General features: G+C 59.5%; 47 protein-coding genes, 1 tRNA gene and 1 pseudogene (1 of these 49 running past the window's edge). 17 read left to right on the top strand and 32 right to left on the bottom strand.

What is annotated here, in order from left to right:
- The 4 genes from NDJ82_RS17120 to NDJ82_RS17105 form a co-directional block, all read right to left on the bottom strand.
- Window positions 1-1,176, bottom strand: partial view of a thiolase family protein gene (locus NDJ82_RS17120; RefSeq protein ID WP_250925924.1) — the 5' portion only. Its footprint begins 66 nt before the window's first position; 1,176 of the gene's 1,242 nt are visible here — the first part of the coding sequence; it begins with the start codon at window positions 1,174-1,176; its stop codon lies off the left edge, out of view.
- Complete coding sequence (locus tag NDJ82_RS17115; protein WP_250925923.1) at window positions 1,173-3,047, bottom strand: feruloyl-CoA synthase; 1,875 nt, start codon at window positions 3,045-3,047, stop codon at window positions 1,173-1,175. Before NDJ82_RS17115 ends, NDJ82_RS17120 begins: the two co-directional genes overlap by 4 nt.
- Before the next feature lie 63 nt (window positions 3,048-3,110).
- The gene (locus tag NDJ82_RS17110; protein ID WP_099585052.1) at window positions 3,111-4,559 is read right to left on the bottom strand and encodes an aldehyde dehydrogenase; all 1,449 of its coding nucleotides are present in this window, start codon (window positions 4,557-4,559) and stop codon (window positions 3,111-3,113) included.
- Window positions 4,560-4,635: 76 nt separating this feature from the next.
- Window positions 4,636-5,466, bottom strand: a complete 831-nt coding sequence (locus NDJ82_RS17105; protein WP_010567568.1) for a p-hydroxycinnamoyl CoA hydratase/lyase — start codon at window positions 5,464-5,466, stop codon at window positions 4,636-4,638.
- A 189-nt stretch (window positions 5,467-5,655) separates the two neighbouring features.
- Between NDJ82_RS17105 and NDJ82_RS17100 the strand changes: the two genes are divergently transcribed.
- Window positions 5,656-6,144 carry a MarR family winged helix-turn-helix transcriptional regulator gene (locus NDJ82_RS17100; protein ID WP_099585053.1) on the top strand — a complete coding sequence of 163 codons (489 nt, stop codon included), beginning with the start codon at window positions 5,656-5,658 and terminating at the stop codon, window positions 6,142-6,144.
- A gap of 9 nt (window positions 6,145-6,153) precedes the next feature.
- Here the strand turns inward: NDJ82_RS17100 and NDJ82_RS17095 are convergent, their stop codons facing one another.
- Window positions 6,154-7,470: an OprD family porin gene (locus NDJ82_RS17095; protein WP_250925922.1), complete on the bottom strand. Its 1,317-nt coding sequence runs from the start codon at window positions 7,468-7,470 to the stop codon at window positions 6,154-6,156.
- A gap of 308 nt (window positions 7,471-7,778) precedes the next feature.
- On the opposite strand from NDJ82_RS17095, the gene mhpT reads away from it, so the two are divergent.
- Window positions 7,779-8,996, top strand: a complete 1,218-nt coding sequence (gene mhpT / locus NDJ82_RS17090) for a 3-(3-hydroxy-phenyl)propionate transporter MhpT (RefSeq protein WP_250925921.1) — start codon at window positions 7,779-7,781, stop codon at window positions 8,994-8,996.
- On the opposite strand, the gene NDJ82_RS17085 is transcribed toward mhpT, so the two are convergent.
- The 3 genes from NDJ82_RS17085 to NDJ82_RS17075 all read right to left on the bottom strand — a co-directional run bounded on the left by NDJ82_RS17085 (window position 8,974) and on the right by NDJ82_RS17075 (window position 12,293).
- The gene (locus NDJ82_RS17085) at window positions 8,974-9,921 is read right to left on the bottom strand and encodes a SphA family protein (RefSeq protein WP_250925920.1); all 948 of its coding nucleotides are present in this window, start codon (window positions 9,919-9,921) and stop codon (window positions 8,974-8,976) included. The two genes, mhpT and NDJ82_RS17085, sit on opposite strands and share 23 nt — an antisense overlap.
- A 79-nt stretch (window positions 9,922-10,000) precedes the next feature.
- Window positions 10,001-10,768, bottom strand: coding sequence for a coniferyl-alcohol dehydrogenase (locus NDJ82_RS17080; RefSeq protein ID WP_250925919.1), 768 nt, complete (start codon window positions 10,766-10,768; stop codon window positions 10,001-10,003).
- A 49-nt stretch (window positions 10,769-10,817) separates the two neighbouring features.
- Window positions 10,818-12,293, bottom strand: coding sequence for a benzaldehyde dehydrogenase (locus tag NDJ82_RS17075; protein ID WP_250925918.1), 1,476 nt, complete (start codon window positions 12,291-12,293; stop codon window positions 10,818-10,820).
- Between the two features lie 269 nt (window positions 12,294-12,562).
- Here NDJ82_RS17075 and NDJ82_RS17070 point away from each other — a divergent pair, with 269 nt between their 5' ends.
- Both NDJ82_RS17070 and NDJ82_RS17065 read left to right on the top strand, forming a co-directional pair.
- Window positions 12,563-14,305: a sigma-54-dependent Fis family transcriptional regulator gene (locus NDJ82_RS17070; protein WP_112194574.1), complete on the top strand. Its 1,743-nt coding sequence runs from the start codon at window positions 12,563-12,565 to the stop codon at window positions 14,303-14,305.
- A gap of 86 nt (window positions 14,306-14,391) precedes the next feature.
- Window positions 14,392-15,003, top strand: a complete 612-nt coding sequence (locus tag NDJ82_RS17065) for a TetR/AcrR family transcriptional regulator (protein WP_099585060.1) — start codon at window positions 14,392-14,394, stop codon at window positions 15,001-15,003.
- Between the two features lie 301 nt (window positions 15,004-15,304).
- Here the strand turns inward: NDJ82_RS17065 and NDJ82_RS17060 are convergent, their stop codons facing one another.
- From NDJ82_RS17060 to NDJ82_RS17010, 11 genes are all read right to left on the bottom strand, one after another.
- Window positions 15,305-18,805, bottom strand: coding sequence for a YncE family protein (locus tag NDJ82_RS17060; protein WP_250925917.1), 3,501 nt, complete (start codon window positions 18,803-18,805; stop codon window positions 15,305-15,307).
- Between the two features lie 353 nt (window positions 18,806-19,158).
- Window positions 19,159-19,647: a DUF3237 domain-containing protein gene (locus NDJ82_RS17055; RefSeq protein WP_099585061.1), complete on the bottom strand. Its 489-nt coding sequence runs from the start codon at window positions 19,645-19,647 to the stop codon at window positions 19,159-19,161.
- A 42-nt stretch (window positions 19,648-19,689) separates the two neighbouring features.
- Complete coding sequence (locus tag NDJ82_RS17050; RefSeq protein ID WP_250925916.1) at window positions 19,690-20,793, bottom strand: polyamine ABC transporter substrate-binding protein; 1,104 nt, start codon at window positions 20,791-20,793, stop codon at window positions 19,690-19,692.
- Between the two features lie 39 nt (window positions 20,794-20,832).
- Window positions 20,833-22,170, bottom strand: a complete 1,338-nt coding sequence (locus NDJ82_RS17045; RefSeq protein ID WP_250925915.1) for an alginate export family protein — start codon at window positions 22,168-22,170, stop codon at window positions 20,833-20,835.
- A 116-nt stretch (window positions 22,171-22,286) separates the two neighbouring features.
- The gene (locus NDJ82_RS17040) at window positions 22,287-23,549 is read right to left on the bottom strand and encodes a serine hydrolase domain-containing protein (protein WP_250925914.1); all 1,263 of its coding nucleotides are present in this window, start codon (window positions 23,547-23,549) and stop codon (window positions 22,287-22,289) included.
- A gap of 316 nt (window positions 23,550-23,865) precedes the next feature.
- Window positions 23,866-24,432, bottom strand: coding sequence for a YuaE family lipoprotein (locus tag NDJ82_RS17035; RefSeq protein WP_244643838.1), 567 nt, complete (start codon window positions 24,430-24,432; stop codon window positions 23,866-23,868).
- A gap of 399 nt (window positions 24,433-24,831) precedes the next feature.
- Window positions 24,832-24,907: transfer RNA gene (locus NDJ82_RS17030), tRNA-Gly, on the bottom strand.
- Between the two features lie 60 nt (window positions 24,908-24,967).
- The gene (gene pgsA / locus NDJ82_RS17025; protein ID WP_099585065.1) at window positions 24,968-25,528 is read right to left on the bottom strand and encodes a CDP-diacylglycerol--glycerol-3-phosphate 3-phosphatidyltransferase; all 561 of its coding nucleotides are present in this window, start codon (window positions 25,526-25,528) and stop codon (window positions 24,968-24,970) included.
- Between the two features lie 32 nt (window positions 25,529-25,560).
- Complete coding sequence (gene uvrC, locus NDJ82_RS17020) at window positions 25,561-27,384, bottom strand: excinuclease ABC subunit UvrC (protein WP_250925913.1); 1,824 nt, start codon at window positions 27,382-27,384, stop codon at window positions 25,561-25,563.
- Between the two features lies 1 nt (window position 27,385).
- Window positions 27,386-28,027, bottom strand: a complete 642-nt coding sequence (gene gacA, locus NDJ82_RS17015; protein WP_099585067.1) for a response regulator transcription factor GacA — start codon at window positions 28,025-28,027, stop codon at window positions 27,386-27,388.
- 151 nt (window positions 28,028-28,178) lie between these two features.
- On the bottom strand, window positions 28,179-28,544 hold the full coding sequence (locus NDJ82_RS17010) for a helix-turn-helix domain-containing protein (RefSeq protein WP_099585068.1): 366 nt from the start codon (window positions 28,542-28,544) through the stop codon (window positions 28,179-28,181).
- Window positions 28,545-28,626: 82 nt separating this feature from the next.
- On the opposite strand from NDJ82_RS17010, the gene NDJ82_RS17005 reads away from it, so the two are divergent.
- Window positions 28,627-28,866: a DNA-binding protein gene (locus NDJ82_RS17005; RefSeq protein WP_034097254.1), complete on the top strand. Its 240-nt coding sequence runs from the start codon at window positions 28,627-28,629 to the stop codon at window positions 28,864-28,866.
- Between the two features lie 35 nt (window positions 28,867-28,901).
- On the opposite strand, the gene NDJ82_RS17000 is transcribed toward NDJ82_RS17005, so the two are convergent.
- Window positions 28,902-29,327 carry a GNAT family N-acetyltransferase gene (locus NDJ82_RS17000; protein ID WP_158876454.1) on the bottom strand — a complete coding sequence of 142 codons (426 nt, stop codon included), beginning with the start codon at window positions 29,325-29,327 and terminating at the stop codon, window positions 28,902-28,904.
- The gene (locus tag NDJ82_RS16995) at window positions 29,328-30,077 is read right to left on the bottom strand and encodes a carbon-nitrogen hydrolase family protein (RefSeq protein WP_250925912.1); all 750 of its coding nucleotides are present in this window, start codon (window positions 30,075-30,077) and stop codon (window positions 29,328-29,330) included.
- 146 nt (window positions 30,078-30,223) lie between these two features.
- On the opposite strand from NDJ82_RS16995, the gene NDJ82_RS27465 reads away from it, so the two are divergent.
- The 3 genes and pseudogenes from NDJ82_RS27465 to NDJ82_RS16985 all read left to right on the top strand — a co-directional run.
- On the top strand, window positions 30,224-30,358 hold the full coding sequence (locus NDJ82_RS27465; RefSeq protein ID WP_256592835.1) for a hypothetical protein: 135 nt from the start codon (window positions 30,224-30,226) through the stop codon (window positions 30,356-30,358).
- A gap of 341 nt (window positions 30,359-30,699) precedes the next feature.
- Window positions 30,700-31,770: a 3-deoxy-7-phosphoheptulonate synthase gene (locus tag NDJ82_RS16990; protein WP_250925911.1), complete on the top strand. Its 1,071-nt coding sequence runs from the start codon at window positions 30,700-30,702 to the stop codon at window positions 31,768-31,770.
- Window positions 31,771-31,912: 142 nt separating this feature from the next.
- Window positions 31,913-32,122: pseudogene (locus NDJ82_RS16985) on the top strand (aldo/keto reductase); the annotation flags it as partial.
- On the opposite strand, the gene NDJ82_RS16980 reads toward NDJ82_RS16985, so the two are convergent.
- From NDJ82_RS16980 to NDJ82_RS16945, 8 genes are all read right to left on the bottom strand, one after another.
- Window positions 32,119-32,541 carry an ANTAR domain-containing protein gene (locus NDJ82_RS16980; RefSeq protein WP_099585072.1) on the bottom strand — a complete coding sequence of 141 codons (423 nt, stop codon included), beginning with the start codon at window positions 32,539-32,541 and terminating at the stop codon, window positions 32,119-32,121. The pseudogene NDJ82_RS16985 and the gene NDJ82_RS16980 overlap by 4 nt on opposite strands.
- 134 nt (window positions 32,542-32,675) lie before the next feature.
- Window positions 32,676-36,293: a transporter substrate-binding domain-containing protein gene (locus NDJ82_RS16975; RefSeq protein WP_250925910.1), complete on the bottom strand. Its 3,618-nt coding sequence runs from the start codon at window positions 36,291-36,293 to the stop codon at window positions 32,676-32,678.
- A gap of 1 nt (window position 36,294) precedes the next feature.
- Window positions 36,295-36,924 carry a response regulator transcription factor gene (locus tag NDJ82_RS16970; protein WP_099585074.1) on the bottom strand — a complete coding sequence of 210 codons (630 nt, stop codon included), beginning with the start codon at window positions 36,922-36,924 and terminating at the stop codon, window positions 36,295-36,297.
- Window positions 36,925-37,205: 281 nt separating this feature from the next.
- Complete coding sequence (locus tag NDJ82_RS16965; protein WP_099585075.1) at window positions 37,206-37,922, bottom strand: MgtC/SapB family protein; 717 nt, start codon at window positions 37,920-37,922, stop codon at window positions 37,206-37,208.
- A 16-nt stretch (window positions 37,923-37,938) separates the two neighbouring features.
- On the bottom strand, window positions 37,939-40,644 hold the full coding sequence (gene mgtA, locus NDJ82_RS16960; protein WP_250925909.1) for a magnesium-translocating P-type ATPase: 2,706 nt from the start codon (window positions 40,642-40,644) through the stop codon (window positions 37,939-37,941).
- 531 nt (window positions 40,645-41,175) lie between these two features.
- Window positions 41,176-41,772 carry a GNAT family N-acetyltransferase gene (locus NDJ82_RS16955; RefSeq protein WP_250925908.1) on the bottom strand — a complete coding sequence of 199 codons (597 nt, stop codon included), beginning with the start codon at window positions 41,770-41,772 and terminating at the stop codon, window positions 41,176-41,178.
- A 22-nt stretch (window positions 41,773-41,794) separates the two neighbouring features.
- Window positions 41,795-42,232 carry a T6SS immunity protein Tdi1 domain-containing protein gene (locus tag NDJ82_RS16950; RefSeq protein WP_250925907.1) on the bottom strand — a complete coding sequence of 146 codons (438 nt, stop codon included), beginning with the start codon at window positions 42,230-42,232 and terminating at the stop codon, window positions 41,795-41,797.
- Window positions 42,233-42,256: 24 nt separating this feature from the next.
- Window positions 42,257-42,601 (bottom strand): FKBP-type peptidyl-prolyl cis-trans isomerase, encoded by a 345-nt coding sequence (locus NDJ82_RS16945; protein ID WP_099585077.1) that lies wholly within the window; start codon window positions 42,599-42,601, stop codon window positions 42,257-42,259.
- Between the two features lie 249 nt (window positions 42,602-42,850).
- Here NDJ82_RS16945 and NDJ82_RS16940 point away from each other — a divergent pair, with 249 nt between their 5' ends.
- From NDJ82_RS16940 to NDJ82_RS16930, 3 genes are all read left to right on the top strand, one after another.
- Window positions 42,851-44,800 carry an FAD-dependent oxidoreductase gene (locus NDJ82_RS16940; RefSeq protein ID WP_250925906.1) on the top strand — a complete coding sequence of 650 codons (1,950 nt, stop codon included), beginning with the start codon at window positions 42,851-42,853 and terminating at the stop codon, window positions 44,798-44,800.
- Between the two features lie 118 nt (window positions 44,801-44,918).
- Complete coding sequence (locus tag NDJ82_RS16935) at window positions 44,919-45,806, top strand: nitrilase family protein (protein ID WP_158876473.1); 888 nt, start codon at window positions 44,919-44,921, stop codon at window positions 45,804-45,806.
- 14 nt (window positions 45,807-45,820) lie between these two features.
- Window positions 45,821-46,990 carry a hypothetical protein gene (locus NDJ82_RS16930; protein ID WP_178117021.1) on the top strand — a complete coding sequence of 390 codons (1,170 nt, stop codon included), beginning with the start codon at window positions 45,821-45,823 and terminating at the stop codon, window positions 46,988-46,990.
- Window positions 46,991-47,171: 181 nt separating this feature from the next.
- Here NDJ82_RS16930 and NDJ82_RS16925 read toward each other — a convergent pair whose 3' ends face one another.
- Entirely contained in the window at window positions 47,172-48,140 is a 969-nt protein-coding gene (locus tag NDJ82_RS16925) for a hypothetical protein (protein ID WP_191960477.1), read from the bottom strand.
- Between the two features lie 186 nt (window positions 48,141-48,326).
- On the opposite strand from NDJ82_RS16925, the gene NDJ82_RS16920 reads away from it, so the two are divergent.
- The gene (locus tag NDJ82_RS16920; RefSeq protein WP_191960478.1) at window positions 48,327-49,823 is read left to right on the top strand and encodes a PAS domain S-box protein; all 1,497 of its coding nucleotides are present in this window, start codon (window positions 48,327-48,329) and stop codon (window positions 49,821-49,823) included.
- Window positions 49,824-49,926: 103 nt separating this feature from the next.
- Entirely contained in the window at window positions 49,927-50,199 is a 273-nt protein-coding gene (locus NDJ82_RS16915) for a DUF1652 domain-containing protein (RefSeq protein WP_099585081.1), read from the top strand.
- On the opposite strand, the gene NDJ82_RS16910 is transcribed toward NDJ82_RS16915, so the two are convergent.
- Both NDJ82_RS16910 and NDJ82_RS16905 read right to left on the bottom strand, forming a co-directional pair.
- Entirely contained in the window at window positions 50,162-51,355 is a 1,194-nt protein-coding gene (locus tag NDJ82_RS16910) for an MFS transporter (protein WP_099585082.1), read from the bottom strand. The two genes, NDJ82_RS16915 and NDJ82_RS16910, sit on opposite strands and share 38 nt — an antisense overlap.
- A 76-nt stretch (window positions 51,356-51,431) precedes the next feature.
- A complete protein-coding gene (locus NDJ82_RS16905; RefSeq protein ID WP_099585083.1) occupies window positions 51,432-51,740 on the bottom strand; it encodes an RcnB family protein in 309 nt (102 codons plus the stop codon).
- A 167-nt stretch (window positions 51,741-51,907) separates the two neighbouring features.
- Between NDJ82_RS16905 and NDJ82_RS16900 the strand changes: the two genes are divergently transcribed.
- The 4 genes from NDJ82_RS16900 to NDJ82_RS16885 all read left to right on the top strand — a co-directional run bounded on the left by NDJ82_RS16900 (window position 51,908) and on the right by NDJ82_RS16885 (window position 57,279).
- Entirely contained in the window at window positions 51,908-54,064 is a 2,157-nt protein-coding gene (locus tag NDJ82_RS16900) for a WG repeat-containing protein (RefSeq protein ID WP_250925905.1), read from the top strand.
- Window positions 54,065-54,243: 179 nt separating this feature from the next.
- Entirely contained in the window at window positions 54,244-54,801 is a 558-nt protein-coding gene (locus NDJ82_RS16895; RefSeq protein WP_099585085.1) for a helix-turn-helix domain-containing protein, read from the top strand.
- Window positions 54,802-54,812: 11 nt separating this feature from the next.
- Window positions 54,813-56,159, top strand: a complete 1,347-nt coding sequence (locus NDJ82_RS16890; RefSeq protein ID WP_250925904.1) for a glutamine synthetase family protein — start codon at window positions 54,813-54,815, stop codon at window positions 56,157-56,159.
- 22 nt (window positions 56,160-56,181) lie between these two features.
- Entirely contained in the window at window positions 56,182-57,279 is a 1,098-nt protein-coding gene (locus tag NDJ82_RS16885) for a DNA alkylation repair protein (protein ID WP_250925903.1), read from the top strand.
- The last annotated feature ends 392 nt before the right edge of the window (window positions 57,280-57,671 follow it).

Here is a 57,671-nt window from a genome sequence, read left to right as displayed (position 1 = left end):
GGCAATGCCGTAGCGCAGGTTGTGCCGGCGCAGTTGCCGGGCCAGCGTCATGACCAGACGCAGACCGCTGGCAGCCAAGGGATGCCCCAGCGCAAGTGAGCCGCCCTGGACGTTGAGCCGGGCGCTGTCCAGCTCCAGTTCCTGGGCCACCGCGAGCACTTGGGCGGCCTGGGCTTCGTTGATCTCGACGCGGCCGATTTCGTCCAGGCGCAACCCGCTGCGGTGCAGCAACAGGCGGATCGCCGGGGCCGGGCCGATGCCCATGAACGCCGGGTCCACGCCGACCACTGCGCTGGCCACCAACCGGGCCAGGGCCGGGCGCGTGCAGTCCGAGGCGCGTCCCACCAACGCTGACGCCGCGCCGTCGACCACCGCACAACTGTTGCCAGCGGTCTGCACGCCATCGGCATGCACGGCGCGCAAACGTGCGAGTGCGTCAAGGTCAGTGGGCCGTGGGTGGCTGTCCTCGGTCACCGCAGCGGCTCGATGGGCCAGGGTGAGGCGCCGGGGTTGGTAACCGTCAAGCTCGAACACCTGGTTATCGACGGGGACGATCTCTTCAGCCCAGGCCCCCTCACGCTGCGCCTGCAATGCGCGCTGATGGCTGTCACAGGCGTACCGATCAACCGTCTCGCGGCTCAGGCCATAACGGCGCGCGAGGTTATCGGCGGTGGCAATCATGTCCAGGCCGGGGGCCGGGTCGTAGAGTGCCTCCCACAGAAAATCCTTGAATTGCACCTCGCCCCCCAGGCGAAACCCGCCCCGGTGGGTGTAAGCCGCAATCGGATTGCGCGACATCGATTCCGCCGCCACGCACAAGGCCAGTTGCACCTCGTCGCGCAGTTGTTCAGCGGCCTGGCGCAGCAGCTCGAAACCGGTGGCGCAGATGCGCTGCACCCCCAGCGCCGGGACCGATTGCGCCACACCGCTGTACAACCCGATGTGCCGTGGCAGCAAGTAGGCATCGAAGCTGGCCTGGGCCATGGAACCCGCCAACACGCTGTCCACCGCCTGCGGATCGATACCGGCCCGGGCCAGCACTTCACGGCCGACCTTGATCCCCAGGTCGATGGGCGACACGTGGGACAGCGCGCCGCCGAGATCGACCCACGGCGTGCGCACCGCCTCGAAAATCGCCGCGTCGGCAAACGCCGAATACTGCCCGGCCCCGCTCAAGGCTTGGGCCCGGCGCGCAGGATCGTTGGATCTTCACCGCGATACAGCGCCTCGACCTTGGCCGCACGCCATTGCAGAACGGCACGCTGGTTGATCGAACCTTTATCGGTGATTTCCCCCCGGTCGATGGATGCCGGCTCGTCGAGCACGGCGATCCATTCCAGGCGACTGGCATTGCCGGTGGCCTCGCGATTCAGGCGCTGCAACCAGTCGCCGAACCATTGGCGCACCGGCGCGCTGGCCAGCACCTCGGCGTCGCTGGCATCAGCGCTCAAGCCCGCCAGACGGCGGCATTCGTAAGCTCGGGGGAACACCAGCGCGCCCAGGCATTCGCGGTCCGGCGCGGCAATCACCAGGTCCTGCACATAGGGCGAGCCTTCGAGCACCGCACGATTGCGCAACGGGCCGACGCTGACAAATACCCCGGACGACAGCTTGAAGTCTTCGGCAATGCGCCCGTCGAACATCAGCCCCAGTTGCGGCTGACGGGGATCGGCAAGCTTGATCGCATCACCGGAACAGTAGAAACCCTGCTCATCGAACACTTCGGCGGTTTGCTCCGGCGCCCGCCAGTAGCCCGGCATGATGTGCGGTCCGCGAAAGCGCCCTTCGAACTTGCCGTCCAGCGGCACCAAAGCCACCTCGCAGCCCGGCGCAGGCAAGCCGATGTAGCCGGCCATGGACAACGGCCCGGTGGTGAAGGTGCAGGACGGCGCGGCTTCGGTCATGCCGAGCCCGGCCATCATGCGGATGCGCTCACCGCAGTGCAGCTCGGAAACCCGGTCGAGGCGGTCCCAGATACTTTGGGACAGGCCCGCCGCGGCGAAGAAGAACAGTTTCATCCGCGCAAAGAACCGTGTGCGCAACTCGGCGTCCTGCTCCAGGGCGCTGACCAGCTCTTCCCAACCCTTGGGCACGGTCAGGTAGGCGGTGGGCGAAATTTCCTTGAGGTTGCGCAAGGTCTCGGCAAACCCCTGGGCCGTCGGCTTGCCGTCGTCGAGGTAAAACGTGCCGCCGTTGTAGAGCACGATGCCGACGTTGTGGCTGCCGCCGAACGTGTGATTCCACGGCAGCCAGTCCACCAGCACCGGCGGTTCCTCGCCGAACACCGGAAAGGTCTGCAACAGCATTTGCTGGTTGGCGCAGAGCATGCGCTGGGTGGTGATCACCGCCTTGGGCAGTTTGGTCGAGCCCGAGGTGAAGAGAAACTTGGCGATGCTGTCCGGCCCGGTAGCGTCAAACGCCGCTTGCGCCTCGGCGCCAGCCGGTGTGTTCAGCAAGCTGTCGAAGCTGACCCGAGTGCGCCCGGGCACCTCACCGCGCACCGAGATCAACGGCGTCTCGGCCGGCAATACCGCCTCGATGGCGCGCTGGTAGGCAGCCGTATCACTGACAAACACCAGCCCCGGTTGCAGCAGGCCACACACATGCCGCAGCTTGGCGAAATCCTGGGACAGCAGCGAATACGCCGGCGATACCGGGCAATACGGAATACCGGCGTACATCGCGCCCAGCGCCACCTGCAAATGCTCGATGTCGTTACCCGACAACAAGGCAAGCGGCTTGTCCGCCGACAACCCGTAACTCAGCAAACCCTGGGCAATGGAACGCACGCTGTCGAGCATCTCGCGGTAGCTGACGTGGCGCCACTCACCACCGGCCTGGCGTGCGGCGATAAACGTCTGCTCGGGCCGCCGTTGGGCCCAATGCACCAGGCGGTCGAGCAAGCGCGTGGGCAACTCGGCCAACGGCTCCAGGGAACGCATATGCAACACGCCCTGCTCTTCAGTGACCTGCACCGCTGCGTGGCCGATGGACACTTCGCGGTAGCGCGGCGCGGACGGGGGTTGCGGTCTGAATTCGGAACTCACAAGGGTGTCCTCCATCAAGGCGGATCAACGCCGCCTTGTTTTATTGTTATGTCCGGTGCCGGCTCAGATCGGGTAGTGCCGTGGTCCGTTCTGCAAGGTCACCCAGCGCAACTGCGTGAAGTGCTCGATGGACGCCTTGCCGCCAAAACTGCCATAGCCGCTGGACTTGACCCCGCCGAAGGGCATCTGCGCTTCGTCATGCACGGTCGGGCCGTTGATATGGCAAATGCCCGATTCCACCCGCTGTGCCAGGGCCAGGGCGCGGCCGGTGTCACGGCTGAAAATCGCCGCCGACAGGCCGAACTCCGAGTCGTTGGCCAGACGCAGCAACGCTTCGTCGCCGTCACCACGCAGCAGCACCGCCACCGGGCCGAAGGACTCTTCGCGGTACAAACGCATGTCTTCGGTGACGCCATCGATCAGCGTCGGTTGCAGGATGCTGCCGTCCAATTGACCGCCCGCCACTAGCCGTGCGCCCTTGCCCAGCGCATCGTCGATCAGCGCTTTGATGCGTGTACCGGCGCTGGCATCGACCAGAGAACCCAGCACCGAATCCGTCGCCGCCGGATCACCGGCGCGCAGGGTCGCCACCTTGGCCGCCAGCTTGGCGACAAAAGCGTCGGCAACCTTGGCATCGACAATCAGGCGCTCGGTGGACATGCAGATCTGTCCTTGGTTGAAGTAGGCGCCAAAGGCGGCAGCCGCGACGGCGGCGTCGAGGTCGGCGTCATCCAGCACCAGCAACGGCGCCTTGCCGCCCAGCTCCAGCAACGCCGGCTTGAGATGGCGCGCGGAGAGTTCGCCGACGATCCGCCCGACATGGGTCGAGCCGGTAAAATTGACCCGCCGCACGGCCGGGTTGGCGATCAGCCGTTCGACGATCGCCGCTGCATCCGCCGGAGCGTTGCTGATGACGTTGACCACCCCATCGCCCAGGCCGGCGTCCTGCAAGACCTGGCCGATCAGGCGGTGCACTGCCGGGCTCAGCTCCGAGGCCTTGAGCACCACGGTATTGCCGCACGCGAGCGGCATGGCAATGGCGCGGGTGGCGAGGATCACCGGGGCATTCCACGGCGCAATGCCCAGCACCACGCCGCAGGGCTGACGCAGGGCCATGGCGAAACTGCCGGGCACATCGGAAGGGATGACATCGCCGGTGATCTGGGTGGTCATCGACGCCGCTTCGCGCAGAATGTTGGCCGCCAGGCGCACGTTAAAGCCATACCAGTTGGCCATGGCGCCGGTCTCGCCGGCGGCCGCGATAAATTCGTCGCTGCGCGCCTGCAACTGCTCGGCTGCCTTGAGCAGCCGAGTGCGGCGTTCGTTGGGCGCCAGCGCGGCCCAGGCGGGGAACGCGGCCTGGGCAGCGGCCACGGCGGCGTCGGCATCTTCCAGGGTGGCGGCGGCGACCCGCGAGACCACTTCACCGGTCACCGGGTTGCGACGCTCGAAGGTTCGGCCGTCGCGTGCGGGGCACGACTGGCCGCCAATCAACAGGGGCACGTCCAGCATGGTGATTCCTCTTTATTGTCTTTATCGGGAATACGTTCAAGCAGGGTAAAACGGTGCGGCCCGCAGGCCGCGTCCTTCAGCGTTTATACGCCTGCAGGCCAGGCTTGATGCTCTTGTCGTCGAGGAATTGCTTCATGCCCTGTTCGCGACCGCCTTCGGTGTCGAGCAAGCGCGATTGGTCGAGCTTGGCGTACAGGTAATCCTCGTTCTGCTCCCAGGTCAGTTCGCGGCAGCGCTTGAAGCCATGCTTGGCGGCACGCAGCACCACCGGGTTTTTCTCCAGCAGGTTGCGCGCCAGCTCAATGGTGACTTCACGCAGTTGCGCCAGGGGTACGCTTTCGTTGACCAGGCCCATTTCAGCGGCTTTCTGCCCGCCGAAGGTCTTGCCGGTCATGATGTAGTAAAGCGACTGGCGATGGCCCACGGTGTCGGCCATGGCCTTGCTCACCAGGTTGCCCGGCGGAATGCCCCAGTTGATTTCCGAGAGGCCGAAGGTGGCTTCGTCGGCGCAGATCGCCAGGTCGCACGCCACCAGCGGGCTGAAGCCGCCGCCGAAGCACCAGCCGTTGACCATGGCGATGGTGGGCTTGGCGTACATGCGCAGCAGTTTCCATTGCCATTGCGAGGCTTCGCGGCGGATTTTTTCCTGGAGGATCTCCGGGCCGGCGTCCACTTCGCGGAAATATTCCTTGAGATCCATGCCAGCCGTCCAGGCTTCACCGGCGCCGGTCAGCACCAGCACACCAGCGGCGGGATCCTGTTCCAGGGTTTCCAGCACGTCGATCATTTCCCGGTTGAGGGTCGGGCTCATGGCGTTGCGTTTTTCCGGGCGATTGAGAATGACCCAGGCGATGCCTTCCTCGATCTCAACCTTGACGGTGGTCCAACGGCCTTCGTAATTGCTCATGGCGGTGTGCTCTTGTTCTGGGTTTGAAGATGATTCGAAATTAAACCGCAAATATAGTTATGTCAATTAACTATTAATCATCGTAACCAATATTTAACGGCAGTGAAAAAACCGGCATAGCCACAGCGCGCCAACCCCGGCAAACTAGATAGCCTTCTTAACCGCTACTTTCTGAGGATTGCACTGCCAATGGCCAAGCCTTCCAACATCGCCGCCACCAGCCAGGCCCTGCCCGACAATGACGAGGTACAGCCGCCGCTGGATTCGGCCCTGGACGATCTGATCGGTTATGCCATGCGCCGCGCCCAGCTCAAGCTGTTCCAGAACCTGATCGGCCGACTGTCCGACCACGACCTGCGCCCCGCGCAGTTCTCGGCCCTGGCGATCATCGAGCAGAACCCCGGCCTGATGCAGGCCGACCTCGCCCGCGCCCTGGCCATCGAACCGCCCCAGGTGGTGCCATTGCTGAACAAGCTGGAAAGCCGCGCCCTCGCCGTGCGCGTGCGCTGCAAACCGGACAAGCGCTCTTATGGGATCTTCCTGAGCAAACCGGGCGAAGCCCTGCTCAAGTCCCTCAAGGACATCGCCGCGCAGAGCGACCTCGACGCCACCGCAGCCCTGGACGTCGAGGAACGTGCAGAGCTGCTGCGCTTGCTCAAGAAGGTCTATCAGGACTGATCCCGCGACTTACCACAGCGCCACGGTGTAGAGCACCAGGAAGCGGGTCTGGTTCTCATCGCGAAACGCCGCGCCGCCAGGGAAGTCGTTGCGGTAGATCGACTTGCGCGCCATCAGCCCGACGTTCTTCAGCGGGCCACTCTGGATCACGTAGCCCAACTCCATCTGGAACTCGCGCTCCTTGCGGTCCTCGGCATTGAACGCCGCCAGTTCGATGTTATCGCCGCGCACATAACGCAGGCGCCCCTTCAGCCCCGGCACCCCCGAGGCCACAAAGTCATAGTCGTAGATGGCCTGCCAGGTGCGCTCCTTGGCGTTGAGAAAATCCGAACTCATGGTCAGTTCGCTCATGCCCATCAGCTCGGTGCCGGAGATGTACGGTGTGGCCGTGTCCCCGCTGGAATGCATGTAGCCCAGGCTGACGCGATGCCCACCGAAGCGGTAGCCGAACAGTGCCGAGAGGTTGCGGTTATCTACATTGCCCGCCTTGGCGCTGCCGTCCTCGCGACTGAAAAAACTGCGCAGGTCGCTGGTGAAGACGCCCTCGCCCAGCGGCAGGTTGTGCAGCAACGCCAGGGTGTCCTGTTGGTAGAGGTCCGCCACTTCGGCGTGATAGGCGCGCAGGCTGAGGTCTTTATTGACCTGATAGTCACCGCCGACGTAAGCCAGGTGTGAGGTGGTCGCTGTCGCGTTGAACCGCCGATTGGGCGAGGCGATGGTCATGGCCTGGTAATCGGTGGAGTCGCGCTTGTTGATGCGGTCGATATAGCCGGTATTGAGGGTCAGCCCGTCGATGTCCTTGGAGCTCAACGTGGCGCCACGAAAGGTCTGGGGCAGCAGGCGCGACGGGCTGGCGAAGGCGAATGGCAGGAAGATCGACACGTCGCCGGCCTTCACGGTGGTTTGGGCAAAGCGCAATTTGGCCGTGGGCGCCAGGCGCGAGTATTCATCGGCGGCGCGCTTGTCGCTGGCCGACACCGGCAACAGCTCGGTGCCGCTGCGGTCTGGCGACGAGTCGAGCTTGACCCCCATCAACCCGCGCACATCCAGGCCAAAGCCCACGGTGCCTGGGGTGTACCCGGACTCCAGGTTGAGGATGAACGCCTGGGCCCATTCGCGCGCGGCGGTCTTGGCGCCGTCGTCCTTGTAGTCACGATCCAGGTAGTAATTGCGCAGCGTCAGGGTGCCATGGCTGTCGTCGATGAACCCCGCCGCCCACAGCGGAGTGGGCAGCACACCGAGCATCAGCAGTGCACTGATCAGGCGTGGAGTGCGGTTCGACACACAGCAGGGCGCCGCGACGGCGTCCGTGGGGAGGTTTGGCATGTTCGATGTCCATTTTTTGTTGTTGTTTTTGGGGTGGTACACACTTGGCCCAACGGGCTTGGCGGACAGAGAATGGAAACAGCCGCGGCGCTTCGTCAACCGCCACTGACCGATAATCGAACGTTAATAAACCTACCTATTTTCCTATTGCCTACCCGCACTCATCCCAAACCGCTGAGTTAGACGGCTTGCTCCATGATTTCGCGCAGGGGTTCGGCGCCGTTCTTTTTATAGTTATATTTGTTATCTTAATTGCCAGCAGCCGGTCAGGCTCGCCACCACAACAAAAACAACAATGAGGTTTGCCCATGAACAGTCCATCGCGTCGTTCGACGCTGACGATCGCTTTGTGTTTTATCGTTGCGCTGATCGAGGGGTTCGATCTGCAGGCGGCCGGCACCACTGCTGCCGGGCTGCGCCACAGCTTTGCCCTGGATCCGAAAATGCTCGGCTGGGTGTTCAGCGTCGGGATCATTGGCCTGCTGCCGGGGGCATTTTTTGGCGGGTGGATCGCCGATCGCATCGGCCGCAAGAAGATCCTGGTGATCGCGGTGCTGCTGTTCGGGCTGTTCTCCTTGAGCACGGCATTTGTGCAGAGCTACTCAAGCCTGTTGCTGGTGCGCTTCCTGACCGGCCTGGGCTTGGGCGCGGCGCTGCCCAACCTGATTGCGCTGTGTGCCGAAGCGGTGAGCGAGCGCAATCGCGGCACCGCGATCAGTGTCATGTACTGCGGCGTGCCGCTGGGTGGCGCATTGGCCGCCGTGGTGGCGATGTTTTCCAGCGAGCACTGGCAGACCACGTTCATCATCGGCGGCCTTGCGCCTTTGCTGGCCGTGCCGCTGATGATCCTGCTGCTGCCCGAATCCACCGCCTTTCGCCAACAGGTCGACCACACCCAAGGCGCCCGCCCTTCCACGGGCCAGGCGCTGTTCGGCGAGGGTCGCGCCCGTACCACGTTGGCGTTATGGCTCAGTTATTTCTTTACCCTGACCGTGATGTACATGCTGCTTAACTGGCTGCCTTCGTTGTTGCTGGAGCAGGGTTTCAGCAAACCCCAGGCGGGCATGGTGCAGATGCTCTTCAACATTGGCGGCGCCCTCGGTTCACTGCTGGGCGGTGTGCTGCTGGACCGTTGCAATGCGCTCAAAGTGGTGCTGTTCGTGTACGCCGGGTTGCTCGCGGCGCTGGCCGGGGTTGGTTTGTCGGTGGGCATCGTGCCGATGGCCATCGCTGGCTTCGCCGCCGGATTGTTTGTGATGGCGGCGCAATTGGTGCTGTACGCCAGCGCCCCGCCCGCCTACCCCACGGCGGTGCGTGCCACCGGCGTGGGTGCGGCCGTGGCCATCGGCCGACTGGGCTCGGTGGCCGGGCCGCTGGCGGCCGGGCAACTGCTTGCGACAGGTGCCGGCACCGCCGGCGTGCTGCTGGCGACCTCCCCCGGCGTGGTGATCGCCGCACTGACCATCATCAGCGTGATGGTGCGTGCGGCGCCCCGGAACCTGCCTAGAACTGGTGCAACCAGTTAAGCACCAGCTTGTTGCCCTGAGTACGGTTCACCGCTTCCTGCTCAAAGTACGCATTCACCGACAGGACATTCTCCTTGTTGAATGCGTACACCAGGCCTGGGCCGATGGCCCAGACCTTTTCCCGCCGCCCACTCACCCCATGCCCGTCCACCTGGGTGTCGGTGATCTGCTTCAACCAATAGCCATTCAAGCCCACGCTCAGTTGCTGGTCGATTGCGTACTGCAGCGTCAGGTTGGCATGCAGCGCCTGCCCGGCCTGGGTGTCGGAAACATCGCCAAAGCTGGCCGACGGTTGGTCATTCTTGCCATTCCACAGGTACATGAACCGCCCGCTCGTCGACCACTTCGGGTTGAACCAGTACGTCGCCGCGTAGTACGGGTTGAAGGACCAGAAGTTGCTGCCGGGGTTGATCGAGCGCTTGCGGTCATAGGCACCGACCGGAATCGCCACATCGACTTCGACCCGCTGGGTCAGCAACGGGCTGCCATCGGCGCGGCTCAGGGTCGGCAATTGCAGGAAGGGACCGACGACCGCGTCGCCAAAGCCTGCACGGGAACTCAGCGCCGCGTTATTCAAACCATCGTCCACATCCACGTGGGCCAGGGATGTGTTGATCAAGGTGAATCCGGGCATCGCACCATTGGCCAGGGGTTGGCCGACGTAGATGATCTGCGTGGTAGGCGCCACCACTTCCACGTCCTGCCTGGGCAAGGCCAGCTTGTTGCCGTTGGCATCATTGAAGCGGCTGGCGCGCGAATACGTCAGGTATTCCTCCAGGTACCAACCGGGCCCGGCAGGCGCTGGCGAGCCATCGTAGAAACTGGTGCTGCCCAGGTTGAGTCCGGGCAGGTCATAAGCGTGTGCAGCGGATGACAGTGCAATAAACATGATGGCCGCAACCGGCCGCAAGATAGGCTTGAGCATCCTGGATGTCCTGTATTTTTGTTGTTGTTCAAGACCCCCGGCACGGTGGCTCCGCACCGGGGCATGGCGCTGAAGCGCGCTACACGTAGGCGGCCGCCAACCCGCCGTCCACCGGCAGGTTGACCCCATTGACCCAGCGCGCCGCGTCCGAACACAGGAACGTGATCACCGACGCCACCTCATCGGCCAGGGCCGGACGGGTCATGCGCTGGCTGTCCTGGGCCACCCGCTCCGGCCCGAGCATGCTGACGAAATCGCCGAGGATCGGCGTGAATACCGGCCCCGGCGCGACGCAGTTGATGCGCACCGAATGGTCGCGAAACCAACCCTGGGATTGCTGCAGGCTCCAGACAATCAGCGCCTCCTTGAAGTATTGATAACAAGTGGCCTGTTCGACCGGATTGGCCGCCAGCCACTGCTGCCCGGCCCTGAAGCTTTCGGTCGCCGCCAGCGCTTTGTGCAACGCCAACCGCTGCGGCCATTGCGCGCCGAGCACCGAGGCCACATTGACGATGCTGCCGCCCTTCGGCATGCGTGGCAGCAGCGCTTGAGTCAGATGGCGCAAGCCCAGGTAATTGACCTCGGCCACCGTTTGCACCGGCGCCGTGCCAGGCACGCCAGCAATGTTGCACAGCGCATCGACCCGCTGCGGCAGACGCGCCACCAGTGCATCGATGCTGGTGGGATCGCTCAGATCAGCATGGAAAAAGCCATCGAGCGTCAACTGTGGTTCATGGCGATCGACGCCGATCACCGTGGCGCCCTGGAAGCGCGCCAAGCGCGCGACCTCCGCACCAATGCCCGAGGCCACGCCGGTCACGATCAGGGTTTTGCGGTACAGGTTCATGTTCAAGCCCTCTTATTGTTTTGTTGTCTAGGCAGGTGTGAGCCGAGGCTCAGAAGGGATAGCGGGGCGGCGAGTTTTTTACGGTGACCCATTGCCACTGGGTGTATTCATCCCAGTCAGCCGGCCCGCCCACGCTGCCGCCATTGCCCGAGGCGCCGCGCCCACCGAAGGGGTTGACGCATTCGTCGGCCACGGTCTGGTCATTGATGTGCAGCAGGCCGCAATCAAGCCGTTCGCCCATGGCCATGGCACGCCCCACCGACGGCGAAATGATCGCGGCCGAGAGGCCGTACTCCGTGCGGTTGGCCAGTTCGATGGCCTCCTCGTCCGTGGCAAAACTGACCACCGTGGCCACCGGCCCGAACACTTCGTCCTCAAAGGCGCGCATGCCCGGCCGTACGCCACTGAGCACCGTGGGCTGGTAGAACAGCCGGTCATATTCGCCACCGGCCTCAAGCCGTGCGCCTGCCTGCAGGCTGTCGCTGACAATCTCGTGCACGCGCTGCAGTTGGCGCTGGTTGATCAATGGGCCGAGCGCGGCCTCGCCCCGGGCGGCGTTGCCCACGGTGAGTGCCCGGGCTTTGTCCACCAGCTTGCGGGTCAGGCTGGCGGCGATGGACTCATGGACCAGAATCAACCCGGTGGCCATGCAGATCTGCCCCTGGTGCAGCCACGCGCCCCACGCGGCATTGCTGGCGGCCAGGTCGAGGTCGGCGTCTTCGAGAATGATCAACGGGTTCTTGCCGCCCAGTTCCAGCGCGACTTTTTTCAGGTGCCGCCCGGCTGTCTCGGCCACTTTGCGCCCCGCCGCCGTGGAGCCGGTGAACGCGATCATGCGCACATTAGGGTCGCGGCACAGCGCCTCACCGGCCAGCGCGTCGCCGGGCAATACGTGCAGCAGGCCCTTGGGCAAGCCCGCTTCCTCGAAGAGTCGGGCGATGAGAAAACCACCGCTGACCGGCGTCTGCGGGTCGGGCTTGAGCACCACCGCATTGCCTGCCGCCAGGGCCGGCGCCACCGAGCGCAACGACAGGATCAGCGGGAAATTGAACGGCGAAATCACCCCGACTACGCCGTGGGGCTGACGCCGCGCATAGGACAAGCGCCCCGCCTCGCTGGGCAGCACCAGCCCGTGAGGTTGGGACAACAGGCCCGCCGCCTGATGCAGCAACACGATCGCCTCGCGCACTTCGTGTTCGCCCTTGAACAACGCGCCCCCGGTTTCACGCGCAACGTACAGCGCCAGCTCGGCGAAGGACTGCTGCGCCACGTCCGCCGCCTTGCGAAACACCTCGGCGCGCTCCCGCGGACCGAGGGCGGCCCAGGCTGGCTGGGCCAAGGCCGCGCTGCGACTGGCCACGGCAACATCGGCCGGGCTGGCCATGGCGCAGCGCATCAGCGGTTCGCCGGTGGCGGGTTCGATCACAGGGATCACGGCTCCCGAAGCGGGGATCCAATCGCCGTTGAACAGGCATTCGGACGCAAGGGCCCGCTGTAACAGGTGGGTGGTTTCAGACACTGACATGGCAACTCCCGGTTCTTGTAATTGTCATCGCCTGCACAAGTGCAAACGCCGCATCTGGGCTTGAGCAAAGGCTGTGCCGCTTGTGCACGGCGGCGCTGACATAAACCATCGAGGGCTCTGGGCCGGGGTTTTTCGCACATAGCTCATTCACCAGCCGCCGGTTGGCGGCAAAAACCGGGGTGCTGGCACTTGTTCAATTGATAAGGTTATGTTTAGTAACTATCTGAGCAGTTACTCATTTCGTTCAATCGCTTTGCAGGGGCATAACAATGACTAATCCCCACAGCACGCCAGCCGATGCGCCCTACCATCCACGGGGCGACAGCCGCCAACTCAGCGACAGCAGCTCGCCGACGCCTGCGGAACTGACCGACTGCCTGTTCTTCTCTCCCGAAGACGGGCGGATCTGGCTCAACGACCAACGCATGTTGCTGCTGCACAGTTCCTCGTTCGGTGCCCTGCGCAGGGAAGTCATCGAGCGCCTGGGCCTGGAGCAGGCGCGTGGCCTGTTCACCCGTACCGGCTACGCCTCCGGTGCGCGGGACGCCAGGCTGATCCGCGAGCGCTGGCCACACGCCGATGCGGCGGCCGTGTTCCGCGCCGGCACGCATCTGCATACCCTGGAGGGCATGACCAAGGTCGAGCCGCTGCACTTCAAGTTCGACGCCGACTCGGGCTTTTATGAAGGCGAGTTTCTCTGGCATCACTCCTGCGAGGCCGATGAGCACGTGGGCGCGTACGGCATCGGGCAGGACCCGGTGTGCTGGACAGAAACCGGCTATGCCATCGGTTTTGTCAGTGGCCTGTTCGGGCAACTGGTGATTTTTCGCGAAGTGGAATGCCGAGGCATGGGCCACAGCAGTTGCCGGGTGGTGGGCAAGACGGCCGAACAATGGGGTGACGTCGAGCAGGACCTGCGTTACCTCAATGTGTCCTCAGCCATCACCCACACCGCCGCCGCCCCCGCACGCCACAGCCCGGTCGACCGCATTGCCGACTCCAGCCCGTCTCAACCCATGGTGGGCGCCAGCGCGGCGTTCAACGCTGCGATGCAGGCCCTGCAACGCGTTGCGCTGACGCCCGCCACCGTGCTGATCAGCGGTGAGTCCGGCGTGGGCAAGGAAATGTTCGCACGCCAGTTGCACCAGCTCAGCCGTCGCCACGATGGCCCGTTCGTGGCGCTCAATTGCGCGGCCATCCCGGACAACCTGATCGAAGCTGAACTCTTCGGTGTGGAACGCGGTGCGTACACCGGTGCCACCCACTCTCGCCCAGGGCGTTTTGAACGGGCGCAGGGTGGCACGCTGTTTCTGGATGAAATCACCTGTCTCAGCCTGGCCGGGCAAAGCAAACTGCTGCGGGCGTTGCAGGAGCGCGAGATCGAACGGGTCGGCGGCGTGCAGGGCATCAAGGTGGATGTGCGAGTGGTAGCGGCCACCAATATCGACCTGCGCAAAGCGGTGGCTGAAGGCACGTTTCGCGAAGATCTGTTCTATCGGCTGAATGTCTACCCCATCGCCCTGCCGCCACTGCGTGAACGCCGCGATGACATCCCGCTGTTGATCAACGCATTCCTCACCCGCTTCTGCCAGGAATACGCCCGTACGCCCGTGGGCCTGACCATGCGCGCCCTGAAAGTGCTGCTGCGCTACGACTTCGCGGGCAATGTGCGCGAGCTGCAAAACCTGATCGAGCGCGGCCTGATCGCCAGCGACGAAGGCCAGGCCATTGATCTGGTACACCTGTTTCGCAATGAGCCGATGCCGGCGGACCCTTACGGCCTGGACGACCATGGCAGCCTGTCCAACACCGCGCCCTCGCAGCGCCCTGCACTGCTGGACACTCTCGGTCAGTTGGACCAGGGGTTTTCCATCGAAGGCCTTGAATCACGCCTGATCACCGAAGCGCTGCAACAGAACGCCGGCAACCTGGCGGCGGCGGCGAGGCTTGTGGGGCTTAGCCGCGCTCAATTTGCCTATCGGTTGAAGAAGCATCAGCGGCAAACCTCTTGAACGGCAATTAGTGCTTTAAAAGCTTTACCCAATTAAGTATTTTGCAGGCATATCGAGCCCCCTTTGAATCGTGACCAGGAGCACCCGTGACCGGACTGCGTGAACGTCAGAAAGCCGAGCGCCGGCAAGCCATCAGCCAGGCGGCCATCGAACTGTTTGAGCGCCAGGGCTTCCAGAACACCACCATCGAGCAGATCGCCAGCCAGGCTGGCGTGTCGGCGCCCACGGTGTTCAAGTATTTCGGCAATAAGCAGGAGATCATCCTGGAAATCCTGCACCACGCCGACCAGCGCGCAATCACCGACACTCGCAGCCTGATCCATGACTTCGAGGATCCGGTCGATGCGCTGTGCCACCTGGAACGGCTGCTGACGGGCTACGCCCTGGAAGTCATGCACCCCAGCCTCTGGCGAGAATTGCTGCCGCTGATCCTGTTCGGCGGCACCAACGCATTACCCGCCGGCTACCGCGCCATGAACGATGCGCTCAGGGCCGAGATCAGCCAACTGCTGCGCGAACTGCAACTGGCCGGCAAGCTGCGCCCGCAACTCGATGTGGAACTGGCGGCGTTCCTGTTGAACGACTATTCACATTTGCAGCTGTTCAGGCTGGTGAATCAGGAGCAACCGGACATTGACGCGCACTCGCTGCAGGTCAGGCGTATTACTGAGCTGTTGTTCTATGGCATGCAGGCTTGAATCCATGGCCGACCTGGCAGCATGGCGGATTGACTGACACCCTGGGATCGGCTGTGTCGCCGACGCAGCCTCGCTTGCGCTCGACCGCTACGCCGGTGGTTACGCCACTTGGCTGGACGTTGAAAGCGGCTTCTACTCGATGGCGTGCTCAAGTTCGGTCATCGGTGAAATCGGTACCACGGTCGGTCGTAACATCAACAACTACTCTGCGGACGGATATGCCACCTGGTTTTTAAGGGCACCATTGAAAAAAATGCCCCGCACAGCGAAGTGCGGAGCATTTTTTGCTGGGCCCTGAAGCTTATGTACTGATGACAGTGACAGAGTTGCCATCATAGTTGGCGACATAGAGCGTGGAGCCGTCTGGGCTGATAGCGACCCCGAACGGGCCATTGAGCCCTTCCACTGCACCAATGACGGTTTCTTCATCGGTGTTTATGATTTTCAGGCTGTTAGTACCGTAGTCCGTGACATAGGCGAATGGTTGTGTGGGGTGCATGACAACGCCGTAGGGAGTGCTGAAACCCGTAAGGGTTTTACGGATGTCGTTCGTGCCCGTATTCATAATATGAATGTTACCGGCATTTGTATTCGCGACGTACAGTGTTGGCTTGGCACTTACGTTGTGAGGGTTGTAAGCCATGTCGCGAGGGGAATGGAAACCCGCCAAGGATCCCACAGCGGTATTGCTTGGCTGGTCGACGGTGTATACGTGGGTGGCTGCCCCCACATAAATGCGAGAATTACTGGGGTTTAGCGTCACTGACAAAGGGTACGTGTACCCGAGTGTGTACAGGCGCGCACCGGAGGAGGTGTCGTGGGTATACAGCGCAGAGGAAAGGTAGCAAGCAACATATAAGCGCGTTCCCAGCGTATTCAAAGCAAGTGCGTGAGGAGCAGCGAAACCCGTTATTTGGTTGATAAATTCATAGCTGGTAGTGTTGATAACGGTAACGTGTTGCGTGCCCACGTTGCTTACATACAGGATGCCGCCGTTGGGACTGATAGCGATGGCGTGTGGGGTGCTCAGACCGGTAATGGTATGAGTAACTCGATGGGTGGCCGTCGAAATCACTGACACCGAATTAGAGGCCCAATTGGTAACGTAAACGCGACTGCCATCGGGGCTGACGACCAGTCTTAGTGGTTTGCCCCCTACTTCGACATGGGTAATGATCCCCGCCTTTTTTTTAATCGAATAGGACGGTTTGCCCAATTGTACGGCGGTGTTCCTGTCACCGAAACCGTCCATTGAAACCAGTGTTTTAACCCGAATTTGGCTGCCATTGGGCCGCGAGCGCAGGTACGTGCCAGGGATGGTGTGCACGATTTTTTTCGCGCTCGACTCTGCGGGCGTTAGCGGGTCGCCATTACGCAGCACATAGTCTGGCGTACCATCGTCATGTTCGAAGATGATCCAAACGGGCTGCCCTGTCGTCATGAAGGTATAGGCCAGCACCTGCACGGTATTGTTGGCATTGGCATCGACTTGGCCCGCGTGGGCTTCGGGGATGGTCACCACATTTATCACGGAATCGGGAAGCGGTTCTACCTGTACAGTCAGGGGGTCTGAAGGGAGAATTGAATTGCCTCGTTTCACTTCATAGTCGATTGTAAACGTCTCGCCCAAATGCGCGGCGATGACCGTATTTCGTAAGTCGAAGTCCACATAACCTAATGCGGCATTTCCAAGCTTCGCAGGGATGGGTGGGCTACCCAGTCCCATTTTACCTTTGATATAGGGCTGAATTTGATCGGTATTCTGCATGTTATAGGTCACGCGAATCGTGCCGACGGGTGGGTTTACGAAGTGCAACGGGAATACACTGACACTGACGCCTGGCACAATGACCGTTGATTCGAGCACTCCGGGTGCGGACAGTTGGATGGCCGCACCAACGCGCATGTCTACAGCATGAGACAACCGGGTTCGTTCATTGGGTTTAGTGAGTGTGTAGTAAATCGTCGCTGAACGATCCAGGTTTTGCAGAACCACATGCCGGGCTACGTCAAAGTACAGGTCAGTATTTTCCCACACCGGGGTAATTAGGTGAGGAATGGTCGTGCTGCCTCCTGCTGCTTTGCCCACAAAGTACAGGGTGACGGTACTGCCCCGGGTGAAGAGCGGGTTGGCTCTTACTATGATGGATGCACCAAACAAACTTTTACTGGGGTCAAAAATGTAGTCGGGTGCCGGTGCTTCGTCAATGTGCACCACGCGCAATGTCGCCACCAAATCACCGACATCAACTTTCGCATCTTGGGATTTGCGCGAGCCTTGGTCATTGACAACCGTATAATGAAATTGCAGGTCACCGCCCTCTAGCCAGGCTATCTCCCCTTCCGGGCCATTGATCACGTTAAAGATAACGTTGCCGGTGCCTGCCGGCCTTGGCCCGATGCGACGATAATAAGCTGTGCCATTGGCATAGGTACCAATCAGGTGGAGGTACACGGCGTCAAGCGAGTCTTGGCCGGGATAGGGAACAATTACGAATGTCGCTGCAACTACATCAGCGGGTAAATTGCCATCTGGCGCTTGAAGAATAATAGCGGGCGCAAGGCCTACCGGAGTGCCCTTACCTATAACCTCTAAAATGCATATGTCCGAAGGGCGGTCCGGTGTGACCCCCGTACGAACACGGCGGTAGGACAAACGCAACGTCCCGTTTACGAGCCCGACTAAATGTGCGTTTGGTAGCACAACTTGTGCATCTAAAAAAATGGAATTGACGTCGTACCGATATTCGGTGTTGGTAATAACCCCATCATGGGCAACACCCTGCATAGTGATAATAAGTTTGTCGCCAACCTTATAGTCTTTGTTTCTAATGTAGACGCCGATGGTAGCGTTTCGTCCTTCAAGCAGGTCTACATCCAATCTTCCATGGTTATCAAGTTCATAAACAAACGGCGCATCCAACGGCAGTGGTCCGCCGCCAACGAACGACATGAGCATTTGAATGGGCGACTGTGAGTCCATCACGTTGTTGGCTTCGTCGTAAACAGTGTACTCAGCAATGACGCCCCCGTCGCCGAGCTGGCTGAGAAAGCCTGCATAAAGCGTCATTACAATCGGCGCATCGCCGGCGGCCTCGTACTCCGTCACGATATGCCTTTGAATATGGCCGTTTAATCGAAGAATAATTTGGTCTCGGGCTTTACGCTTGTAATTCGGCGAAAGCCCCGAGCGATTCGGATAGTTGTTGATGGTGACTTTGACGCCTGTCACCAGATCGTCGGGGCGTATCCCGTTATCGAGAATACGTTGTTCGAAAATAGGTTTATCAACGTAGTCGTGGTAGGGCGTTGCGATCGAAGGGTTCGGACCTGCCGGTAATTCATTATCGATGAATACCTTGATTTTAGAACTTTCCTCATATCCGCCACCGACGCGGGTTACCTTGAAAAACACATTGTCGACAGCACCATAATTCAACCATACGGGAGGGACGTACAGTGCGATTGCAAGTCCATTGGCAGCTTGAATATCACTGATTACTACTGAATCAACCGGGATTACCGGGTCTCCGAAAAATACCTCGACGAAGTCAAACTCCTGCATACCCAAATAGGGGCGCAATACCACCAACAGGCCTTTTTCAGGCGTAACGTTCAGGGCAGCCCTATTCACCGCCCCGGCGTAGCCCTGGTAGGGGGTTGTGAGATTGGGAATATCCATTACCAATTGATTGAAGGGTACCGGATCCAATCGTTCAGGCTGACTCAGGTCAATGTCATAGACATCTTCATTTTCGGACAGCGGTGCGTAAGGTGAGATGGGAACGATATCGAATGCCATGGTTGAAAACCCTCGGACGATTGAGTGAAAGCCTCGGCCCGAACTCAACGTGATGGGTGGGGGCAGGACCTGAGTTCATTCAGCATCACGAGGAACTGTTCGGATACCTGTGAGAAATAACAGTGCCGACGAATGGCAGTGGCCCAGGACGGGCCACTTGAAACAGAGGGGTCAGGGCTGACGGTTCCAATGCCGGAACAACGGCTCCGCCAAAACAGCACCAACAGCCAAGGCCAACTTACGGGTGCCGGATGAAACTGCGGCGCGCCGCCCTCCAGCATACGACGGAGGGGCAGCTACGCGTGATCATAGTGAAGATAGTCGTCTGTCAGGCCGTCACGGGAGCAAGGGTCTCAGTAAAACCGATAACAACGAATCACTACTTGGTCGACACTGGGGTAATGCACCAGGCCGATAAAACTGGAACGCCCAAGCCAATCCAATCGTCCCTTGGGCACCTGGAACACCGGCGTGCAGGTGCAGCGGTATTCCGCCTCCGGAATCGGCCACTGCCCCTCACGTTCCAGTTGGCGCCCGTACTCAGTCATGTTCAGAACACCCCGGTTCCGCAGGTTGATCAACTCGCCCTGGTCGGTTTTGAGGCTGTAGCGCGCATCCAGCTGACCGACGCCATCCGGGCGCAAGACAAACAAGTCTTCGCCGCCCGCCAGGACTTGGCCTCTGACACCGACCCCGTCGAAATCACCGCCCACAATCGGGTAGTTGCAGCGCACGCCTTCAACGCTGTCACCCAGCATCACGCCAGGCCCTATCGCCACGCGCAACGTCAGAACGCGCTGCAGGTTGGGCGCAATATCCAGCAAGTCCAAATGTTCACTCATGGCACCCTCCAGGCCCGGCGCGCACGCACCGGGCCACACTGATCAGCGATTGGTCTTGATGTTGGTCCAGGTGCGAGTACGAATGCGCTCGATCGCGGCTGGAATCGGTTCAAGCGCGAACAGCGTCTTGCGCGCCTCCTCCGGCACGTACATGTTGGGGTTGTTGCGGATACTGGCGTCCACCAGTGCGGTAGCGTCCTTGTTCGGGTTGGGATAGCCGATCTTGTTGCTGATGCGGGCAATCACTTCCGGGCGCAGGATGTAATTGATGAACGCGTGGGCCTCAGCGACGTCGGGAGCATTGGCCGGAATCATCATCACGTCCGACCACATCGGCGCACCTTCCTTGGGCAGTGCCATCTCGACCTTGACGCCCTTGCCGGCGGCATCCGCCAATTGCTTGGCCAGCGCGACGCCGCCGGACCAGCCCACGCCCACACAGATATCACCGTTGGCCAGGTCCATGCCGTAGCGCGACGAGTTGAAGTAGGTGATGTAGGGACGGATTTTCATCATCACCGCCTGGGCCAGCGGATAGTCCTCGCGTTTCTGGCTGTTGGGGTCCAGGCCCTGATAGCGCAAGGCGATTGGCACGATCTCGTTGCCCGCGTCGAGAAAACCCACGCCACAACTGGCGAGTTTGGCGAGGTTCTCTTCCTTGAAGATGACGTCCCAGGTGTCCATTTTGACGTCGGGGCCAAGGGCTTTGCGCACCTTGTCGACGTTGTAGCCGATCAGCGTGGTGCCCCACAGGTACGGCGCGGCGTAGCGATTGCCAGTGTCACCCACGGCTTCCAGGGACTGCATGAACTGCGGATCCAGGTGTTGCCAGTTCGGTAACTGCTTGCGGTCCAAGGGCTGGACGGCACCGGCGGTGATCAGGTGCCCGAGATTCGCGGTGCCGGGGAACACCACGTCATACCCGGAGTTGCCCGTCAGCAGCTTGGACTCCATGGTTTCGGCACTGTCAAACACGTCATAAATCGGGCGAATGCCAGTGTCTTCCTGGAAGCTCTTGAGCACTTCCGGCGGCAGGTATTCGATCCAGTTGTAGATCCGTACGGTTCGTTCTTCAGCCACGCAAGCGCCACTGATCAGCAATGAGGCAACCGTACCCAGCAAGGTGTTACGCAAAAACCTGTTCATGATGAAACACTCCAGCGCGGCCACGATGGCTCGCGGCACTTAATAGCGATAGGTGAAATACATTTCCAGCGCACTGAATGTCTGGTCATCGCCAAAGACCTGCTTGGCAGCGGCCAGTGGCTTGACCCAGTTATAGGACAGCGACGTATAGAACGACGGCGTGGGCGTCCAGTCGACAAATACCACGCTCTCATCGGCAAAACGCCGCTCACTGACTGCGGCGCCCAGGTAGTTTTTCTCGTCCAGCCAGAACTGGTAGTGAATCGTGCCGAGGGTCACGGTATCGCTGAGGTGGGTCTTGAGCGAGAACTGCTGGACCTTTTCGTTGCTGTTGAACAGCAGGTAATTGCCGACCACGTCGCCGACGAGCCACGTGCCCCAGTCGAGAAAACCTTTGCTCAGTGGATCCCAGGCTTTCTGGCGGTTGTCGGTGAGGTTGTCATCCCCGGAAAAGCTCGCGTAGCGATAACCGATGATCGGTGTCAGCGGCAGCGTGCTGAAGGCGTAGTCGGCCTGGGCATACCAGGCGTTGGCAGCGTAATCGGCACCCTCGCCGCTGCCACGCTCCACGGCGTACTCGGCGTTGAGCGTCAGCGCTTGCACACCGGGCACCTTGGCGTTGAGCGCTCGCACGTTGTAGACCTGCATCCCGTCACGAAGACGCGGGAACGTGCTGCCTTTTGGCCCCAAGGCATGGACCTTCATGGCCATCGCCCCGAGGGTTACCTGGTCATCGAGGTTGTAATCGAGGTTGACGCCGGTCATGCGGAAATCGCCCAAATCGTCGTCGGTGCGCAAGGTAAATGCCTGGGATTTGAATGCGCCATGGTTCCAGGCCAGGATCGCCGAATCCTTGAACGCGGTGCGAGGCCCCAGCCAGTAGGCGGCGTCCTTGTACTGGTCGAGGTTGCCGTCCATGACGATGAACCCCGTACCGATCATGTAGTTCTGGCGGCCTGCGGTGAGCGTCCATTCGCCGGTTCGAACACCCGCGTAGAGTTCTTCGACGGCGGCCTTGCCGTCGGAGCTGCGGGTGAAGCCGCCCGCGTCGCCGTCGCCGAAGGTGCTGGCCGCCACCAGGGAGCCGCCCGCCAGCAGGCTGAAGTCGGGTTGCAGCGCATAATCAAGCTTGACGCCGGGTTTGACGTAGAGCTCTTGCCAGTTAATGTTGGCGCCGCCATTTTTACCGCTGCTAGCATCTACCTGGCCACTGCCGAAATTGACGCCACGGGTAAACAGCGTGCCACCGCCCGCCGTGAGATTGACTTCACCCTTGAGATTGCCGTCCTCAAAGGTGTAGCCCGCCAGCGTGACGTGGGTGGTCAAGGGTAAGCCGACCGCTAAGAGCGCCCGGGAAAAACGCTTGGTGAAAACCATAAGAAGCTCCTGTGGAATTATTGTTGTTACAGGGCAGTCAATGGCGACGCAGCGCGCCGCCAACACCTGGGCGGGCCAGGTGAATAGAACGCAAGACTCTTATTGTTTGGCGTGTGTCAGTGGTTCAGGTGGGCGGCAATGGCGCGCAGCATGCGCACGCTGTCGGCATCGAACGGGCCGACCGCCTCCGCCAGGGAGGATTGCTTGACGATCACCACGCCGGAGGGCTTGTCGATGAACAAGTACTGGCCGTGAATTCCGCCGGCCATCAGCGCTTGGCTGTGGTCGTTGAACACGTACCACTGGCTGCGATAGGACGCTCCCGGCGTCCAGCTGGAAAACTCGTCATTCTGCGCATAGATCGCCGGATCGGCCCCGGCAGCGATTCGGGCCACGGTGTCAGGCGACAGCAACTCAAGACCGTCGTGACGGCCATCGTCGGCCAGTAACCGACCGAAACGCGCCATGTCTCTCAAGGTGGCGCTGAAGCCCGCCCCCGCCACATTGCGTCCCCAGGCATCGGCCATGAAATAACCATCACGGTCGCACCCCAAGCGCTTCCAGATCGCCTCCAGCATCTGACTGCAGGCCTTGCCCGAGGCACGTTCCATGACCCAGGCGAGGGCTTCGGTGGTCGCGGTCACATAGTGGAAAAACCCACCGTGGCTGCCGCGCTTCTTGAGGGACGGCAAGTACTGATACAGGGATTCGAACTGTGCGTAAGTCGCAGGCGCCGGCTGAAAACCGCAGGCGTAACCGTACTGCGAACTCTCTGAGTTGGGATCGTCATAGACCTCGCTGTAGTCGATGCCTACCGCCATGTCGAACAACTGGCGCACGGTGGCATCGCCAAACGCGCTGCCCGCCAGTTCGGGGACGTAGTACGCAGCGGGCAACTCGGGCCTGAGTACACCCTCGGTGACCAGTTGCTCGCCCAAGGTGCCGATTAGCGACTTGGTCACCGAGAACATGATGTGTCGATCACAGGCGCGCTGCCCGTTGAAGTAACGCTCGAACAGCACCGTGTCGCCCTGCATCACCAAAAAGGCGTCGGTCTGGCTGGCGACAAGGTGATCGATAACGCTGATGCTCAGCCCACATTCACTGTCAAAGCACAGCGATTCCAGGGCTTTGGGCGCGTCCTTGAGCGTACCCACGGGACCTGGGCCTGCCGCGACATCAATGGAGGGCCGCAGCCGCGCCAGGTTACGGAACCCCCACTGGTTGAAGGGCGCACGCATCCAGTTGTGCCACGTGACCCGGTGTTTCAGTTCGGCAGGAAAGCCCTGCATCAGTAAGGGGGCAACGCCTGTTGCCAATGACGATTCGTTTGCCTCGACGTAAAGCGTCGCTAGCGAGGACGCGATTGTTTGACTCATCGGGATAACCCTGAAGATGACTCTGCATGACAGCAGATGCCCAGGAATAATTATCCGATAATTTATTTTAGTCAATAAAACTTTTTACGAGGTAATCTGAATTTCACAGGACATCGAGCTACCGCGCTATCACCAGCCAGAGCAGGCATGAACGATTAGCCAAGCCTCATAATTTTACCGACACGTGAGGTTTGAGATACCCAGAGGACAAACAACGCCAGCCTGGGCTTCAGCGGTTTATCGCAGAAACGAAAAAAGACGCCGTAGCGTCTTTTTCAGTGTGCCCTCATCTGGCGTAAATCGCGCCCTGAAGAAATCATTGCCTGGCTTGGCGAATCACAAGCTGCGTCAGACGGCTCTTGACTCGGAAGCAGAACTCACGAATTTGAAATTGATAAGCTGGCATCACCATATCGTTAATATCCGGGCTTATGGAGTCTTTGATTTCCATGTATTTACCCGTCTTGCTGGCGATTGCCTGGTATTCCGCCTCGTATTTATTGTACGACGCCTTGTTGTAAACCTTCAAAACATCGAGCTCTTTGCGGCATTGCTCAGCGCTATAGATGTTTGAGCTCGCTTCTGGTTCTGGCTGAGTCGTATGGGGCGAGACAGCGACCGGGGCCGCAGCAGCGGCAGACTCATACCGCACCGAATAACCCTCAGATGGGTTTGCGGCTGCAGGGGTGGAGACTTCAGCTGGTGATTGCTGGACGACGACAGGTTCTGGAGTCACTCCAGGTTTTTCTGGAGTTTTCGTAGCGCATCCAGAGAGGGCGAGCCCTACCGATACAACGATGCCACAAATTTTATTCATCGGTTTCACCAAGGGGTAATTATGGTTGGCTGAGTCATTACGTTCGGGGTAAAGGTAAGAACTCATTCAATGATCGAGGGTAAAGTTTCTACCAGCCTCAAGGCACTCAGCCTCTCTTCCTTGAGTGCGCAGCTAACCGATAATAGTAAAAAAACAACGACATGACGAGTAAAAGCTTGTCAAAAACGCCACAAGTACAATGGGACAATTACTGCGGGTGCCGGACATCTTGAGGCGAAACCATGAGCGACGCCTGAAGCTCCAACTATCAAAATTGGCATCACCTGATGTGCCTCATTGAGCGGCTGTGCCTTGAGGTGAGTCTTCCAGGAAAAGGTACATGAGCGTAGCGGATTACCCCGGATGCCAGTGGTTTTGCGCAGAAACGAAAAAGACGCGAAGCTTCTGTTTGGTGAATTTCAGGCAAAAAAAAGCCACTCGTTTGAGTGGCTTTTTCTTAATGCTTGGAGCGGGAAACGAGACTCGAACTCGCGACCCCGACCTTGGCAAGGTCGTGCTCTACCAACTGAGCTATTCCCGCTTGGTGATGCGCATTCTATAGAATCTTGAGCACCCGTCAACCTCTTGATTCAAAAAAGTTTTATTTCTTTTCAACCTCAGTGCGCAGATGCGGCCAGGCGGCGCGCAGATACTGGAGCATCGACCACAGGGTCAAGCCGGCGGCGATGAGCAGCAAGGCGTAGCCCAGCAGGACCCAGAAGGTGAAGTCCGACGGGTTTGCCAGCAGGATCACCAGCGCGAGCATTTGCGCGGCGGTTTTCCATTTGCCCATGTTGGACACGGCCACATGGGCGCGGGCGCCGATTTCGGCCATCCATTCGCGCAGCGCCGAGACGACGATCTCGCGGCCGATGATCACCGCGGCTGGCAGGGTCAGCCACAGGTTGCCATGCTCCTGCACCAGCAGGACCAGGGCGACGGCCACCATGAGTTTGTCGGCCACAGGGTCCAGGAAGGCGCCGAAAGGCGTGCTCTGTTCCAGGCGGCGGGCCAGGTAGCCGTCGAGCCAGTCGGTAGCGGCCGCAAAGGCGAACACTGAACTGGAGGCCAGGTAGCTCCATTCGTACGGCAAATAGAACAACAGTATAAAAATCGGAATGAGCAGGACGCGTAGAACGGTGATCAGATTAGGGATATTCATCGGCACAACTGGCTACGAGGTGGAAAGGCATTCTATTCGCTGTGCAGATTCGCATAAATCAGCTCAGCGAGCTTTTTACTGATACCGGGTGCTTTGGCTATCTCGTCAATGCTGGCACGGGACAGCTCCTGCAAGCCACCAAAATGTTTAAGCAAGTCACGACGTCGCGTCGGGCCGACCCCTGCCACCCCTTCCAGGGTTGAGGTTCGCCGGGTTTTGCCACGGCGGGCGCGGTGGCCGGTAATGGCGAAACGGTGGGCTTCGTCGCGAATCTGTTGGATCAAATGCAGCGCGGGTGAATCGCCCTTCAAAGTGAACTCATGGGCGGCATCATTCAAGTACAACGTCTCGAAACCGGCCTTGCGCGTGGCGCCCTTGGCGACGCCCAGCAGGATCAGATCGGGTACCGCCAGCTCATTGAGCACGTCGCGGGCCATGGACAGCTGACCCTTGCCGCCGTCGACCAGGAGGATATCCGGCAACTTGCCCTCCCCGTCCTTCAACTTGCTGAAGCGGCGCGTGAGGGCCTGATGCATGGCGGCATAGTCGTCGCCGGGGGTCACGCCTTCGATGTTGTAGCGCCGGTAGTCGGACTTGATCGGCCCTTCCGGCCCGAACACAACGCAGGAGGCCACAGTGGCCTCGCCGCTGGAGTGACTGATGTCGTAGCACTCCAGGCGCTGTGGCGGCTCGTCCAGGTTGAGGACTTCGGCTAGGGCGTCGAAGCGTGCGGCCACATGCTGTCGATTGGCCAGGCGTGCGCTCAGGGCTTGCTCGGCGTTGGTCACCGCCAGTTGCTGCCAGCGCGCTCGGGTGCCGCGTACACGGTGGCTGATGTCCAGTTCCCGGCCGCGAAGTTCGTGAATCGCTTCGATCAAGGTGGGGAAGTCTTCGTGCACCACATTGACGATCAGCTCCGACGGCAGGTCGCGCTCAGGGCTGCTCACATAGTACTGGCCCAGGAAGGCGGCCATGACTTCGGCCACTTCCTCGTCGATCCCGGTCTGCGGGAAGAAATTCTTGCTGCCCAGCACTCGTCCGCCGCGCACGCTGATCAGGTGTACACAGGCGCCGCCTGGGTTGACGAAGGCCGCGATCACGTCCACATCGCCAGTGCCACCTTCCATGCTTTGCTGGTCTTGAACCCGGCGCAGCAAGGAGATCTGGTCGCGCAATTCTGCTGCCTGCTCGAAATCCAGGGTGCTGGCCGCCTGCTCCATGGCCGTGGAAAGCTCGTCGGTCAGCGCGTTGCTGCGTCCTTCGAGGAACATCACCGAATGGCGCACATCCTCGGCGTACTCCTGCGGTTCCACCAGCCCAACGCACGGCCCCTTGCAACGTTTGATCTGGTATTGCAGGCAAGGCCGCGTGCGGTTCTTGAAGAAGCTGTCTTCACACTGGCGCACAAAAAAGGTTTTTTGCAGCAGGCTCAGGCTTTCACGGATCGCCCCGGCGCTGGGATAAGGCCCGAAGTACTTGCCCTTCGCCTTCTTCGCCCCACGGTGAATGCTCAGGCGTGGGAAGTTACCGTCGGATAAAAACACGTAGGGGTAGGATTTATCGTCACGCAGCAGAATGTTATAGGGCGGTCGCCATTCCTTGATCAGCGTCTGTTCAAGTAGCAGCGCCTCGGTTTCATTGGCGGTGATGGTGGTTTCGACCTGGGCGATACGCGCCACCAGTGCGGCGGTTTTCGGCGCGAGACCGCTCTTGCGAAAGTAGCTCGCCAGACGGTTCTTCAGGTTCTTGGCTTTGCCGACGTAAAGCAGGCGTGCCTCGCCGTCGAACATGCGGTACACGCCGGGGCGGCCACTGCAGGTTGAGAGAAAGGCACTCGGATCAAACGGTGTGGTCATGTCAGGCGCTGGCGTCCACCATACCGTGGCGCACCGCGAGCAGGGTCAATTCAACATCACTGCTGATAGCGAGCTTCTCGAAAATGCGATAGCGGTAGGTGTTGACGGTCTTGGGTGACAGGCACAGTTTGTCGGAGATCGTCTGGACCTTCTGGCAACCGACGATCATCAAGGCGATCTGGATTTCCCGCTCTGACAGCGTATCAAACGGCGAGTCGCTGACAGGCTGGAAGGACTTGATAGCCAGTTGCTGGGCAATCTGCGGGCTGATATAGCGCTGGCCGGCAAACACCAGGCGAATGGCCTGGACCATTTCCGCCAGGCCAGCGCCTTTAGTGAGGTAACCCGCAGCGCCTGCCTGCAGCAGACGTGTCGGAAACGGATCTTCCTCGCACACGGTCACCACTACGACTTTGATGTCCGGATGGCTGCGCAGCAATTTGGTCGTCGCACCAAGACCGCCAATCCCAGGCATCTTGACGTCCATCAACACCACATCGGGTTTCAACTCCCGGGCCTTGATCAGGGATTCCTCCCCTGACTCTGCCTGGCCGACTACTTGCAGGCCATCGATGTCAGCCAGCATTCGTGTAATGCCTGTACGAACGAGATCATGGTCATCGACTACTAGCACCCTAATCAAGCAGACACCTCGCGAAATGGTCTTATAGGTTGCTGAACACCTTAGCAAAAAACCAAGGCGCAGACCTAGTTGCACACGTCATATATATGGAGTTTGGTTAAACGACAGCCACCCGCTGGCAGGCGGGTGGCTTGATTTGCTGGGCGAAGGGTCAGGAATCCTGGGGCTGCGGCTTGGCTTTTCCGTTCATCGCGGATGAATGCTCGGCGAGGGTCGAGGTCAGACGACGGATCGCAGCCTGGTCTTCCTTGAACATTGCGCGGTAGTCCCCAAGCACCTTCTCTTCAATCTGGCTCAGGTTTTCCAATTGAATCGGCGTGGCCACACCGGTCAACACATACAGCACGTCCACGCCTCTTTCGGCGACCCGCGACAGGTAGTCCGCTTTAGGTGCCCGCCCTCCACTTTCGTATTTGCCTTGTGCGTTGGCCTCAACGCCTCCTATTTCACCAAATACTTTTTGCGACAAGCCAAGTCGCTCTCTTTCTTGCCTCAAACGCGAACCGATTCCACTCATTTGGATGTATGATCCTATTTGGCACACCCCAAGAGGTGACACACTCATCTCTTAGTTAAATAAACTTGAACGGTTTTGAACTATGCCCGGAATCCGTACTGCTGCACAAGCCAAGGCCTGGCTGGAACACCAAGGAAAATCAGTTCAAGCGTTCGCCCGAGAACATGGCGTCGATCCGGCAACCACCTATCAAGTGCTCGCTGGGCGCAAAAAGGGACGACGTGGAGAGGCCCATAAGGTAGCGGTCCTTCTGGGCATGAAAGAGGGGATTATCCTTTCTGAGGCTGATGGCCAAAACAACGATCAGGAAGTCGACTCCTGAGGCCAGTATGCGCTTATTGGGATTCAACGCATGGTTTAACTACAGACACGTTCCATGCGCCAGAAGCAGTCTTCTTCACCCACGATATTGAACCCCATACGCAAATAAAGCGTTTTTGCCGGATTCGTCTTGAACACGGTCAGACGCAATCGGCCAAGCCTCTGTGCCTTGAGCGCCATCTGCCCCAACACCCAGGTCCCGGCGCCGATCCCGCGACAGTCTTCGAGCATATGCAACTCGCGAATGTAGAGCGCACGGCTGTCGCGACTCAGGCTCACAAACCCCAGCACGGCGTCGTCGCGGCAGATCAGCCAATTTTCCCGACCGGCCCAGGCGGTGTCGAAGCCATCGTTGGACCACCACAGCCCGTACTGCACGTAATAGCGGGCCATCGCTTCGTGGGTGAGCGTTCGTGCGAAGGGCAAGTGCTGATCCGTCGCCGCGCGTAGGTGAAAAACCATTTAGAGGGCCATCACTTGGCTAGTCCAACGCTCACCGTCGCGACGGGCGATCAGCAACGCATCGCCTACCCCAGGCGCAGCCGCAAGCAAACCGCCATCGGCGGCCCAGATCGCACTGCGACCGGCGCACGCCCAGCCACCCGAGGGGCCGCCATGGTTGGCCATCAACACCACCAGGCCATGTTCCGCAGCGTAGCCTCGGAGCAGCGCACTGTCCGTTGCGTAACCGCCCTCACTGATCAACACACCGGCGGCATACACCGTGGCACCCGATTGGGCCGCAGCACGCGGATGGCCAGCATGGGAAAAGTCCGCACACACCGCCAGTGCAATCCGATCATCCCCGAACTCAAGGGCCGCACCGCCCTGCCCTGGGACAAACGCGCCTTCTTCACCATCATGCAGATGCTGCTTGGTATAGACCGCCAGTGAGCCATCTGCGCCCAGCACCAGCGCACCGATCAACACACCTGTCTGTGGCGCCATTCGGATCGGCATACCCACCACCACCGTCAGTCGCAGCTCCTGTGCCATTTCACGCAGGGGCGCCAGCATCTGGTCCTCTGGCGCGATCGCCAACTCAGCCGCCAGCGACGGTTCATAGCCCGTCAACGACAACTCGGGGAACACCAGCAATTGCACACCCTGCTGCGCCGCAGCGCGCATAAATGCCAGGTGGCGTTCGATATTGGCCGGCACATCGCCCGCAATGGAAATGGATTGAGCAGCAGCAAGGGTGAAGGCAGTCATGGTCGCGTCCAAGCAATCAATATCTAAGTGTTACCAGCATATCGGCACTCACCCCATAGCCGTAAGTACCCCACCGCAATAGAAATTACTGATTGAATCCCCCTGCGTGCCTCTAGTAAGCTCCCCCCATCATTTGGAGACATACCATGTTGCAACTCACCCACACTCAGGTTTGCCCGACTGCCAGCGCCCAGCGCTCGGTGTCGGCTACCCGTGTGAACGGTTTGAGCGCACTGGTCAGCTCTTATTTTGGGTATTGGTTTAGCCACTGGCGCGCCTGATACCTGAAATCGGCGCCCACTGCTCAAGGGGTCGCCTACCAGAGAAATCTAACCCCCGGTCGGCTCCCCGACCGGGGGTTTTGTTTTTCAGGTCCCCACACACTTTTCAGCTTGATCAAGAACACTTAAAGGAATCACGACATGAACTACGCCACTTATTACCGCTACGACACTTGCACTGCATGGCGATTTAGCAAGCTCCGCTCGGGACAGCCTGCCGCCTCCGATCGGTCACCAATGGGTGGCAAGCCAACACACGTAGCCGATACGGCCAATTGTCGAACACCCCAGTAGGCCAAGCGCGCGGGAGCAACCCGCCGCTTGCCCAGGAAGCCTTGAATATGAACTCCTCCGTCGCCGCTCTGCCTGTTTCAAACCTGACCAGCGCCAATGAAGCCCTGACTCAGCGCCTGCCCAGCTCGCTTGAGCTCAAGCACCAGCTCCCTCTCAGCCCGTTCCTCAACGAACAGATCCACGCCAATCGCCAAGCCGTGCGCGCCATCCTCAATGGCGAAGACTCACGCTTGCTGGTAATTGTCGGCCCGTGCTCGATCCACGATCCGGAATCGGCCATGGAATACGCGCGAAACCTGAAGAAACTGGCCCTTGAGGTCAGCGACCAGATGTTGCTGGTGATCCGCGCCTACGTCGAAAAACCGCGCACCACCATCGGCTGGAAAGGCCTGGCGTACGACCCGCACCTGGATGGCAGCGATGACATGGCGGCTGGCCTGACCCTGTCCCGCGAACTGATGCGCGAAATGCTGCGCCTGGGCCTGCCGGTCGCCACCGAGCTGTTGCAACCCATGGCCGCCGGCTACTTCGATGACCTGCTCAGTTGGGTGGCAATTGGCGCGCGCACCACGGAATCCCAGATCCACCGCGAAATGGCCAGCGGCCTGGGCATGCCCGTGGGCTTCAAGAACGGTACCGACGGCGGCGTCGCGATTGCCTGTGACGCCATGCGCTCGGCGTCCCACCCGCACCGCCACTTCGGCGTCGACAGCCAGGGCCACCCGGCCATCATCCAGACCCCAGGCAACCCTGATACCCATCTGGTGCTGCGCGGCGGCCATAGCGGGCCGAACTACGATGCCCAGAGCGTGGCAGCGGTGAAACACGATCTCGCCAAGTCCAAGGTGATGCCACGGATCATGGTCGATTGCAGCCACGCCAACAGCAGCAAGGACCCACTGCGCCAGCCAGCCGTGTTCAACGATGTGCTGGAACAGCGCTTGAAGGGTGACACCGCGCTGATCGGCATGATGCTCGAAAGCCATCTGTTCGAAGGCTGCCAGCCATTGAGCCCGTCGATGAAATACGGTGTGTCCGTGACCGACGGCTGCCTCGGCTGGGCCGCCACCGAGCAGTTGTTGCGCAACGCTGCAGAGCGCCTGCGCGCTCAAGAGTGATCGATCAAGGCGCTGCTACAGCGGGTACAGCGCCTCAACACCCCGCCCCACACACTTGCCATTCGTGATTTGCAGTCAAGAGTCCTTTTCGGATTCGGCTGTGTTTGCGAAGGAACGACGCGGGATACTTGACTCCATTGCCTACCACGCCACCCCGGCACAAGTGACCCTGGCCTGGGCCATGCAGTTGGGTTATGCGGTCATCCCTTCGTCGACCAAGCGCGCCAACCTGGAAAGCAACCTCAAGGCCGTGCCACTGACCTTGAGCGCTGCCGATATGGCGCAGATTGCCGGGCTGGAGCGCGGCCATCGCTTGACCAGCCCCAAGGGCATCGCGCCGAAGTGGGACTAAATCCCTGCTACCCGTGTGCGTGATAATTCACGCAGCCAGGGCAACACCCGCAGGCCGGCGCAGGCCTCGGGTGGGTCGATAATGTCCATGAAGTGTTCAAGATTGACGTTGTCCGGCACGCCGGGCAGCCGTACCAGCACCGCCGGTGTTACGCCGGGGGCTGCACCCAAATCCAGGTGATCGTAGACCAACACATGGCGCACCTGGGGTTGGGGCCCACAGGCATGAGTTGTCAGCCCCGCATTGATGATCAGCACGTCAAAGGGCTCGGCTGGGATGGCCGTCAGTATCTGGACCTCTTCGAAGGTTTGTACCGGCACGATCCGGTGGTACCCCAACTGATTGAGCATTTTCTCGATGTACAACCGTTGCAGGTGTTGTTCATCGGCAATCAGGATGGTCAGTGCTTTGTTCGGCATGGCAAACCCCTGGGCAGGCAGCGCTCGTCAGTGAGCGACGCCCATTTTCCAGACATATCCCGAAGACAAAATCAGGCATGTTCCCCCTTCGTGTAGGAGTTCTCCCAAATCCACCGAATGGCCATCCACCTCAGTCAAGCCTGATTGCGGTACCGACTCAGGCTGTGATGCAACTGTTCGATGGCCACGTCCAACGCCTCGACCGCAGCGCCCAACCCACTGCTGTCACGCCGCTCACACACGTCTTCCAACGTCTCGCAGCAAGTGATCAACACCTGGGCCTTGACCATGCGAGCGCCGCCTTTGACACGATGAGCCAAGTCATGAAGCTTGGCGATATCGCCTTGGCCGTTCAGCGCCGACAAGCGCCTACGGTCCTCTGCGAGACTGTCGAGCAACGGCAACAGCAGCTCGTTGAGGGCAGCGTTATCACCCTGCGTCAGCATAAGCAGCGGGTTTAAATCAAACGCCGGCGAGGCTTCATCCGTTACGGTTTCGGCGGTACGTGACGCCAAGGCCAACCTCAAGTCATCAAGCCCGGTAGGCTTGAACAGGCAACCGTCCATACCTGCTTGCCGGCAACGTTCGGTCTCCTGCGGCTGGGCATTGGCGGTAAACCCCAGTATCAGGCACGGTTTCAGCCCACGCTCGCGCTCATCGGCGCGAATATCACGTGCCAGCGCATAACCGTCCTTCAAGGGCATATTGCAATCGGTGATCACGCCATCAAACTGCCCGGCCTGCCACAGTGCAAACCCTTGGATACCATCCTCGGCCGTGTTGATGCGATGCCCCAGAAAACTCAGTTGCCGCGCCAGCAGCAGGCGGTTGGCCGGATAGTCATCTACCACCAGGATGTTCAACGTGGCAGCCGGTGGAAGGTTGGCAGCCTCTGCGCTGGCCGATACCTGCGTGGTGGTCGTCAGTGCCACCGCCACGTCAACCCGAGTGCCCTTGCCCAGCACACTGGTCAGGTGCAGTTGACCGCCCATCATCTCGCACAGGTCACGACTGATCACCAACCCCAGGCCCGAACCGCTGCGCGCCGACTGCCCGTTGTTGTGACCCTGGATAAAGGGGTTGAACAAACGCTGCTGATCTTCGGCGCTGATACCTATGCCCGAGTCTTCGACCCACAAGCGCAGGTTCAACAGGTCGCCAGCCACTGCCGGTGCGCACTGGGCGCCCAGGCGCACTTGGCCGGCGTTGGTGAACTTGATCGCGTTCCCGAGCAGATTGGACACCACTTGCTTAAAGCGCAGCGGGTCGACCAACACTACCCTGTCGATCAACGGGTCAAGCTCCACCTGCAGCATCAGGCCTTTGTCCCGCGCCAACCCTTCGAATACCCGCGCCACAGAGGCCAGCAGTTCATGCAGGTTAGCCGGCTCCAGGCTCAGGGACAGGTGACCGGATTCGATCCGCGCAATGTCGAGAATATCGCCGATCAACTCCAGCATGCTGCGGGATGCCACCGACGCAACCTCCAGCGCATCGCGGTCGGCCCTGCCATGCTCGGCGTTTTTCAGGGCCAACTCGATCATGCCGATCACCGCATTCATAGGCGTACGGATCTCGTGACTCATGGTCGCCAGGAAGGTGGTCTTGGCGCGATTGGCGGCGTCAGCCTCCTCCTTGGCCTCCTGCAGTTCGCCCAACAACCGCTGGCGCTCGCTGACATCCACCCAACCGGCAATCATGCCCACGACACTGCCATGGCTATCACGGTACGGCAGCATCCACTGGTAGATGGTCAGCACACCACCGGCAGGCAACTTGAGCACGCGGTCATGGATCTGCGGCTCGCCCTCTGCCATCAAGCGCAAGTAATCCGCATGGAACGACTGGGCCTGGGGCGGGTTACCGGTGTCGGTTTCCACCACGGTCTTACCGATGACGTCTTCCAATTTGAAGCCGAACACATCGAGATAGGCATTATTGCAGGCCATCAAGCGACCCTGGCGGTCGCGCACATAAATCGGGTGCGGCGTGCCATCGATCAGCACGCCCATAAACCGCATCTGGTCGCTCAAGGCACGCTCGGCCTGAGCGCGCTTGCGAATCAGGTTGCGCAGATAGAACACCCAGCCCAGGGTGACCAACAACAGCAGGGCGGCCAGGCCGAACCCTTGGATAATCACATTGCGATGGCGTATCCAGTAGCTGTCTTCGAGGATGATTTCACTGCGCCAGTGATTGGTCAGTTCGTCCATCTCTTCCGGGGAAATACTCAACAACGCCTTGTCGAGGATCGAGTACAACTCTAATTGGCTGCGACTGACCCCAAGGGTAAAACGCGCAGGCTCCCTACCGACGGTACTGGTGATGCGCAGGCGCTCACGGTAATGGCGCGCGATCATATAGCGCGCACTGATCAGCGAAACGGCCGTCGCCTCGACACTGCCCTTGGCCACCAATTCCATGGCCTGTTCAGGACTCTCGACATCAACATACTCAATACTGGGGTAATCCCGGGCGATCTGCGCAGAAAGGCTGGTATCGCGAATAATCGCCAGGCGCTTGCCGGGCATATCTTCCAGGGTTACCAGATGTTCGTCGTCGGCGCGTACCACCAACACATAGGGGTTGGACAGGTAAGGCCGGGTAAAGCGAATTTTCTCGGCTCCCTCCACGCTCGGGGTGACGACCGCCAGCATGTCTACGCGACCTGAACTTGCCTGCTCAATCAGCTTGGGCAGTGAACTGCCGCGCTCCACATCAAATTTCAAGCCCGTGCGCAAGCTGATACGCGTCAGCACCTCGGCGCTCAACCCTTCGAATTGCTCTTGCTCGTTGAAAAAAGACAACGGCACGAGTTTGTCGGGAACCGCTACTTTCACCCGTGGGTTTTTCTCCAGCCAGCGCCGCTCACTTTCGCTCAGGCGCAACTGATCGGCCTCCAGAAAACCGCTACCGCCAGCACTCCAACGGCGCAGGACTTCCATCTGCTGGCTGGCCGGGACAGCAGCCAGCGCGACGTTGACGATGTTCAACAGGCGCCGGTTATCTTTGGCGAAGGCAAATCCGAAAGGATTGACTTCCAACGCCGAAAAATCCGCCATGCGCACGTTATTGAGGTGGTTCTTGTTGATCAGGTAGCGGGCACTGATGGCATCGCCCAGGTAGACATCCGCCTGGCCGAACGCGACGGCCCCGATGGCTTCGAAGGTCGAGGCAAACAAAAGCAATTGCGCTTTGGGGTAGAACGCCTGGACAGCGTCGGGCGGCATGTAGTGGTAGAGCATCGCTACGCGCTTGCCCGCAAGGTCGGCCGTGAGCGTGTGACTTTCCCCCGCGCGCGCTACCAGTGCGGGCTGGTCGTTGGCGTAAGAACGGGACAGCGCCAACTCAGGGTCGGCCGCCTCATACCCATTGGCCGACCCCACAAAATCCACGGCGCCGGTCTTGACGGCCTCGATCACCTCATCGCGGGTGTCGTAACGCCGCACCTCAATGGTAATGTTCAACGCCTGGGCGATCAGCGCCGCATAATCGGCAGTGATGCCCTCCAGCTCATCGTTGTTATTACTCAGATCAAAGGGCGCGTAATCGGGCGCCGACACCCCCATCGACAATGTGCGCTGGGTGCGCAGCCAAGACCAATCGGCTTCGTCCAGCACCACCGGCGGCCCTTCAAGGGTGGAGTGGCCCAACAGCCGCAGTGTGTGCGGCTCATCCAGGGCCATCACACCAGAGGGCATCAGCCCCACCAGCAGCATGGCCACGTACCTCAACAGACGGGTGGCAATCATTTCAGATCAAGTGATTGCGCTGAGCGAACTTGGACAGGTGCACCACCGATGACATTCGCAATTTCTCCTTGAGGCGCGTCTTGTAGGTACTGATAGTCTTGTGGCTCAACAGCATGTTCTCAGCGATCTCCTTGTTGCCCAGGCCAAGCGCCAGCTTCTGCAGCACGGCCAACTCACGGTCAGATAACGCCTCCACCAACTCCCGCTCAGTGGATTGCAAGTCGTCGCGCCGCACCGAGCTGGTAGGCAAGCTAGGGAAGCAGCTGTAGCCAGACCTGATCGCCCTTATCGCCTTTTGCAGCTCATCCAGCTCGCCGGTCTTGGAGACGAACCCCATCGCTCCAGCGCGCATGCAACGGGTGGAAAAAAACACCGCCAGGTACGAGGTCAGCACGAGGATTTTGCAGTCCAACCCAAGCGCCTTGACCCGACTGATCACCTCCAGCCCACCGAGTTTAGGCATCGCCAGGTCCAGAATGATCAGGTCCGGATGCTGTTCGCGCACAGCCTGCATGGCGTCGGCACCGTTATCCGCCTCGTAGATGCTATCGAAGCCTTCCTGCTTCAACAGGTACCTGACGGTGGCGCGTATAAAAGGGTGATCGTCCACAATTAAAGCTTTGTTGCTCATAAGAGTCCCCGGAGAACATCAGTACGCTGACATATCACGCGAGACCCAACTACCTGTGAAAAGTAACAGTTCCGACAAACGGTACTGACTACTCTGTACGACGCTTCAGGCAGAAAAGGCCCCTCCTTTGAAAAACACAGTAACTACGTGTAGTGCGACGCCTTGATTCCTGAGCAGACGCAAGCGCGCAACCTTATCAACCGTGTGCCGTTCAAAATGAAGGGATACTCTCGACTGCTTGTAGGACTTTTCCTCAATAACGCAAGACCAGGTGTCCAGAACTACTCGGTCGTACTCGGGCTCCAGAAGGCCTGCACCACCAGGCTCGACCTGCAAATCCGTGCGACCAGGGCGTCCAGTTCGTCACCGTCCACAGAGGTCACCGCCAGCGTGGCTTCGATTTCCACCTCTTCGGTGCCAAACGGTCGCACATCGACATCGCTGGCCGGGTAATTGCACCGCGCCAATTCGGCTTCCAGCAACGCCAATACCGCGGTTTGCTGAGTGCGCCGGGCGATCACATAGAGGATGTTCGTGACCTCCGCGGACACCACATCAAGCGGCTGGCGGTTGATGTTATTGACGATGGGTCTCAGCAAGGTATTGGCCGCCAGCACAAACAGTGTGCCCAGCAACGCTTCAAGCACCAGGTCGGCGCCGGCACAGGCCCCTACCGCCGCCGACGCCCACAGCGTGGCGGCGGTGTTGAGCCCACGGACGTTGCCTTCTTCGCGCATGATCACGCCGGCACCGAGAAAGCCAATGCCCGACACCACATACGCCACCACCCGCACCGCGCCTTCCGCGCCACCGAGGCGGCTGGCCATATCGACAAAAATCGCCGCCCCCACCGCCACCAGCACATTGGTGCGCAGGCCCGCCGTGCGCTGGCGGTACTGGCGCTCGAAACCGATCAGGCCGCCGAGGATAAACGCGGCGGTGAGGCTGACCAGGGTGTCGATCAGGGAATCGAGGTTGATGTTGTTGATTGCTTGCATCGGAAATCGTCCCTGCTCATTGCCAGCCAAACTTACGGATGTAATAGCCCTTCACCGCCTGGGTCAGCGCCATGTACGCCAGCAGAATCACCGGCAAAAACACGAAATACAGCGACGGCAACGCCTGCAATTTGAAGTAGTGCGCCAGCGGCCCCATCGGCAGGAAAATTCCCACCGCCATGATCACGCCGGTCATCACCATCAACGGAATTGCTGCACGGCTTTGCAGGAACGGAATTTTCGGCGTGCGGATCATGTGCACGATCAGCGTCTGGGTCAGCAGCCCCACCACAAACCAGCCTGACTGGAACAGCGTCTGATGGTCTGGCGTGTTGGCATCAAACACGTACCACATGAGTGCGAACGTGGTGATGTCAAAGATTGAACTGATCGGCCCGAAAAACAGCATGAAGCGCCCCACATCCCCCGGCTGCCAGCGCTGTGGCTTGGCCAGCATCTCGTCATCGACGTTGTCGAACGGGATTGCGATCTGGGAAATGTCATACAGCAGGTTCTGCACCAACAGGTGCATCGGCAACATCGGCAGAAACGGGATAAATGCACTCGCCACCAACACGGAGAACACGTTGCCGAAGTTGGAACTGGCGGTCATCTTGATGTACTTGAGCATGTTGGCGAAGGTGCGGCGCCCTTCCAGAACGCCCTCTTCCAGGATCATCAGGCTCTTTTCCAGCAGGATGATGTCGGCCGCTTCCTTGGCAATGTCCACCGCGCTGTCCACCGAAATACCGATGTCCGCCGTGCGCAGCGCCGGCGCATCGTTGATGCCGTCGCCCATAAAACCCACCACATGCCCGTTGGCCTTGAGCAGGCGCACGATGCGTTCCTTGTGGCTGGGCGTCAGCTTGGCGAACACATTGGTGGTCTCCACGGCCTTGGCCAACTCGGCATCGGTCATGTCTTCGATGTCGTTGCCCATCAGCAGGCCCTGTTGCTCCAGGCCCACTTCGCGGCAGATCTTTGCAGTCACCAGCTCGTTGTCACCGGTCAGCACTTTGACCGCGACGCCATGGGCTTTCAGGGCTTTGAGAGCAGGCGCGGTGCTTTCCTTGGGCGGGTCGAGGAAGGCCACGTAGCCGATCAACGTCAGGTTGTTTTCATCCGCCAGGCTGTAGGTGTCGCGCCCCGGTGCCATCGGTTGCGCGGCCACGGCCACTACACGCAGGCCTTCTTCATTGAACGCGGCGGTCACTTGGCGAATGCGCGCCAGCAGTTCCTCCGTGAGCGCTTCGTTGGTGTCGCCGTGGCGCACGCTGTTGCACACCGAGAGGATCTCCTCCACGGCGCCCTTGCAGATCAGCAGGTGCGGCAAGCCCTGCTCGGCCACGACCACCGACATGCGGCGGCGATTGAAATCGAACGGGATCTCGTCGACCTTGTGGAACGCGGTGCCGACTTTCAGCTCGCGATGCACCTCCACATGCTCCAGCACCGCCACGTCCAGCAGGTTTTTCAGGCCAGTCTGGTAGTAGCTGTTGAGGTAGGCCATTTCCAATACGTCGTCGGATTCTTCGCCCCACACGTCCACATGGCGCGCCAGGAAAATCCGGTCCTGGGTCAGGGTGCCGGTCTTGTCGGTGCACAGCACGTCCATTGCGCCGAAGTTCTGGATCGCGTCCAGACGCTTGACGATGACCTTCTTGCGCGACAAAAACACCGCGCCCTTGGCCAGGGTGGACGTGACGATCATCGGCAGCATTTCCGGGGTCAGGCCCACGGCAATCGACAGCGCAAACAGCAGCGCCTCGGTCCAGTCGCCCTTGGTGAAGCCGTTGATGAACAGCACCAGCGGCGCCATCACAAACATGAAGCGGATCAGCAACCAGCTGACTTTATTCACGCCATGCTGGAACGAAGTGGTGGCACGGTCAGTGGCCGTCACACGTTGCGCCAACGCACCGAAATAGGTGCTGTTGCCGGTGGTCAGGATCACCGCCGTCGCTGCACCGGACACCACGTTGGTGCCCATGAACAGGATATTGTCCAGGTCCAGGGGGTTGCGGGTGTGGGCGTCCTGCTGCTGGGCGAATTTCTCCACCGGCATCGATTCGCCGGTCATCGCCGCCTGGCTCACGAATAAGTCCTTGGCACTGAGCACGCGGCAATCGGCGGGGATCATGTCGCCGGCCGACAGCACGATCAGGTCGCCAGGCACCAATTGTTTGATCGGCAACTCGATGCGCTTGGCCGCATCGCGGCGCAGTACCGTGGCGGTGTTGCTGACCATCGCTTTCAAGGCGTCGGCGGCCTTGTTCGACTTGGCCTCCTGCCAGAAACGCAGCAGCGTCGAGAGCACCACCATGGAGAAAATCACCGTGGCGGCCTTCATGTCTTCGGTCAGCCAGGAGATCACCGCCAGCAAAGTCAGCAGCAGGTTGAACGGGTTCTTGTAGCAGTGCCACAGGTGCACCCACCACGGCAGCGGCTGCTCGTGCTCGACTTCGTTGAGGCCATATTGCACGCGCAGGGCGTCAGCTTCCTGAGGGCTCAACCCCTCGGCATGGCTGCCCAACGTGCCGAGCAATTGCACGGTGCTGCTGTTGGCCGCGACCACCAGGGTTTGCGCCAGGGTCGGCGGCACTTCGCGGCTGACGCTGGCGTCGGTGACGGTTTCGAGCATGGCCAGGCGACGGAAATGCCGGGCAATGTGCCGGGTCCGCAGGAAGCCGGCGAAGAACTCTTTCAACAGAGTGAGGTTCATGGTGTTACTCCTGCGCGAGGAAAAAACCGTCGTGCAGGTACTGCCCATCCGCACCGCGCCTGTCAGACAGGCACAGCCGGCTTGGCCCGCCCGCCGCAAAAGGCAGGCGCGTCCGTAGCATCCCAAGGTTACTCAGGTGCTGGTCAGCGTCGATGAAAGAGGATCGAAACAGAGCCAGGACTGGCCGCTGCCTTGATGCCGCTTCTCGCTTGGATGGCGAGACAACGGCATCGGATAAATGCGCGTTACCTTGCCAAGCCCGTGCCGGTTACCGAAACCGGCCGACTACTGTCACTCGAACAAGTACCCACTGAGGGTCTCCGCTATTGATGAAAACGCGCGAAGCTTACGCCCCGATTTCAGGAGAGTAAACCGTAGGAAAGTTTCCGCCTGGTGAATAAGAAGATTCTTCAGGATGGGTTCAGGAACCGGCTCTGGGCACGCAGAAAATCAAATGCAGGAGCGGGCTTGTTGTGGTGAGCGGGCTTGCGCTGGGGCGCGAAGCGGCCCCAATAAGGAAGGCCATCGCGTCTAGGGTGTGCCTGGTCGATCCCGCTCAACCAACGCCAGGTAGTCCTCAACCCTCCCACCCGCCAACGCCTTGATCTGAATCGACACCCTGTTCACCTGCCGCCCCATCGCAACCCCATCACGAGTGCGCACCGGTACATACCCAAGCCTGGGCCAGAAGCGCTCGGCGCGGGTATTGCCCAGCACCACCGTCAGCCGCAGCCACTGGGCGCCGTTCCCTATCGCCCAGCGCTCAAGGTCAGCATGCAGGTGCTGCGCAAGGCCGCTGCCATGCCAGCGCGAGTCGACCAGCAACAGGCCGATATGCCAGACGCCCTCAGCGAGCAAATCCGCCGCGATATTCACCACAGCGACCAGTTGGCCGTGCGCCCCGCGATACCCCAGCCAGTAGATTCGACTGCAACACCAGCCCGGTGGAAGCTGGTTTTGCAACTCGTCGTGCGCTTCGGTTGGCGTGGCCGGCTCGCCATTGACCGCGATGAAGTAATCCGGCGCCTGCTCGAAAAAATGCTGTAGCTCGACATCGTCAGCCACGGTAAGCGCCACGACTCGAATATCGGGGAAGGCACTCAGAGGAAGATGAGTCATGCAATCCATAACGTGCTGTCCTTACAAGCGACTAATCCACAATCCTGAGCTTCACCTGTGCGCCGTCAGGCAAATTCTTGATCTCACGCGCCAGATCACCGCAGAACCGAAGCTGCTCGACATGATCAAGCCGACGCACATTGTCGCTGGTGTATTCGCCGCCCAACACCGGCGAAATAACGAAATGGTAAACCTCACCCTGCGCCAACGGTCCCAGCATCTCCTCGGCCTGATCCACCATCGGTTGCAGATACCAGTCGTGCAGAAAGACCTGATCTTTGGAAACTTCATCCAAGGCCGCGCGGGTCTCGGCGATCACTTCGCAGGAAAGCGCCTCGGGGCAGACTCGCCAGTAGTGGCCCTGTTCGTCCCTGACCATCAAATTGCCGAACGCCGTAGCGCCTACGACCTCAACAGGGTCAATGCCCGCCCAACCCCAGCTGTCGCGCAATGCGTGAAGTATGTTCATGCAGCCTCCTTGCGTCGAAACGACTCAATCATCCCGCGTCAGTACTTCCAGCAACTCAATCTCAAAGCGCAGATTACTGTGGGGCGTGATATGCGCGCCCATTGAGCGTTCGCCATACGCCAGGTGCGCCGGCACGTATAAGGTGCGCACCCCGCCGACCTGCATGCCCATCAGGCCCTGGTCCCAGCCTTTAATGACGCGCCCGGTGCCGATCACACACTGGAACGGTTTGCCCCGTTCCCAGGATGAATCGAACACCGTGCCATCTTCCAGGGTGCCGGTGTATTGAGTGGTGATCAGCGCGCCCTTCACCACGGCTTTGCCGGTGCCCTGGCGGATGTCGGTGATCTGGAGTTCGTCGTGATTCATGGGGGTTCTCTTTAAACGCGCAAGGGCGGGTTTTCCCAGAATCGGACGGGTTTGGCAAGTGCGAGACAACTGAAGACACCGCGTACTGACCGAAGGAATGCCGGACAACCGTCAGTGCCGTTTATGAACTGCCGCCTACAACGAACCACGAAATCCCTTAATCCAAAATCATATCCTGCTTATTTTCAGGCGCTGGAAAACAAGCGCACGCTGAAACGACTTCACTAGTTAAAGAAAGGCACTATCAAGATGACCATCGGATCCAGCTTCAATTACCCTGCCGATATCGCCAATCAACGCAACAGAGTGAAACGTTCTGCGAACAAGAAGTGGAGAGCCACATTCCCCAGTCCGCCAGACTTGTGCTTCGACTATCGGACCCTCGTAGAACAGGAAAACGGAGTTGCGAAAGCTACCGACACAGATCATAAAATCGGCATTATTGGTGCTGGGATAACAGGTTTAACAACTGCCCGAGAATTGCACAGGTGCGGATTCAAGAACATTACCCTATTTGAAAAATCGAAGCGTATTGGCGGCAGGCATTTAACAGTCCTTGGACACAACAATACTGGAAGTATTGGCAGGCCACCTTTTGAAATGGGCGCGATGAGAATGCCTTTTTTCAATACATCAAAAGAGCATCCAAAAGATGGACGCTCACTGATGGCCTACTACGCCAACGAATTTGAGTTAGTCACTTCAAACTTCCCAAACCCTGGCAGCGCGGCCGTTCGATCTACCGGAATATATCTACAGGAAGGGAGCATGGAGAGCAGCACGGAACCAACCATGTTGATCTGGAAAAACACGGATGGAAAAACAGCACCACCCGGCCCGGCCTTGGGCACTGTCTTCTCTAAATGGACAGTATTCGCGGAACGCATGACATTGAAAATTTCCGAGCACTATGGTTCCGAACAATGGGAGGACCTATGGGCTGCCATCGTAAAAAAATATGAAAACACTTCATTTCGTGATTTGGTTAAGATGCCAACAATAGAGACGTGGAGTTCAAATGACCCAGGAAACTTTGGCGGAATGGGCATGACAGCGGATGAGTCTGCTATTTTCTATAGCATTGGAATTGGTGATGGTAGTTGGGGAGCATTTTATGACATCTGCTCACTTTACCCGATACGCACAGCAATGTTCGGCTTCAGCAGCAACCTTCAACTGATCCACGGACGTGTAGACAAAGAAGGCAAACCTGTCGCCTCACCTTACTTGAACGCCGCGCAGACCAAAGATTCGAGAGGACTGACCTTCAACAAACCGAATTACGTTGGGCTTGGATCTTTAGCGGAGTCTTTACTATTCATAAAACCTGCTGAAGCCCACCAATCGTTATATGAACATTTAACAAAAACCGAGACCGGGCTACTTACCGACAGCACAGTGACAAAACTAAAAAAACTTGAGAACGGAAAAATTCGAATTCATTACGATTGGAACGCCGCACAACCAGACCAGATGGAAAAAAACTTTATGGACGTCGACTCGGTTGTCATGACACTCCCTTCATGGCTGATAGAGACACAAATCCTTCTCGAAAACTTTGATGCAAACATGCTTCCACAGAAAATAATCACTGCGTACAAAACAGCTCACTGGGAAACCAGCTGCAAGGTATATGCGCCGTTAAAAAAATCCTTTCTTTCAAAAAATAAAAACATACCTCAAACCATCGTCACTGACAGCTTCATACATGACGTGTACACCTACCGCTACAACGAACACAACACTTATGACTGCATTCTTCTGAGTTACACATGGGAAGACGATGCAACAAAGCTTTCATCATTCAACGACAAAGAACTTGTTGATAGATGCATAAAGGAACTGGATAGAATCCTCTTAAAGTCTTCAAACATAAAAGAGAAAATATCTCCCTACATTGGACACGAGCAGGCCATTGTTCAGCGCTGGATGAACGATAAACATGCACTCGGCTGCGCAAAGCTCTATCGTGCAGGCACCTATTACGACGCGGTAAACCTGATGAAATACAATAGAGACTACGCTTACAAATCCGGACTATATCTTTGCGGCGAGTCTTTTTCTGTCGATGCGGGATGGACTGAGCCTTGCTTTAGGGGAGCTATCGATGCAGTCATAAATATCTGTGACAAAACCCGCGCCCATTTCAATGGTGGCTTTACTTTGCAGGACTATCCCGAATATCAAACCGACCATTAACAAATAAAAGAATCAGATTACAACACCGTGGGAAACATCTGACTTTTCATTAAACGCCGCCTCCCCTCTTATAAACACTCAACCAACGTCGGTTGCATAACAATAAGAGGTTACTTCCATGATGGAACCCATCAGCCCTGCGCGAGTTGCGGTCATTCAACTTGACCCTCAGGTAGGCATGGCCAACCGCGCCAACAACCTGCGTCAAAGCCTTGCACTTGCTACGGAAGCCGCAAACGGCGGCGCCAGCCTGATCGTATTGCCCGAACTTTCCAATTGCGGATATTTCTTCAGCAGTCGCCAAGACGCCTTCGATCATGCCGAAGCGGTTCCGGAGGGGCCCAGTGTAAGCGCGTGGGCAGATTTTGCCCGCGAGCATCAGGTGTACCTGGTTGCCGGCCTGAGCGAGATCGAGGGCAGGCAGCTGTTCAATACCGCAGTGCTAATGGGGCCAGAAGGATTTATCGGCAAATACCGAAAAGCTCATTTATGGAACATGGAAAAACTTTGGTTCACCCCTGGCAATACAGGATTCCCAGTGTTTGAAACGCCGATTGGGCGCATCGGCCTGTTGATTTGCTGGGACATCTGGTTCCCTGAGGTCCCTCGTATTCTCAGCCAGCAAGGCGCGGATATTATTTGTAGCCTGAACAACTGGGTGTGGACGCCCCCGCCGTTGTTCGATGAGGCGGGCAAATGCATGGCGTCCTACCTGACCATGACGGCCGCCCACGTTAACAACGTATTCATCGCTGCTGCCAGCCGCATTGGCGAAGAACGAGACGCACGCTACCTGGGATGCTCGTTGATCGCCGGAACCAATGGCTGGCCTATAGGTTCAGTCGCTTCGGCCAATCGCCAGGAAATTCTGTTCGCAGACATCGATATCACCAGTGCACGCAGTGCGCCGATATGGAATAGCCTCAACGACCTGCAACGTGACCGACGCAATGACATCTACGATCAGATGCTTGGGTACTCCCAACACTCTGCCCTGCCGCGCTAAACGGAGGGCGCCCGATGGAGACGTCATTTACCAAGACTGCATCTATCCGTTCACGAGCGGATATCACGGTCCTTGCCCTAGGCTTTATGAGTTTACTGCTGATCATTTGGGTCTCAATCACTTACGGCGGTTCTTGGCCGGGGTATAGCGAGATGTTGGCAAGCCTGCCCCATCCGAGCGCATGGCTGCGTTGGGTAGTAGGGGATATCAGCGAAGTAGCGTTCTATAAGCATGAACTCGCGTCCCTTGGACTTTTATCCGGCGCCTATCTGGCCTGGTGGGCCGGAAAACATGGCAAAGCCTGGCAAGGCTTTTCCATTTCCTACGGCACAGGGCTGTGGCCTTGGCTGATAACCAGTTCACTCCTGGGGCTGCTGCTGAGCAACTTGCTGTGGGGTTGGAGCGTCACCGCTGAGACTTGGCAACCGACGTTCGCAGCATTCGTTTCACTGCCGGCGGCGATGGTGTTGATGTTCGGTGGGGGTTGGAAGGTTGCGCTCAATGGTGCGCTTTTAGGGGCAGTGCTGGTGACCCCAGCGTGCTTGTTGATCGTGAACTATGTGTGTATACCGCTTGGGTTGCCGGTGGTCATTGGCAATGTGCTGGGTATGGCATTGGGCAGCGTTATCGCGTTTTTACTCTGCCGACGCATTCCCGCACTGGTACGCTCCGATTACATGACACCGAACACGCCGCCTCCCACCAAGCCAGCCACTTACGGCGTGACATGGAGTCTGCGTCGGGTATTGGCAGACTTTTCCGAAGCACCGTTCTTTGGTAATGAACTGGCGAGTCTCGGCTTACTGGTGGGCGTGTTACTCGCGTATTCGCTCAACCCTTTGAGCCCTGGCTACGGTTCAGGCCTAATCTTGCACCTGGTCGGCGCGCAAGCGCTGACGTCTGCAATCGGCGTTGTGATCTGGCGACATCAATGGATCAAGCGCGGCTGGTATCCAACGTATGTGCCACTGGTTTCGGTGGTACCTGCGGCAGTGTTGACCTACGGCGGAAGTTGGACAGTGGTGGGCTCAAGCGCCCTGCTCGGCGCATTGATTGCACCGCCGTTGGCATATGCCATAGCTGGACGATTACCCGCCTACTTTCATCCTTACATCGGCAATGTAATTTCGATGGCTTTGAGCACATTGATCATTGTGCCTCTGGTGGGTCGATTAGCCGCATAACGTAAGGCTTGCCTGTTGCAATGGCTCTGTAGACCCGCTCCTTTTTAGGCTGGGAGTCATCTATCACAGGCAAGCCATACCTTCTTGAATACGCTCCCAGGCACTGCCGCTTCAAAGGTAGAGTGCTGGGGGCTAGCCTTTTGCTGAAGATCAAACGCGGCATCCTTGCCGCACATTCAGATCACGCCAACGGCACCCGACGGGTTGTCAGCGCGATACGCCCTACGAAGAAACTCAACGCAGCGCCCAACAGCAGCATCGCCAAGGTGCTCCAGGCCGCGCGGGACAGTTGCTTCGCCGCTACTTCAGCCGCTTCACGCGCCTTCTGCTCAGCCTGCTGTTTCAGTTCATCAACCTTCTGCATGGCTTGCTGATACGCCTGGGCATAGTTGTCGACGATCTGAGTGGCCTCGGCCTTGCTCTTGCCGGTACGCGCGGCAACGATGTTGACCAGCGCATCTTTGTCGGCCGCATTCAATGCCGGCTCGCCGGACGCTTTGACACGCTCGAACCACTGCTTCAACTCGTCACCGGCTTGTGCAGGATCGGTCGCTGCATCCGTCGCCGACTGCTTGCCATCCGCTGCTGCCTGATCGGTTTTCTGCTCCACATTCGCAGGATCCAACTCAGGCTTGCCGCTCTGCTTGAGCAAGGTATCGAGCTGACCCTGCAGGCTGTTCCAATCCAGCTGGATGCCCTGCTCGTTCAACTGCTGCTTGATGCTGCTGCCGATCCCTGGGGCTGCGGCGGCGATACCACTGCCGGCAGCGGAAAGGCCCTTGCCCACCACATTGCCGGCGGTCCCGACCACGCTGGCAGCCAGCCCGGCCAACAGCCAGGTGGTGAGCAAGGTGGTGAGAGTCCAAGTCAACACGCCATGCAGGCCGCCTCGATCCGGTGCGGTGCGCCCGGCCACGAAGGCACCCAAGCCGACAGCCACCAAGGTCGACACAAACAGCCAGATGCCGGCACCCGTGCCGAAACCGCTCAACGGGTTGCCCGCCTCCATGGGATTGACGGCGCTGGCGCCGATAGCAGTACCTAGCACACTCAAGACCAGGTAGCTCACCAGTGCAATTGCACTACCGGCCAATACCGAACTCCAGGACACGCGAAACAACGAACGATTTGCTTCATAGACAGTGCTCATGATGGATCCTTTGGCAGTTATTGACCGTTTCAGTCTGGCGCTCGACGCGGCACGCCGTCCTCGCGCAAATGCACCAGTACGCCTGGTGCATTCGCACCCCACAACGGGCAATTTCTCTGCACTATCCTCAAGCGTGGTTGTCGTACTCCCATGCGCCCCATTCACCTAAAAGAACGCGGAGAATCCATGAGCCAGGACGTCCTTGCCAAAGAAACCAACCGCCGCCAACTGCAGCAGATCATCTCCGGGCTCTCGGATGGGATCATCCTCGCGGAAGTCGACCAGACCATCCTGTGGGCCAACGAAGCCGCGCTGACCATGCACGGCGTGGATGACGTGCAGGCACTGGGCGCCAACACTCACGCCTACGCCGAGCGTTTCGCCCTGCGGTACCGCAACAACCATCCCGTACAGCTGGATAACTACCCCTTGGCCCGCGCGGCGGCCGGTGATGAATTCAGCGATGTGGTGGTGGAAGTCACGCCCACCGCCGACCCGGACAAAACCTGGGTGCACCGCCTGCGCAGCCTGGTGATCAGTGACTCCCACGGCGAGCCGGAGCTGCTGGTGTTGATCCTCAGCGACGCCACCGAATGGGCCAGCGCCGAGCAGCGCTTCGAAAAAACCTTCAACGCCAACCCCGCGCCTGCGGTGATCTGCCGCCTGAGCGACTTGCGCTACATCAAGGTCAACCAGGGCTTCCTGGAGATGACCGGATACAACCGTGACCAGGTCATCGGTAAATCAGTGTATGAATTGGACGTGCTGGAGCAGGCCGAGCGCAAAGACCTGGCTATCCAGCGCCTGGGCGAAGGCGCAACGATTCCGCAGATGCAGGCCGAACTCAAACTGCCCGACGGCGGCAGCAAATTGGTGATCGTCGCCGGCCAGCCGTTGGACATGAACGAGGAAGACTGCATGCTGTTTTCGTTCACCGACCTGGAGCCGCGACGCAAGGCCGAAGTGGCCCTGCGCCAGAGTGAAGAACGTTTTGCCAAGTCGTTCCGCCTCACGCCGGTGCCCACGCTGGTGTGCAACGCCGCCAACCGCCAGGTGGTGGACGTCAACGAAGCGTTTATGAGCATCACCGGCTATATCAGCGAAGAGCTGATCGGCAAATCCATCGAAGACATCGACTTTATCGACAGCCCCCAGGCGGGCACGCAGTTGTTCACCACCCTGGAGAAAGCGGGCAACCTCGACGGCCAGGATCTCAAGGTGCGCAAAAAAGGCAACGAGGTGATCGACTGCGTGGTGTCCGCCGACACCGTGATCATCGAGGACGTGCCTTGCTACCTGCTGGTGCTGATGAACATCACCGAACGCAAGCGCTCGGAGCTGGAATTGGTGGCGGCCATTGAGGAAGTGATGCAAGACGCGTCCTGGTTCAGCCAGACCCTGATCGAGAAACTGGCCAACGCCAAGAGTGTCAACAGCCCCAACGCGCCGAATATCAGCTTCACCGACCTTACCGCCCGTGAGCGCGATGTGCTGGGGCTGATCTGCGAAGGCCTGGCTGACAAAGAAATCGCCTCACGCCTGAAACTGGCGCCCAATACCGTGCGCAATCACGTGGCCACGGTGTACTCCAAGCTGGGGGTGCACAGCCGCAGCGCGGCCATCGTTTGGGCCCGTGAACGCGGGCTGTTTGCCGGCGAACTGCGCCTGAAAAACAAGTCCTGACAGTGCAAATGCACTAGAGCGGCTAGTGCGAATTCAACTTATGGCGCAGCGGTGCACGCAATAACCTTCAAGGCATCTAACCGGACGTCTTGAAGGAACACGCATGTTTACCCTCGCCCAACTGCGAAATTGCATCGAAGAAGGCCTGTCGCCACTGACCTGCGAATTCACCCTGTGCCGGGATGCGTCCTTGACCCTCAAGGTCTATGACGCCGATACCGGTCGGGTTGACTTGGTGGTGACCGGGATCAGCACCAACCGCCTGCAGACCCCGCAAGAAGTGGAAAAAATGGTGGAAGAGCTGCGCTACGAACTGCACAGCAACACCATGGGCAAACTTACGTTGGATGACTTTCCTTCAACGACGAACCAATGAAATAGAACACCCCGCCCGCCACAATGAACGCCCCCAGCATGTAGAACATGGTGTGCGCCGGCAGGTTGGCCAGCACCAGCCCACACAACACCGGCCCCAGTGCAGCGCCGAGGTTGGACAGGTTCTGCGCGCCGTAGTACATGCCCCGCAGGTGGTCCGGGGCGATTCGGTCGATAAACATGTACTCGGCCGGAAACACCACAATCTCCCCCACCGTGAACACTGCCATTGCCAGCACCCACCACAGCACGCTGGTGGACAGCGCAAAGCCAATCAACCCCAGCATGAACATGCTCAAGCCGAAGATGAGCCATTGGCTCAAGTAACGGTGCGAGATGCGTCGGCCGATCACATATTGCAAGGCGATCACCATCACCGCGTTGGTGGTGAGCACGGCGCTGATCACGGTGTAGGTGTATTCAGCCGTGGTTGTGGTCACCAGGTACTGCGACAGGTAGGCCGTGAACTGGCCGAACACCACTGCGCTGAGCAAGCCGCCTATCGTGAAACACACCAGCCGACGGTCCTGCAGCAATACACGGCCAACGGCGAGAAACGACACCGGCTTCTGCGCCACGTCCACCGTGGTTAACCTGCGGTCGCCCCAGCGCCAATACAGCAGGAAGAACCCCGCCCCCAGCAGTGCTGACAACATGAACGGCAGGCTGATATCAAGCTTCGCCACCATCGCCCCGAAAAACGGCCCGACCGCGTAGCCGATATTGGTGAGGGTGTACTTGATGGAAAACACTTCACTGCGCGCGTCTTCCGGCAGCAGGCTGGCAAAACCGGCCTTCACCGCAATGTCGATGACTGCGTAGGCCAGGTTGATCAGGATCAGGCAGCTATAAAACGCCCAGATGTTCTGCGCCAATAGCGTGCCGACAAACCCCAGTACAAACAGCAGGCTCATCCAAAGCAATAACCGATAGCTGTTGATGCGATCGACGAGGAAACCGCCATACACACTCAGTAGCGAACCGACAATCAGCGAGCTGCCGATGACGAGGCCAACTTGAGTGATGTCGAGGGTGAAATGGTGGGTGAGGTAGATCACCAGGTACGGAAACGTGATGGCCTTGGCCAGCGTCAGCAGCAACGTGGCGCCCAGCAGCAGGTTCACGGTGCGGGGGTAGTTTCTTATTGTGGCAAGCATCCTGCTCTCATTCTTCGAAGGTAACGCGACCATTGCGGCCGGTTACCTTAACGCAAGAACAAGGCAAAAAGGAGGGTCACTTCTTGACGGGGGTGATCTCCAGAATAGTGCCGTTGGTGGTCTTGAGCAGCACGAACTTATCGCCTACCCGCGCCCATTGGCTGTCTTCCTCGGGTTGCTTGAGGCCGCGCTTTTTCCAGTCACTGACGGCCGACTCCTTACGCATCAGGATATCCGGGGCGCGGTCGCCTTCTTTTAAATCACGGGCATTGATGTTGGAAGGTTGCACGGTTTCCTGGGGCGTATCACCGGCCTGGGCCACAAAGCTGACGGTGGACAGGCTGGCAGCGACTAAAACACAGGCTGCGAGGGTTTTGGACTTCATGGGTACTCCTTCAATAAATGGCGCGTACCCAGGTTCCGACCGCAGGCGCGCGCAATCATTCACCGTATGAAACCCGCCTGGTATCGCGCACTGTGCTTATGCCACTCGTTCCCCGCCACCGTTCACCTGCTAACCTTGCGCCAGCCCTATTCTCGAGTCTGACAATAATGAAAACCGCCCTGACCCGAACCAAACTTCTTGCCAGCGCCCTGGTGGTGGTCGCCGTCATCGGCGGCGCGGCCTATTACCTGTTTGACCGGCACGTCATCACGGGCTTGGTCAGCGGCACCGAATACAGCGATGAGCAGCTCAATGAAGGCGCGGTGGACGACCTCCACAGCCTGACGCTGGCGCAAGCGAAAAAACGCCTGAACTACCTGGAAATGGACGCGCGCGACAGCATCAACCAGATCGCAATGATCGAAAGCATGCGCCTGGAAATTTCGCCGGTAGCCAACACTGCCGAGTCGCCCGGCGAGAAAAAACAGCTGCGCTATGACGAACCCTTCGTCCCCTTCCCCGCTGCCGAGCTGAAAACCGCGCTGGAAGACCTCGCACAGAAAAAGCCGACGTTCGAGCAGTTCTTTTTCGACAACCAGTCGGGGCTGAAACTGGACGTGGAGCCGATCCGCGAGCTGCTCAAGCGTGGCGCCCTGCCTGACCAGCGCGAAGAGGAACGTTACGCGGTACACACCCTGTACTTTCGCGACGGGACGCAGCAGGCGTTTGCCGACGCTGGGCCCGACATCAGCGAAGAACAGGACACCTCCACGGTCGAACTCAAGATCAATAAGCCGGTAGAACGCGTCAGCGTCACCCTCACCTACCCCAGCTACCCTGGCTTCAAAAAGATCGTGCTGGACCCCAAGCATCCGAAAGTTACCGGCGACAACGGCGAGGTCTACCAATTGACCGCCCTGGCTGACGAGCGTGCGTCCCTGCTGCTGGCCACGCCAAAGGACAAGACCTACGTGATCGAGGGCTTGAGCGCCGACGGCAAGACACTTTACAGCGGCGGCAACAGCAGCAACTCCTCGCCTACCGCCGAGCAAAAGGCCAACCTGCGCGCTTACTACGACGAACTGCTGCGCATGCAGGACCAGTTCTCCCGCTATACCACCAGCGCCGAACTGCAGGAACACCTGGAACAGTTCGTCAAAGGCCTGCCGGACAGCGACGGTGCCCTGACCAACGTGCAAGCCACCTACCAGTTCGAAGACACCCCGGCGAGCATCGTCATCTACCTGCTGGACCCCGCCCAACCGCAACCCCTGACGCTGGAGATGCACAACAGTGTGCCGGCCCAGGCTCGCTATATCGCTTACGACAATGCCACGAAAAAAAGCGGCTTTATCGACAGCAACGGCCAATGGGTGGTCAAGCCGCGCTTTGAGCGCATCGAGTACAGCCCCATGCCCGGTGTATTCAACATGCAGGTGGGCAGGACACCGCAGAAAGATGGCTGGAGCCAGTTGCAATTCAAGTACTTTGCGTTCGTGCCCGGCGGGCACACCTTGAAGGAGTTACCGTTCGAGATCATCGAAAAACCGCTCAATGATGAGCTGATGATCGTCGAACGCGAAACGAACGGGCCCTACGGCGTATACGACGTGAAGAAGCAGCAAGTGGTGGTGCCGATGAAGTACGTCAATGTTCAGGTAGTCGGCGACCTGTTCATTGCCCGGCCTGGGCTGAAGACCTACGGTGGCGACTCCTCCTACGGCGTTTGGAACCTGGCCGGCAAGGAACTGCTGGCGCCGCGTTTCTCCAACATCGACGTCGTCGGTGACCACCTCTACACCACCTCGGCTGACGGGGGGCAAATCGACATCTATACGCTGAAACTGCAAAAGCTCAATCCACCAGGCAGCACGGCCATTGGCGCGTTTATCCAGGGCCAGCCGCAACTGCTGCAAGACCGCAAAAACCGGAAATACCGCTTTATCGACGCCGAAGGCAAACCCTTGCCCATCAGCTTGCCCTATGACGAAGTCGAGCCGTTCTCCAATGGCATGGCCGTGGTCAAAAAAGGTGAACGCTACGGCGCGCTCGACCTGACCGGCAAACTGCGCGTGCCCCTGAAGTACACCCGTCTCAACCCCTTCCAGAAAAACCTCGCCTCGGCGGAAATGGACGGTTTCAGAGGCCTGGTGCTGATCGACAAAAACAACACCCTGGTGAAAAAACTCGGCTCGTACACCACCTACAGCCTGCCCACCAACAGCAACGACGCGACGTACAGCATCTGGGACGCGAAAGACGAAAACCGGGTGAATGTGTTCAATGCCGACGGCGTACAGGTGGACAGCTACCAACGCGAGTAACCGCCCCTGTGGCGAGGGCGCTTGCTCGCGCAGGGGTGCGCAGCAGCCCCAAAAAGCCCAACCGCAATCTTTCTAAAAAACCCAGTGGCTGGAGGGGGGCTGCCTTTGAATCTCGGCCGCCCATTGCCCGCGTGAAATTTATGCTGTAATTTTTCATGAAATTTCTCGATATAAATTTCATGAACCAACAAGAAGAACTCGACGCCCTGGCGAGCCTGGTCCACGACCTTCGCAAGCATAAGAAGCTGACCCTCGCCCAACTCGCGCAAAAGATCGAGCGTTCAGTAGGCTTCCTGTCCCAGGTAGAGCGCGGCCTGTCGCGCCCGACCGTGGCAGACCTGACGGCCATCAGCCACGCCCTCGACGTGCCCACCACTTATTTCTACAGCCAACCCAAGCCCAAAGCGGTGGACTGGATCACCCGTCCCAACGAGCGGCGCACGGTGTATTACGCCAATGGGATCACCGACATCCTGGTCTCCCCCAGCATGAAGGGTGCGTTTTCGATACTCGACAGCCTGCTGGCGCCCGGTGCCAACAGTGGTGAACAGACCATGAGCGACCGCGCCGAGCAGGCCGGTTTTGTGCTCGAAGGTGAATTGACCCTGTGGGTCGAAGGCCAGGCCGACTCGGTCACCCTCGGCCCCGGCGACAGTTTCCACCTGGCCAGTTTCGCCCATTGCCGCTACGCCAACCTGACCGACCTGCCCGCCCGCGTGTTGTGGGTTTACAACTAGGAGCTGCACCCGTGAAAAGCCATGCCGCCACGTTACTGGCCGAAGTACGGACCTTTCGCCAGAACCACCCCGACGTGCGCTACGTCGACCTGATCGCCCTGGACCTTCCCGGGCATTTCTACGGCAAGCGCTACCCGATCGAGATGCTGGAAAAGGTCGCCGCCGGCAGCCCGTTGAAACTGCCGCAGAACGCTGTGCTGCTTGGCACCCAAGGCGGGCTGTTCAAGATTGGTGACTACTGCTTCAACGACGGCGACCCAGACGCCAACCGCCGCCTGGTGCCGGGCACGCTCAAGCCGGTGAACTGGGAATCGCAGCCTCTGGGGCAGATGTTGATCACTTCCGACGGCACCGAAGCGCCCATCGAGTTCGAGCCGCGTGAAGTGCTGGCCAAGGTGCTGGAGCGCCTGCACCACAAGGGCATTCACCCGGTGGTGGCGTTTGAACTGGAGTTCTACCTGTTCGACAAGAAACTCGACAACGGCCTGCCGCAATTCGCCCGCGACCCGCTGAGTGATGACGCCGACGACCAGCCCAACCTGCATATCGAACGGCTGTCGCGTTTCAGCGAAGTACTCGACGATATGGCCCAGACCGCCAAAGACCAGGGCATCGACATCACGGTGATCACCGCCGAACTCGGCCCCGGCCAGTTCGAGATCAATTTCGGCCACCAGGGCGACGGCCTGTGCGCCGCCGACTGGGCTGCCCTGTTCTGCCGCAGCACCCGCGGCGTGGCACTCAAGCACGGCTACCGCGCCAGCTTCATGGCCAAGCCTTACCTGCAATTTCCCGGCAGCGGCATGCATGTGCATGTCAGCCTGTATGACGGCGCGGGCAATAACCTGCTGGCGGCGCATCAACAGCAGCCGCTGCGCCATGCCGTCGCCGGGTGCCTGGAACTGCTGCCCCACTGCATGCCGATCTTCTCGCCCAACCACAACGCCTTTCGCCGCCTGGGCGGCACGGTCAACGCCGCCACCCGCGCCTGCTGGGGCTTTGAAGACCGCGACGCGTGCGTGCGCGTCCCCGAGTCCGACCCGCGCAACCTGCGCATCGAACATCGCCTGGCCAGCGCCGACGCCAACCCGTATCTGGTGCTGGCGGCGATTCTCGTCGGTCTGGAGCATGGCCTCGACGCCAAACAGGAGCCCATCCCACCGCTGAACGAGGACCGCGCCAGCGGCACCGACTTCCCCGTCGAAATGCTCGACGCTGTGCGTGCCATGCAGCATCAAGCGGTAGTGCGCGATAAGCTGGGCGCCGAATTTGTCGACGTGTACTGCGAGAACAAGCGCCAGGATCACCTGGCCTTCCAGCAAGAGATCCACGCGCGGGAATACCGCTGGTTTCTCTGACTCAACCGCCAAGGAATCACCGATGACCGACCCAAGCGCCCCGGCCCTCAAGGACATCTTCAACGTCGAACGCCTGCAACATATCGCCACGGAAATGACGGCGGTGTACCCGGCGTTCGACGCCAAAGGCTTCCTCGCACACGCCAAGGCCGGCCTGGCCGAGCTGTCGGTGATGCAGCGCGTGGCACGGGTCAGCGAAAGCCTGCATGCGGTGATCCCGCTGGATTATCCGCAAAGCCTCAAACTGCTTTACGCCCTCGCGCCCCGCCTGAACAGCGGGTTTGTCAGCCTGTTTCTGCCGCACTACGTGGCGAGCTACGGCCTGGCGGACTTCAAGCGCTCCATGGCGGCACTCAAGTACTTCACTACCTTTGGCTCCGCCGAATTCGCCATTCGTCACTTCCTGCTTCAAGACTTCCCACGCACCCTGGCGGTGATGCAGCAGTGGTCGCTGGATGACAACGACCACGTGCGCCGCCTGGCAAGCGAAGGTTCGCGACCGCGTTTACCGTGGTCGTTTCGTCTGGCCGACGTGCAGGCCAACCCAGCGTTATGCGCCTCGATCCTCGACAACCTCAAGGCCGATCCAAGCCTCTACGTGCGCAAGTCCGTGGCCAACCACCTCAATGACATCACCAAGGACCATCCCGAGTGGGTGCTTGGCCTGATCGAAGGCTGGAACCTCGATAACCCCCACACCGCCTGGATCGCCCGCCATGCGCTGCGCAGCCTGATCAAGCAAGGCAACACCCGCGCACTGACGATCATGGGCGCGGGGGCCAAGGCCGAGGTCAAGCTCCATCACCTGAGCGTGACGCCGGCGGTGATCAGGCTGGGGGAACGGATCAACCTGTCGTTCAGCCTGGAATCCACTGCGGTCACTGCGCAAAAACTGGTGGTGGATTACGCCATCGACTATGTGAAAAGCGCCGGGCACAGCGCGAGCAAGGTATTCAAGCTCAAGGCGTTTACCCTGGGGGCCGGGAAGCAGCAGCGCATCAGCCGCGAGCAACACATCCGTGAACTGACCACACGCAAGCACTACCCCGGTCGGCACAAGGTGCATGTGATGGTGAATGGTGAAAGGCTCGGCAGTGCTGCATTCGAATTGCGCGATTGAACCCACGCCAGAGCCCCCATATGTGGGCGTGTCCCCGATAGCCACAGGTATCTACACAACCCTTAAAGACAGACACATAACGCCGTGGTGAGCGGGCTTGTTCAGTTGTGGTGAGCGGGCTTGTCCCGCGCTGGGCTGCGAAGCGGCCCCAAAACGTTCACCTCGGTTGATTCTGGCACTCTGCGGTGACCTTATCGGAGCATAGGTATCTACACAACTGCTTGCTCTTACGCTGTTGCTGTTGCTGTTGCTCTGGCTTTTGATTTCAGGCGCCCCGTCAAACACGCTGGCCGAACGCAGGCTTGAATCCGTGGGTAACCCGGCAGGACGCCGGGTTAGCCGCGCTGGGCCAAGGATGGCCCATCGCGGCGGCCCACGGATTCAAGCCGGAG

The sequence above is a fragment of the Pseudomonas sp. SR18 genome, from assembly GCF_023701505.1.
In the GTDB taxonomy this organism is placed as follows: domain Bacteria; phylum Pseudomonadota; class Gammaproteobacteria; order Pseudomonadales; family Pseudomonadaceae; genus Aquipseudomonas; species Aquipseudomonas cyclaminis.
Note: the sequence above shows the minus strand (reverse complement) of the source record. Positions and strands in the feature narration are given on the sequence as shown.

Excerpts from the sequence above, each read along its gene's own strand:
- NDJ82_RS17110 (WP_099585052.1), bottom strand. The coding sequence starts at position 4,559 with ATGCTGGACGTGCCCCTGTTGATTGGCGGCCAGTCGTGCCCCGCACGC.
- NDJ82_RS17105 (WP_010567568.1), bottom strand. The coding sequence starts at position 5,466 with ATGAGCAATTACGAAGGCCGTTGGACCACCGTCAAGGTTGAGATCGAG.
- NDJ82_RS17100 (WP_099585053.1), top strand. The coding sequence starts at position 5,656 with ATGGCCAAGCCTTCCAACATCGCCGCCACCAGCCAGGCCCTGCCCGAC.
- NDJ82_RS17095 (WP_250925922.1), bottom strand. The coding sequence starts at position 7,470 with ATGCCAAACCTCCCCACGGACGCCGTCGCGGCGCCCTGCTGTGTGTCG.
- mhpT (WP_250925921.1), top strand. The coding sequence starts at position 7,779 with ATGAACAGTCCATCGCGTCGTTCGACGCTGACGATCGCTTTGTGTTTT.
- NDJ82_RS17085 (WP_250925920.1), bottom strand. The coding sequence starts at position 9,921 with ATGCTCAAGCCTATCTTGCGGCCGGTTGCGGCCATCATGTTTATTGCA.
- NDJ82_RS17080 (WP_250925919.1), bottom strand. The coding sequence starts at position 10,768 with ATGAACCTGTACCGCAAAACCCTGATCGTGACCGGCGTGGCCTCGGGC.
- NDJ82_RS17075 (WP_250925918.1), bottom strand. The coding sequence starts at position 12,293 with ATGTCAGTGTCTGAAACCACCCACCTGTTACAGCGGGCCCTTGCGTCC.
- NDJ82_RS17070 (WP_112194574.1), top strand. The coding sequence starts at position 12,563 with ATGACTAATCCCCACAGCACGCCAGCCGATGCGCCCTACCATCCACGG.
- NDJ82_RS17060 (WP_250925917.1), bottom strand. The coding sequence starts at position 18,805 with ATGGCATTCGATATCGTTCCCATCTCACCTTACGCACCGCTGTCCGAA.
- NDJ82_RS17055 (WP_099585061.1), bottom strand. The coding sequence starts at position 19,647 with ATGAGTGAACATTTGGACTTGCTGGATATTGCGCCCAACCTGCAGCGC.
- NDJ82_RS17050 (WP_250925916.1), bottom strand. The coding sequence starts at position 20,793 with ATGAACAGGTTTTTGCGTAACACCTTGCTGGGTACGGTTGCCTCATTG.
- NDJ82_RS17045 (WP_250925915.1), bottom strand. The coding sequence starts at position 22,170 with ATGGTTTTCACCAAGCGTTTTTCCCGGGCGCTCTTAGCGGTCGGCTTA.
- NDJ82_RS17040 (WP_250925914.1), bottom strand. The coding sequence starts at position 23,549 with ATGAGTCAAACAATCGCGTCCTCGCTAGCGACGCTTTACGTCGAGGCA.
- NDJ82_RS17035 (WP_244643838.1), bottom strand. The coding sequence starts at position 24,432 with ATGAGTTCTTACCTTTACCCCGAACGTAATGACTCAGCCAACCATAAT.
- pgsA (WP_099585065.1), bottom strand. The coding sequence starts at position 25,528 with ATGAATATCCCTAATCTGATCACCGTTCTACGCGTCCTGCTCATTCCG.
- uvrC (WP_250925913.1), bottom strand. The coding sequence starts at position 27,384 with ATGACCACACCGTTTGATCCGAGTGCCTTTCTCTCAACCTGCAGTGGC.
- NDJ82_RS17010 (WP_099585068.1), bottom strand. The coding sequence starts at position 28,544 with ATGAGTGGAATCGGTTCGCGTTTGAGGCAAGAAAGAGAGCGACTTGGC.
- NDJ82_RS17005 (WP_034097254.1), top strand. The coding sequence starts at position 28,627 with ATGCCCGGAATCCGTACTGCTGCACAAGCCAAGGCCTGGCTGGAACAC.
- NDJ82_RS17000 (WP_158876454.1), bottom strand. The coding sequence starts at position 29,327 with ATGGTTTTTCACCTACGCGCGGCGACGGATCAGCACTTGCCCTTCGCA.
- NDJ82_RS16995 (WP_250925912.1), bottom strand. The coding sequence starts at position 30,077 with ATGACTGCCTTCACCCTTGCTGCTGCTCAATCCATTTCCATTGCGGGC.
- NDJ82_RS27465 (WP_256592835.1), top strand. The coding sequence starts at position 30,224 with ATGTTGCAACTCACCCACACTCAGGTTTGCCCGACTGCCAGCGCCCAG.
- NDJ82_RS16990 (WP_250925911.1), top strand. The coding sequence starts at position 30,700 with ATGAACTCCTCCGTCGCCGCTCTGCCTGTTTCAAACCTGACCAGCGCC.
- NDJ82_RS16980 (WP_099585072.1), bottom strand. The coding sequence starts at position 32,541 with ATGCCGAACAAAGCACTGACCATCCTGATTGCCGATGAACAACACCTG.
- NDJ82_RS16975 (WP_250925910.1), bottom strand. The coding sequence starts at position 36,293 with ATGATTGCCACCCGTCTGTTGAGGTACGTGGCCATGCTGCTGGTGGGG.
- NDJ82_RS16970 (WP_099585074.1), bottom strand. The coding sequence starts at position 36,924 with ATGAGCAACAAAGCTTTAATTGTGGACGATCACCCTTTTATACGCGCC.
- NDJ82_RS16965 (WP_099585075.1), bottom strand. The coding sequence starts at position 37,922 with ATGCAAGCAATCAACAACATCAACCTCGATTCCCTGATCGACACCCTG.
- mgtA (WP_250925909.1), bottom strand. The coding sequence starts at position 40,644 with ATGAACCTCACTCTGTTGAAAGAGTTCTTCGCCGGCTTCCTGCGGACC.
- NDJ82_RS16955 (WP_250925908.1), bottom strand. The coding sequence starts at position 41,772 with ATGGATTGCATGACTCATCTTCCTCTGAGTGCCTTCCCCGATATTCGA.
- NDJ82_RS16950 (WP_250925907.1), bottom strand. The coding sequence starts at position 42,232 with ATGAACATACTTCACGCATTGCGCGACAGCTGGGGTTGGGCGGGCATT.
- NDJ82_RS16945 (WP_099585077.1), bottom strand. The coding sequence starts at position 42,601 with ATGAATCACGACGAACTCCAGATCACCGACATCCGCCAGGGCACCGGC.
- NDJ82_RS16940 (WP_250925906.1), top strand. The coding sequence starts at position 42,851 with ATGACCATCGGATCCAGCTTCAATTACCCTGCCGATATCGCCAATCAA.
- NDJ82_RS16935 (WP_158876473.1), top strand. The coding sequence starts at position 44,919 with ATGATGGAACCCATCAGCCCTGCGCGAGTTGCGGTCATTCAACTTGAC.
- NDJ82_RS16930 (WP_178117021.1), top strand. The coding sequence starts at position 45,821 with ATGGAGACGTCATTTACCAAGACTGCATCTATCCGTTCACGAGCGGAT.
- NDJ82_RS16925 (WP_191960477.1), bottom strand. The coding sequence starts at position 48,140 with ATGAGCACTGTCTATGAAGCAAATCGTTCGTTGTTTCGCGTGTCCTGG.
- NDJ82_RS16920 (WP_191960478.1), top strand. The coding sequence starts at position 48,327 with ATGAGCCAGGACGTCCTTGCCAAAGAAACCAACCGCCGCCAACTGCAG.
- NDJ82_RS16915 (WP_099585081.1), top strand. The coding sequence starts at position 49,927 with ATGTTTACCCTCGCCCAACTGCGAAATTGCATCGAAGAAGGCCTGTCG.
- NDJ82_RS16910 (WP_099585082.1), bottom strand. The coding sequence starts at position 51,355 with ATGCTTGCCACAATAAGAAACTACCCCCGCACCGTGAACCTGCTGCTG.
- NDJ82_RS16905 (WP_099585083.1), bottom strand. The coding sequence starts at position 51,740 with ATGAAGTCCAAAACCCTCGCAGCCTGTGTTTTAGTCGCTGCCAGCCTG.
- NDJ82_RS16900 (WP_250925905.1), top strand. The coding sequence starts at position 51,908 with ATGAAAACCGCCCTGACCCGAACCAAACTTCTTGCCAGCGCCCTGGTG.
- NDJ82_RS16895 (WP_099585085.1), top strand. The coding sequence starts at position 54,244 with ATGAACCAACAAGAAGAACTCGACGCCCTGGCGAGCCTGGTCCACGAC.
- NDJ82_RS16885 (WP_250925903.1), top strand. The coding sequence starts at position 56,182 with ATGACCGACCCAAGCGCCCCGGCCCTCAAGGACATCTTCAACGTCGAA.